The following is a 56191-nucleotide window of genomic DNA, read 5'->3' as shown; positions in this document are numbered from 1 at the left end:
GAGGTCCAGCCACCGAACACCGCGGCGACGCAGTCGAAGCTGATCAGCTTCTCGGCCTTCTCCGCGAAGGTCTTCGGGTCCGAGGCGCCGTCCTCGAGCACCAGGTCGATCTTCTTGCCGAGCACGCCGCCCGCGGCGTTGATCTGGTCGACCGCGAGCTTGGTCGAGTTGGCGACGGTGACCTCGGAGATGGCCATCGTGCCGGACAGGGAGTGCAGTGAACCGACCTTGATCGTGTCCTTCGACGTGTCGACGCAGGACGCGGCGCCCGAGCCGGTGGTCGAGGCGTCGTCCTTCGCGCCGCAGGCGGTCAGCAACAGGCCGGCGAGCGCGACCGCGGTGGGTACCGCCATCGCTCGAACCAAACGCCCGGAGCGATGGGTGGCACGGAAACTTGGCATGGGGCGAGCCCTTTCCTCATCAGGTATCGCGGCGGCGTCGGCAGGACGCCGCGTCGAACACCGCCGTCTTCGCCCCGCTCACGGCTGTAGACGGGGCTGTATACAACGGCTGTATTCGTGAAGGAACGGTAGACAGGAGTTGTTGCGCCGGAATATCTCTCGATGACAAGTCCGTTTCGTCTGTTTCGCCGATGTGAACCTTTCCTGTGAACGGATGGTGAACAGTTGTGAGATCCCGGCAAACCCGCTGGCCGGGGCGGATGTGGCTACGGTTGCGTAGCGTCGCCGCGATACGGCACGCTTCGATTCGTACGACGTCTGAACCGTCCCATGCCGCGGCGGCGGGCCGCGGACTCGAGTCGAGGAGGACCAGGTGGGCCACTACAAGGCGAACCTGAGGGATATCGAGTTCAACCTGTTCGAAGTCCTCGAGCTGGACAAGCTGCTCGATACCGGGGCCTACGGCGACCTCGATTCCGACACCGTCCGGGAGATCCTGTCCGAGGTGAAGCGCTTGGCCGAGGGGCCGGTAGCGGACTCCTTCGCGGCGGTCGACCGTGATCCGGTCGTCTACGACGCCGCCACTTTCTCGATCTCTGTTCCGGAGCCGCTCCGTAGGACCGTCGCCGCCGTGCGCGACGCGGACTGGAGCAGGCTCGGCATGCCGGAGGGCATGGGCGGCACCCCGGCCCCCGCCACGCTGGTCTGGTCGGTCGCCGAGATGATCACCTGCGCCAATCCGTCGGCGTCGTTCTTCAACATGGGCCCGGTCATGTCGTCCGTGCTGTTCGAGGTCGGCACCGAGCAGCAGCGGCACTGGGCGACGCTTGGTTTCGAAAAGGGCTGGCAGGGCACCATGGTGCTGACCGAGCCCGACGCCGGTTCCGACGTCGGAGCCGGTCGCACCAAAGCGATCCGGCAAGAGGACGGCTCCTGGCACATCGAGGGTGTCAAGCGCTTCATCTCCGGCGCGGAAGTCGGCGACACCGCCGAGAACGTCTTCCATCTGGTGCTGGCCCGTCCCGAGGGCGCTGGGCCGGGCACCAAGGGGCTGTCGCTGTTCTACGTGCCCAAGTTCCTCTTCGACCCCGAGACTTTGGCACTCGGCGACCGCAACGGCGTGTACGTCACCGGGGTCGAGCACAAGATGGGCCTGAAGTCCTCGCCCACCTGCGAGTTGACCTTCGGTGGCCACGGCACGCCCGCCAAGGGCTGGCTGGTCGGTGACGTGCACAACGGCATCGCGCAGATGTTCCAGGTGATCGAGAACGCGCGCATGATGGTCGGCGTCAAATCCTCCGGCACCCTGTCGACCGGTTACCTCAACGCGCTGGCCTACGCCAAGGAGCGCGTCCAGGGCGCGGATCTGACGCAGATGACCGACAAGGCCGCGCCGCGTGTGGCCATCACCCAGCACCCGGACGTCCGACGTTCGCTGGCCATGCAGAAGGCGTACGCGGAGGGTTTGCGGGCGGTGTATCTGTACACCGCCGCCCATCAGAACGCCGATGTGGCGCAGCTCGTTTCGGGCGCCGACCCCGAGCTGGCGCACCGGGTGAGCGATCTGCTGCTGCCGATCGTCAAAGGAGTCGGTTCGGAGCGGGCCTACCAGTACCTGACGGAATCGTTGCAGACCTTGGGTGGATCCGGTTATCTCCAGGACTACCCGATCGAGCAGTACATCCGGGACGCGAAGATCGACTCGCTGTACGAGGGCACCACCGCCATCCAGGCGCAGGACTTCTTCTTCCGCAAGGTCATTCGCGACCAAGGTGTGGCGCTCGGCCACGTCAACGCGCGGATCGCGGCGTTCCTGGACGCCAAGACCGGGCGGTTCGACACCGAACGCGAACTACTGCGCACGGCCGCCGAGGACGTACAGGCCATGGCCGCCTCGCTCACCGGCTTCCTGATGGCCGCCCAGCAGCAGCCCACCGAGTTGTACAAGGTGGGTCTGGGTTCGGTGCGTTTCCTGCTGGCGGTCGGCGATCTGCTCATCGGCTGGCGGCTGCTGGTCCAGGCGGAGATCGCGGCCGCCGCGCTGGCCGCCGACGCACCGGAGAAGGACCGCGCTTTCTACGCCGGAAAGGTCGCCGTCGCGAGCTTTTTCGTCAAGAACGCGCTGCCGACGCTGAGCGCGGTGCGCGGAATCGTCGCGACGTTGGACAACGACATCATGAACCTCGAAGAAAGTGCGTTCTAGAGGCGCGGCGGGTTCAGGGTTCGGGCTGGGACAGGAGTCTGAGCACCACGGGACGGGACAGGGTGCCGGAGACCTGACGGGCGAGGTGGTTGGCGCTCGCGCCCGCGGCGTGGGCGGCGCGTAGGGCGATAGCGAGTTCTTCGCGGGCGGCGTCGGCGGCGGCTTGGGCGTCGCGGAGACGCTGGGCGGCTCGGTCGACTCCGGACGGCTCGTCGTCGGCGGTCAAGTCGTTGACCAGCTCGACCTCGGGCAGGCGTGCTTCCCGTTCGCCGGCGGCCGTGTCGCGGCGCATCGCCGCTCTGGCGAACTCCATCAGGAACGCGCGGGTGGCGTTCCCATCCTCCGCGGCGGCCTCGCCGAGCAGCAGTTTGGTGGTCTGCGGAACGGCGAGTGACCAATTGGCCAGGCCGCACAGGGCAAGCAGCAGGCGGCCCGCGTTCGCGGAGTCCACGTCGAACTGTTCCTGCGCGCGATCGAATTTGCGCACGTAGTGCGCGGCGCGCCAGCCGTCTATGTCGTGCGCGTCGGCGCCGCGATGCAGTGCCTCCCAGAGCATCAGGCGCAGTAGCTGGGGGTTGTCCCGGTGGTAGTCGTACAGCTTGCCGACGTACGCGCCGGGTTCGGTGTCGGCCAGCGGCTTCACCACGTCGATGAACTCGCGCAGGGTGTCGATCAGGATGACGTCGAACAGCTTGTCCTTGCTGCCGAACAGTCCGTAGATGCGTTCCTTGTTGACACCCGCCGCGTCCGCGATCCGGTCGACCCGCGCGCCGGCCAGCCCGTGCTGCGCGAACTCGTCGCGGGCGGCGCGCAACAGGGCCTGCCTGGTCGCGTCACTGCGTTTCATCGTGGCGGTCATGACGGACACTTTACCATTCCATTAAACCAACTATTTGGTTGACAACGCGGCTCGCCAAGGCCTACCTTCGACCCATGGCAATGCCAACTCTTCAGTCCGTGGCTCCGGTCCGGACGCGCACCCGAGTCGTATCGTCGCGTGCCCACACCGGGCGCACCCTGCCCTTCTTCGTCTTGTCCGCACTGCTGGCGACCGGCCAGATGTACGTTCCGATCCCACTTTTCACCGCTATGCGGGCCGACTGGAGCGTCGGTCCCGCCGTGATGACCTGGATCATCAGCGCGTTCGCCTTCGGCTACGCCGGCGGCTTCGTCCTGTTCGGGCCGCTGTCGGATCGCTATGGTCACCGCCGGGTGCTCGTCACCGGGATGCTGGTGGCCGCAGCGGTCACACTGTTGACCGGTTTGGCGTTCAGCGCTCCACTGGCCGTCGGCCTGCGGGTGGCGCAGGGGCTGGTGGTGGGCTCGATCCCACCCGCGATCATGGCCTACGTGGCGACCCGCATCGCTCCCGCACACCGTGCCGTGGCCACCATGTCCGTGGCCACGTCGTTCCTCGCGGCGACGGTGGTCGCGCAGATCGTGTCGCAGTGGATGGTGGCCGCATTGCCATGGCGCACCGTGTTCGTCGCCTCCGCGGTCGCTTTCGCCGTGCTCGCGCTGGTGTTGCGGTCCGCGCTGCTGGCCGACGCGCCCACCGGCCGGGACAAGCCGCTGCGGCACAGCTACGCCGCCATTCCGGCGGTGCTGCGCATCCGGGCGCTGGTGCCGATGCTGATCGCGGGCGCGATGAGCATGGCGGTGATGGTCGGGGTGTACACCGGCCTCGAACTGACCGGAGTGGTTCGAGGCGCGGGCGAACTGCTCGCGCTGCGTGCAGGCGCGCTGCCGGTGATGGTGGCGCTTCCCCTGCTCGCGGTGCCGCTGGCCCGGCTGTCCAAGCACGGTCAGATCGCGCTGGGCGTACTGATCGCCGCCGCGGCGATGGTGGTCGCGACCTTCGAGGGAACTCACCCGGCCGTGCTGGCCGTGCTGCTCGCCGTTCTGGTCGGCGGACTGGGCATCATCGCGCCGGCCGTGCTGCAGAGCGCGGGTGAACTGGGCGGCGAATCCCGCGCGGCCGCAATGTCCGTCGCGATGTTCTCCTTCTACGTGGGCGCGACCATCGGCCCGCTGGTCGCCGCCGCCGCGGCGCCCCACGGCTTCGCGACCCTCGCCTGGACGCTGGCCCTGTTGCTCGTCACCGCACTGGGTATGACGGGGATCGGTCTCCGCATGCGGAGGTCGACGGCCGCCTGAGCGAACAGGATGTCCGGCCGGTATCGGTGCTCCGATACCGGCCGGATGTTCGTTCAGGGACGGTGCCGCAACGAAATCACCTGAGCTGTCAGCATTTCTTCGGGCTCCGGACCATTCCAGATCACTTCGATTTCGGTGTCGTGATATTCCCGGGCCACGTCGCGCAGCATCGCGACCGCCGCGGCGCGCGCCTGCTCCGGTGCGGCGTCAGCGGCGATCTGCGCCAGCCGACCGCAGAGCATCCCGCCCCGCGTGTCCAGGACGCTGTGCCGCCAACCTTCCGGCGTCGCGATCAGCACGATCGACGCGGGCATGGGGTACCGCGAATCACCGGCCATAGCGACAACCTACGGAACCGGTGGGACTACTTCAGCACGTACGGCGATACGGAGCTGCGGTGTTCGCTGATGTCGAGCACTTTGCCCAGGGGCGGGAAGGCGCGCTGCGGGCAATTGGCGCGTTCGCAGACTCGGCAGCCCGCACCGATCGGCGTCGGCTGCACTTCATCGAGATCGATGCCATCGGCGTAGATCACGCGGGCCGCGTGCCGCAATTCGCAGCCGAGACCGATGGCGAAGGTCTTGCTCGGCTGGCCGAAGCGGGTGGCGCGGCGTTCCACCGTGCGCGCCACCCAGAGGTATTTGCGGCCGTCGGGCATCTGCGCGATCTGGGTCATGATCTTGCCCGGGTAGGCGAAGGTCTCGTAGACGTTCCACAGCGGGCACGTGCCGCCGCTGGCGGAGAAGTGGAAACCGGTGGCGGACTGGCGCTTGGACATGTTGCCCGCACGGTCCACCCGCACGAACGAGAACGGCACGCCGCGCAGCGACGGCCGTTGCAGCGTGGAAAGCCGGTGGCAGATGGTCTCGTAGCTCTGCGTGAAGAACGCCGACAGCCGCTCGATGTCGTAGCGGAAGTCCTCGGCGACCTCGTGGAAATGCGTGTACGGCAGCACCGTTGCCGCGGCGAAGTAGTTGGCCAGCCCAAGCATGGCCAGCTTGCGGGCGTCCTCGGAGGCGAAATTGCCTTCCTCGACCAGCTTCTCCAGCAGCTCGCCGCACTCGAAGTAGGCCAGCTCGGCGGCCAGTTTGAAGGTTCGTTGCCCGCCGGACAGGTGCGGCGCGATCTCCAGGGTGCGGGTCTGCGGGTCGTAGCGGTGCAGCACGCCTTCGCCGAGGTCGATGCGCTCGATGATCCGTACGTCGTGGGCGCGCAGGATCCTGGCGATCTCGCTGTTCACGTCGCCGCCGTGGAAACGGATGCGGGCGGTGAGATCCTCGGCGGCGGTGTCCAGCTCGTGGATGTAGTTCTGGCGTTGGTAGAAGTAGTCGCGCACCTCCTCGTGCGGCTTGCTGATCGCGCCGCTGCCCGCGCCGTCGGCGAACCGGTCCTCGGTGGCGGCGGCCAGCTGGGCGGAAGTGTTGCGGTAGCGGTTGTGCATGTTGACCAGCGCGCGGGCCATGCTCGGGTGCGCCGAGACGATGTCCGCGATCTCCTGCGCGTCGGCCTCGATGCCCAGCTCCTCGTCCATCACGACCTCTTGCAGTTCCGCGATGAGCCGGGTGTCGTCCTGAGCGGAGAAGAAGGTCGTGTCGACGCCGAACACGTCACTGATCCTCAGCAACACCGGCACGGTGAGCGGGCGCACGTCGTGCTCGATCTGGTTCAGGTAACTCGCCGAGATCTCCAGCTGCTGGGCCAGCGAGACCTGGCTCAGTCCGCGTTCGGTCCGCAGTTGACGCAGCCGAGCGCCGACGTAAGTCTTGGCCATGCGTCCAGTTTATGGCTGCTTTCGCATCCGTGCCAATTTTCGATTAACACTCCTCGCAGACAGGTGTCGTACCCGGCGGCTACCGTCGGCAAGGTGTTGTTCTCGGATGTCGTGCTGGCCTCGGAGACCGTGCGGGCGACCAGGTCACGCAAGACGAAGATCGCGACGCTCGCCGCGCTGCTGACCGCGGCCGCGCCGGAGGAGCTCGTGCCCGTGGTCGCCTGGGCGTCCGGCGAACTGGCGCAGGGGCGGATCGGTACGGGGTGGCGCACGCTCACCACGCTCGACCACGCGCCCGCGCCGGTGCCCACGCTGACCGTGTCGGCGGTGCACGCGGCGCTCAGCGAGCTGGCCGTTGTCTCCGGCGCCGGTTCCGCGGCCAGGCGCAAGGAGCTGCTCGCGGCGCTGTGGTCCGCGGCGACGGCGAACGAGCAGGGCTTCCTGGTGCGCCTGCTCACCGGGGAACTGCGCCAAGGAGCGCTCACCGCCCTGGTCGCCGAAGCCGTGGCGGTCGCCGCGGACGTGCCGCCCGATGCGGTGCGTCGGGCATACATGTTGTCGGGCCGCCTGCCGGTCACCGCCGTCGCGGCGCTCACCGGCGGCGCCGCGGCGCTCGCGGAGTTCCGGCTCGAAGTCGGCCGTCCGATCCAGCCCATGCTCGCCTCGCCCGGTGCGACGCTGGACGAGGCGCTGATCGAGTTCCAGGGCGAGGTGAGCGTCGAGCACAAACTGGACGGCGCGCGCATTCAGGTGCACCGGGACGGCGACCGGGTCCGGATCTTCACCAGGACGCTGCGCGAGATCACCGCCGGCGTTCCGGAACTCGTCGAGCTGGTCGCGGGCCTGGACTGCACGAGCGTCGTGCTGGACGGGGAGACGCTGGCGCTCACCGACGCCGGACGGCCGCGTCCGTTCCAGGAGACCATGAGCCGGTTCGCCGAGATGAGCTCCACCAGGGAGCTGCTGCTGCATCCGTACTTCTTCGACTGTCTGCACCTGGACGGGCAGGACCTGCTCGACGCTCCGCTGTCCGAGCGGCGCGCCGCGCTGACGAAGGTGGCCGCCGAGCACACCATCCCGGCGATGCTGCGGCCGGATGCCGATGCGGCCGCGGAATACTTCGACGCCGCGCTGGCAGCGGGGCACGAGGGCGTCATGGTCAAGTCGTTGACCGCGCCGTACGCGGCGGGCAGGCGGGGCCGGGCCTGGCAGAAGATCAAGCCGACGCACACCCTCGACCTGGTCGTGCTCGGCGCGGAATGGGGCTACGGCCGCCGCACGGGCTATCTGTCGAACCTCCATCTCGGCGCGCGCGACCCGGAGGGCGGGGAGCCGGTCATGGTGGGCAAGACCTTCAAAGGACTCACCGACGCGCTGTTGCGGTGGCAGACCGACGAATTCCCCCGCCACGAGCGCTCGCGCGATCAGCACACCGTGTACCTGTGGCCGGAACTCGTCGTCGAGATCGCGCTGGACGGCGTGCAGGTCAGTTCCCGCTACCCCGGCGGTGTCGCTCTGCGTTTCGCTCGTGTGGTGCGGTATCGCCCCGACAAAGAACCCGCCGACGCGGACACCATCGATACCATTCGGGCGCTACTTCCGTGATGTGAAGCGCGGTCGCTCCCGCGCCGGGCGCGTGTCGGGCGTGCCGAGCACGTCGAGCCACTGTAAGTATGGGCAGCGCAAGGTTCCGGATGGCCCCCACAATTCAGTGGTCCGGCCGGTTCGTGCTTCCGGACAAGGAATCGGCGGGCGGGTGGGATGATGCGGAAATCGCTGTGCGGACGGTATGTCCTGCTGTTGGCGGCACTCCTGGGCGCCTTGGCGGTGAGTGCGGTCGGTACGCCCGTGCGGGCGAATCCGATCGAGCAGTTCCTCACGCCGTCGCGCGAGTATCCGGGAATCCTGCCCACGCCGCTGGACGATCCCTTCTACACGCCGCCGCCGGGCTTCGAGAGCCTGCCTCCGGGAGCGATTCTCGCGTCCCGTGCGGGCGGAACGGGCCTGACCGCGTTCCCGTTGCGGTCGACCGAACTGTTGATCCGGTCCACCGATTCGAAGGACCTGCCGGTGCCTGTGGTCGCGACATTGCTCGTGCCGCAGGCCCCGTGGACCGGACCGGGGCCGCGTCCGGTGCTGTCGTTCAATGCCGCGATCGACTCGCTCGGGCATCGGTGCGCACCGTCCTACAAACTCAGGAACGAGCCGACAGCCGAGTTCTGGGCCGCCCAGATTCCGCTGTCCAAGGGCTACGCCGTGCTCGTGCCCGACCATCAGGGCCCGCGGCAGGCGTACGCGGCGGGACTGATGGCCGGGCACGCGGTGCTCGACTCGATCCGGGCGGTGGTGAACACGCCGGAGTTCGGGTTGCGACCGGAAGCGCCGACCGTGGTCACCGGATACTCCGGCGGCGCCATCGCCAGCGGATGGGCCGCACAACTGGCCCCGCGATACGCGCCCGAGCTGAATCTGGTGGGTGCGGCGTTCGGCGGTGTCCCCGCCGACTTCGACATGCTGCTGTCCACCATGAACGGACGCAACGCCGCGTCCGGAGTCTTCCTGGCCGCCACTCTCGGACTGGCGCGGGAGTATCCCGAGCTGCTCGGCCTGATGAACGACGACGGCTGGCGGCTGGCTCAGGTCGGCAAGGACCTGTGCATGACCGCGGAGGAATTCGGCGGCGCCCTGGCGCCCATTCCGGTGCAGGCGCTCACCCATGCCGCCGCGCCCACCGACCTGCCGATGGTCAGGGAGATCCTGGCCGCCAATCGGCTGGGTGCGAGCGCGCCGACGGTGCCGGTGTTCCTGTATCACGCCACGCACGATCCGTGGGTGCCGCTGGCCGGTGCGGAGAAGCTCTACGCGGACTGGTGTGGCGCCGGAACGCAGGTGGATTTCCAGGTCCATTTCGGCGAGCACTTCCTCGTCGGACTCAGCGGCATCCCCGGCGCCAACTCGTGGATCGATGACCGGTTCGCCGGTCGGCCCGTCGCCCCACACTGCACCCGGACCGGCTGACCAGGACGGATCAGACTAGTGCACGGAGGCCGGACGAAGTTCCGGTAACCGGCATGACTGTGCCGTCCGGGGGTGCAGCACACTGGAGGCGTGACCGTCGAATTACTGGTTCTCCTGATCGTCATCGTCACGGCGCTCGCATTCGATTTCACCAACGGCTTCCACGACACCGCCAACGCGATGGCGACCTCGATCGCCACCGGCGCGCTCCGGCCGCGGGTGGCGGTCGCGCTCTCGGCGGCGCTGAACCTGGTCGGCGCGTTCCTGTCGGTGGCCGTCGCCGCCACCGTGGCGAAGGGCATCGTGCGACTCGACGCCGTCGGAGGCCAGGACCTGATCGTCATCGTGTTCGCCGGCCTCGTCGGCGGAATCCTGTGGAATCTGCTCACCTGGCTGTTCGGCCTGCCGTCGAGTTCGTCGCACGCGCTGTTCGGCGGTCTGATCGGGGCGACGCTGGCCGCGCTCGGCTGGAGCGGGGTGATCTGGGCGTCCGGGTCGGACGGCGTGGTCACCAAGATCATCCTGCCCGCGGTGCTCGCGCCCATCGTCGCCGCGCTGATCTCGGCGATCGGCACGTGGCTGGTGTACCGGATCACGCGTGACGCCGAGGAGGACAAGGTCACCGAGGGATTCCGCTGGGGCCAGATCGGCTCCGCCTCGCTGGTCTCGCTGGCGCACGGCACGAACGACGCGCAGAAGACGATGGGCGTGATCTTCCTCGCGCTCGTGGCGCACGGGACCCTCACCAAGGACGACGACCTGCCGCTGTGGGTGATGGCCGCGTGCGCCCTCGCCATCGCGGCGGGCACCTACCTCGGCGGCTGGCGGATCATCCGGACGCTTGGCAAGGGCTTGGTCGAGATCGACTCGCCCCAGGGGCTCGCGGCGGAATCCGCCTCGGCCGCGATCATCCTGACCTCCGCCCACTTCGGGTTACCGCTGTCCACCACGCAGACCGCGACCGGCTCCATCCTCGGCACCGGCCTGGGCAAGGGCGCCGAGGTGCGCTGGGCCGTGATGGGGCGCATGGTGGTCGCATGGCTGCTCACGTTGCCGCTGGCGGCGGTCGCCGGGGCGATCTGCTGGGGCATCGCCCACGTCATCGGCGGACTGGCCGGGGTGCTGGTGGTCTTCGCCCTGCTGGTCGGGTTGTCGACGCTGATGTACCTGCGGTCGCGGCGCGATCCGGTGCACACCGGCAACGTCAACGAGTGGCCGGGCGAGGGGGCCGACCCGTCCGCGGTCACGCCGGTCACGGACGATCAAGCCGCACCGCCCACAAGCGATCGGACCGTGCGGCCTGCGGGCGGCCGGACCACGTCGGCGGACTCGAACCGCTCCGCCCAGGTGTAGGAGGACCAGGCGTGCACACTCTCGTCACCAATCTGAACGCCCTGTGGAAAGTCATCGTGGCCGGGCTGGTGCTGGGTGCCGGTCTGCCGATGATCTTCGCGATCGGGGTGCGGTTCTGGTCGATGACCGCGACCACCGACGCGGGCACGGTGCGGCGTAACTATCCGGCCCTCGCGGTCGCGCTTGCGTGCTTCGTGCTGGTCGTCGTTGCGATCGTCACCGGCATCCTGTACACGGCGAAGGCGTTCCTGGCGGCCAAATTCGGCATCCATCTGTTCGGGCAGGCGTAAGGAGTGCCAGCGTGACCGATCCAGTGAAACCAGCCCCGGTTCGGCCGAAACTGCTCGGCAAAGTCGTGGGCTGGCTGCGCGCGGGCTACCCGCAGGGCGTGCCGCAGTCGGACTACGTGGCGTTGTTCGCCGTGCTGCACCGGCACCTCACCGACTACGAGGTGGTCGCGATCGCCGAGGAACTGGTCGCTTCGAACTCGGGCAGCGAGATCACGCACACCGAGATCGAGGAGGCCATCGCGCGGCTCGCCAAGGAGCAGCCGGACGAGCATGACGTGGCTCGCGTCGCGTCCCATCTGGCCGCCGGCGGCTGGCCGCTGGCCGATCCGCCCGCCGATTCCGACTGACCCGAGCCGCCGCCGATGCCTCCCTTCCTGCACGCGATCATCAGCTGGCTGCGGGTGGGATACCCGGACGGGGTCCCGGAAGCCGACTACATCCCGCTGCTCGCCCTGCTGCGCCGCCGCCTGTCCGACGCGGAGGTGGCCCGGATCGCCGCCGAGCTGGCCGGCTCCGGCGGCGCGGACATCGACCAGACCGACATCCAGGTGATGATCACCAAGATCACCAACGACATGCCGTCCGAAGCCGACGTGGCGCGGGTGCGCGCCCGGGTCGAGGCCAATGCGTGGCCGGGCGAGGACTGATCACGGGTATTCGCGCGGGCCGCTGAGATAGGGGAGGCGGCGCACGCCCGCCGCGACCTCGTAGGCGAGATCTTCATAGCCCAGCGACAGTTCGGCGACGCGCTCCCAGGCGTTGTGCACGGCCCATTCCGGCGCGCCGGAGAGGATGTCGTACGCGCTGGCGGAGAACTGCGCGAGCCGATCGACCACCATGCCCACGGTTTCGGTGTGCATGTGTGCGCCGCCGTGCGGCGGTGACGTCTCGGTGGCGACCCAGCGGTCGATGACGAGCACGAGGCGGGCGCGGTGCTGGTCGATCTCGTTCGTCCCGCCCGGTGCACAGCGCAGGCGGCGCTGGTGTAATCCCGCGAGTAGGTGAGCCGACTCCAGGACTGGGTGGGCGCGATGCGGCGCGATGCGGCAAGCCTTCAGGACGAGCTCTTTGGTGGGCAGCGGTTCCACTGCGTCAACCCCCTGGATCGAATTTTCGCGCCGGGCGTCACCTGAAGGATCATCGGCGATGCCGCCCGCCCGGACGCGGCAATCTGAACCGAGTGCGCAACGGCGCGGTGTCCCACGGCGATTCGAGGACGACGAGGCCGACCGCTTCCAGCGCGGTGAGCCCGACGGGGCGCACCAACTCCTCCGTCAGCGAAACCATCTCCGCCGCTTGGATAGCCGCCGTCGCCTGCTCGGTGTTCACCATCCGGCCACGCAGATAGGACACCACCCACGCGTCGTCACTGACCCGCCGCGCCTGATGCGGCGTCCGATCGCTCACGATCCACCTGCGGTCGACGACGTGCACGGACATCAGAACCCCCTCCCCGCCGGAGCGGGTTCTGTCGAAAGCCCCCGCTGTGATGCGCAACACTCGAATCGTAAACTATACAACTCACTTTACGAAAGTGATTGCGCGGCATTGTCCGCTGTATCGTGCTGACATGGCGCTGTCACCTGCGGTTGCGCGTTGGGAGCTCGCGCTCCGGCTCCGGCAGCGACGGCTGGAGCTGGGTATCGGTGCCGCGTCGATCACCAGAGCGCTCGATGTCTCGGCCGCGTACTGGTCGCACATCGAAAACGAGCGCAACCTGCTCCCCAAGGACAAACTGGAACGGCTACTGAGCATCCTCGAGATCGATGCCGACGAACAGCGTGAACTGCTCGCCCTCAGGGAAGCCGCGAGAGGCCGCGGCTGGTGGAGCCGCTATTCCGCACTGTTCGGGGAAGACATCCTCCGTTACTACGGAATGGAGTGGGGCGCCGAATCGATCCGGACGTATGAGAGCCTCATGATGCCGGGCCTGCTACAAGGCGAGGAATACATTCGGGCACTGATGCTTTCGTCGGGAGCGACAGTGCGGGCGATCGAAGTCGATCAGCGTGTCGAAGCGAGGTTGCATCGGCAGCGACGGCTGACGGGGGAGAGTCCTGTTTCGCTGCGGGTGGTTGTCGGCGAGGCGGCGCTCCGGCAGCAGATCGGGGGACCGGACGTACTGCGGCGTCAACTGATCCATCTGGCCGACGTCCTCGAGTCGCATGACGAGTGCGTCGAACTACAGGTCATTCCGTTCACTGCCGCAGACAGTGTCCCGGCGAGCTCCACCTACCATCTCCTCGACTTCGCCAGTCCGCGATTGCCGACGCTCGCGTGGCATGAATCGGCGGTATTCGGCCAGATCATCGTCGATGACGAGAGCCGAAAGGAAACCAAAGTGCGCGACCTGGGTTTCGTGTTCGAGCGGGCGCGAACAACCGCGCTGTCCCGAGACGAGTCCCTGACGCTCATCCGCGCGACCGCTGCTGAATTACAGTCGATCGAGTGAGCGGTACCGGGTGGTTCAAATCCTCGTATTCCAATGACAGCCAGACCTGCGTAGAAGTGTGCTTCGACGGTGGTCGGGTCCTGGTTCGGGACAGCAAGTTCGAGGGTCCATCGGACGCGTCGCCCACGCTGGCGTTCACGCCGACACAGTGGGCGGGATTCACCTCCGCGATCCGCACCGCCGACCTCACCTGACACGTCTCCCAGCAGACTCTCAGGTTCACGACACCCATAACACAGCTCCATCCGGAAGAGTGTTCCCGTCGATGCGAAGCGATCCATCGACAGCTTCACCGGTGGGCAACTGCCCTGCCCACCACTGGAACCGGCCGGCGGCGCAGCCCCCTCGCATGCGTCGCCGGCCGCTCAGGTCCACGAGTGGTACATGGCTGCGGCAAAACGCGAGAAGGCCTCTCGATGGTGTGCCACTCGTCAGATGTCGGCGCCGTGCCGGCGGAGGGCGTCCAGGGCCCGGGCGGTGATGGTTCGGGGGCGGTGGGTCAGGAGGGCGGCGCTTACTCGGATGAGGGTCCAGCCGAGGGATTCCAGTGCGGCGCTGCGGTCGATGTCCCAGGCGCGCTGGTCGCGGTCGGTCCAGTGGTGGGCTCCGTCGTATTCGACGGCGACTCGCCATTTGCGCCAGCCCATGTCGAGGCGTGCGAGGGTCATTCCGTCCGGGCCATGGATACGGATCTGGGTTTCCGGCGCGGGCAGTCCTGCTTGCCGCAGCAGCAAGCGCGTACGCGTCTCCTGGATGGACTCGGCGCCGCCGTCGATGTAGGGCAGAACTCGGCGCAAGCTCGTGGCGCCGCGTGCGCGCGGGTGCCGTTCGGCCAGCCGTTCGATGTCCGCGGTGGTCAGCCGGGTCGCGTTGCATAGGGCGTCGACGACTTCGACCGCCTCGTCGAAGTCGAGGCGTCGGGCCATGTCGAACGCGGTCCGCGCCGGTGTGGTGCACCGGAATCCGCCGACGCTGCATACTTCGTCCGCCGGTATGGCGTCCCGATAGACCAGCACGTGCCGTGGCGGCCGGGCACGAGTCGACAGCGCGATCTCGGCGGGCTTATCGTCCAGCCACTGCGTCCCATGCATAGCCGCCGCGGAGAACCCGACCAGAATCCCGGTGCCCTTGACCCAATGCGCGACCGCCTGCGCGCGCCCCCGCGCATCCAGCCGAATCCCCTTCCGGACATAAACATCCGGAAACACACGCTCGAAGTCCTTCCGCAACTCCCAAGCGCTTACCACCCCCGCGCGTACCGCCCAACTCCCCGGAAAAACCTCCCCGATCTCCCCCATACCCCCATCCTCCCCACCACCCCCGACAAATCTCGCGAGTGGCACATGGCTGTGGCAAAACGCGAGAGGAGGCCTCGATGGTGTGCCACTCGTGGCGGTCAACCGGCGAGGAGGTGGAGGAAGTGTTCGACTTCGGACTGGATGGCGGTGCGGGCGGGGGTGAGGTATTCGCGTGGGTCGGAGAGGTCGGGGGCTGCCGCTAGGCGGGCGCGGATGGCGGCGGTCATCCGGATGTTGAGGCGGGTGGCGATGTTGATCTTCGTCATGCCGTGTTCGACGGCGGCGCGCAGGCCGTGATCGGGGACGCCGGATGAGCCGTGCAGCACCAGGGGGACCGGGACCTTCGCGGCCAAGTGGGCGATGAGGTCGTTGTCGAGTTCGGCGGTGCGGGTGTGCATGGCGTGCGAGGAGCCGACGGCGACCGCGAGTGCGTCGACGCCGGTAGCGGTCACGAATTCGACCGCCTCGTCGGGATCGGTGCGTGCGCCGGGCGCGTGGGCGCCGTCCTTGCCGCCCACCTCGCCGAGCTCGGCTTCGATGTGCACACCGCGCTCGTGGCACCAAGCGGTGATCGCGGCGGTGGCGGCGCGGTTGTCGGCGTAGTCGAGGGCCGAGCCGTCGTACATCACCGAGCGGATGCCGAGATCGACGGCGGCATGGATCAATTCGGTGCTGGTGGCGTGGTCGAGATGCACCGCGATCGCGGCCTCACTGTCGGCGGCGATGCGCAGGCAGGCCAGTGCCAGCGGGGCGATGCCGCGGTGATGGCGCGCGGTGTTCTCCGACAGTTGCAGCACCACCGGCTTTCTCGCCGATTCCGCGGCGGCCGCGATCGCCTCGGCATGCTCGAGGGTTATCACGTTGAAGGCGCCGAGTCCGCCGGGGCGGGCCGTGGCGATCAGATCCGGTATCGAGGTCAGCGGCATGGTTGCGTGCTTTCAAGGGCGAGCGGCGTACAGGGTTTACGGCGGAGGCGCGACCGGATGCGTTGTGGACCGGCTGGTGCGTCCGTGACCGGCTCGCCGCATGCCGAGGTCGTCGGCGGGTGAACGCGGCATGTGGTTCGCCATGCGAGCCGCGTAAGCGACCAGGGGCGCGGGATCGCCCGGCTCGCCCGCATCGCGGGAGCGTTCCGCACGTTCGCGCGCAGCGGCGAACCGGCTCGGCCGTCATGGAGAAGTCTTCTGCGGTGTGGAGATGTCCAGTTCCCGAACCTGAACGGTCGGGGTGAGGCGGGTGCGCAGGGAGCGGTCGATCTCGCCGGCCACCGGAACCACCACGGCGGCCGCGGAGGTCGCGACCACGTCGGCGAGCAGGGCGGCCCAGTCCGGGCGCGATTCGGAGGAAAGGGCGGCGATCACCGCCGCCACCGCGGCATCGCCCGCGCCGGTGGGATTTCCGGCGAGCGGTTCGGCGAGCGCTCCGGTCCACGCGCCGTCGGCGGTCACCGCGACGATCCCCTCGGGACCGCGGGTCGCGATCAGGGCGCGCACTCCGTTGTCGATCAGCGGCTTCGCGGCGATGACGATGTCGTCGGCGGTCGTCGGCCGGGTGCCGATGAGGCGCTGTAATTCGGTCTCGTCCGGAGTGAGCACGATGCCGGGCACCTGGGCGGCCAAGCGCAGCGCTTCGCCGTCGACGTCGCAGATGGTGGGCACGTCGGCCGCGATGGCGGTGCGGGCGATCTCGGCGGGCAGGGATGGTTCGATGCCGCCGGGCAGCGACCCGGAGATGACCAATCCGGCGATTTCCGGGAGCAGTCCCGCCACCCGGACCGACAACTGTTCGGCGGCATGCGGATTGGAGACTCGCGCACCCGGCTCCCAGAGCGCGGTGGCCGTGCCGTCCTCGGATTCGCTGATCACCACGGTGCGGCGCACCCAGGGCAGCGCGTGCACGAAGTCGACCGGCATCTCCAGTTCGGCGGCGGCCGCGAAGGCGTGGTCGGAGAACCCGGTGGCCCTGGCGTACTTGCCGAGCTGATTCAGCACCCGGGTCACGTTGATGCCCTTGCCGCCGATGCGCTGCTCCACCGACCGGACTCGGTGGGCCTGCCCGCGTTCGAAGCGTTCGACGCGATAGGTCATGTCGTACGCGGGATTCATTGTCACGGTGAGGATCACTTCAACCACTGTCCACGTCTGAGCACCCCACGCAAGTGGAGATTGTCACGGACTGTCAATATGTCGGCGAAATAGCCGGGCCGCAGGTCACCGACGTCGGCGAGCCCGAGCGCGGCGGCCGGAACCGAGGTGGCCGCCAGGACCGCCGCGCGCAGCGGGACGCCGGAGTCGCGCACGGCCCGCGCGACGCATTCCAGCAGGGTGCTGACGCCGCCCGCGATCGACCCGTCGGCGATGCGCGCCACGCCGGCACGGACCGTCACCGGCTGCGGACCGAGCTGGTACTCGCCGTCGCCGAGTCCCGCGGCCTGCATGGCATCGGTGACCAGCGCGACTCGCCCCGGCGCGGTCGCGAACACCAGCGCGGCGAAGCCCGGATCCACGTGCACGCCGTCGCCGATCAGCTCCACCGTCACGTCACCGCCCGCGGCGGCCGCCAGCGCCGCGGCGACCGGGCCCGGGTTCCGGTGATGCAGCGGTGGCATGCCGTTCGCCAAGTGCGTCACGAGGCTTCCTGATCCTTTGGGGGCCAGCGCGTTCCGGAACGACGCGTAGTCGGTGTCGCTGTGGCCGAGCGCGACCACCACGCCGTTGTCGGTCAGCCGCCGCGCGACGGCCGCGTAGCCGGGACGTTCCGGCGCGAGCGTCATCGCGCGCAGGTGCGCGCCACCCGCTTCCAGCAGCCGGTCGGTCAACCCGAGATCGGGGTCGCACAGATATCGCGGGTCCTGCGCCCCGCAGCGCGCCTCGGACAGGAAGGGTCCCTCGACGTGGATACCGCCGAGCGCGCCTTCCTCGGCGAGTTCGCGCAAGGTGGCGGTCTGCGCCACCATTTCCGCGGCGGGGCCGGTGACCACGCTCGCCACCACGGTGGTCGAGCCGCGCGCATGGTGCGATTGCGCCGCCGCGCGGGCCTGCTCACCGCGCACGGTATCGAACCGGTACCCGAACCCGCCGTGATTGTGAATGTCCACAAGCCCCGGCAGCACGGTTCCCGAAAATGGCGGCTCAGGTAAATCACGATGCGTCGCGCGCCACTGCGCGAACGACCGCACCGCGTCGATCCGATCCCCGGACACCATCACTACGCCGTCGTCCACCGTGACGCTCGCCGAGACGATGCGCCCCCGGATGAGCTGTGTGTGTGCTGTCATTCGAGTGCCCCTCGGGTCGCGCGGACCGGCTGCTGGATAGGGATGTCCACTGTGCTGGCTGAAGTTTGTGGTGCGCCTCGGTTCGCAGGCCGCGCGGGTGACGTCATGTCAACGCTCCGCTGCGGGCGAAGAGGGCGGCGCCTGCCAAGCCCGCGCGTGCGCCGAACCGGCCGAGGACGACTCGGGGAGCGGGGACCAGGCGGAGCCGGTCGGACAGGGCGCGGTGCAGTGGGTCGGTGAGCGCCGCGCCGGCTCCGGCGAGCCCGCCGCCGAGCACGACGAGTTCGGGGCAGGCCGCGTGGACGATGCCGACCAGACCGTCGGCGAGCGCGTCGACCGCGTCCGCGACGACGGCGGCGGCGTCGGGGTCGGTGGACATGAGTGCGAAAACTTCCGCCGCGCCGCCGGTCTCGCGTCCGGTGCGCCGGGTGTAGGCCCGCGCGATGGCCGCGCCCGAGGCGACCGTCTCGACGCATCCGGTATTGCCGCAGGGGCAGGGCAATCCGCCCGCGCGCCGCACCGGCACGTGCCCGTACTCGCCGACCTGGCCGTAGCTGCTGCGCACCAGCCTCCCGCCGACCGACAGCGTGCCCGAGATACCGGTGCCGAGAATGACGACGCACACATTCTCGTGGCCCTGCCCTGCGCCGTACCGCCATTCCGCCCAACCGGCCACGGCGACATCGTGTTCGATCAGCGTCGGTACACCCCAGCGCTCGGGGAAGCGGTCGCCCACGTGCACGTCCCGCCAGCCGACGTTGCTGCTGAACACGGCGACCGACCGGGCGGTGTCGACGATGCCGGGCAGCACGACGGCGGCGCGACGTACCCGGCGGCGGTCGGATTCCGGGAGTCCCCCGAGTAACCGATCGCCCAGCTCGCCCATGGCATCGAACGCGGCCGGACCATGCGGTGTAGCCACGGTGCCCACGGCCAGCGCAGCGCCCCCCGCGTCGGTGATCTCGCCTTTGATGGTGGTGCCGCCGACATCCATGCCGAGCACGAGCGCGTCGTCCGGCAGCGCCCGCGCCGCTGTGCCGAGTATGTCCGTGGGCTGCCCGGCCGAACCTCGCCGCGCGGTCGGCCGGTCGCCGGGGCATGCGCGGTCCGTCCCCGCGCCGCGCGATCCGGACACAGACGCACCCGACGGCGCACGCGGCTGCTCGGTTCCCATCCTCGGCACAGTAGTTCGTGGTGGCTCCCGCGACGGTGCGCATGCGGCCTGTGGTGATGTCACGAGTTCGAGTCGACTCGAGGCCGACGGTGTGGCTGCGGGCGCGACGATGCCGTCCGTACCCGGCGCGGTACGGCGAATGCTCACCGCAGGCCCTCGGTCACGACTTCAAAACCACCGAGCGATTCAGGCCGCGCGGGTGGTCGGGGTCCAATCCCAGGTCGGCGGAACGCAGGAGGCAGAGCCGATGCACTCGGACCAGGTCCGCCATCGGGTCGATGTCGCGATGCTCCAGGTGGGCGCCGGTGGCGGCGACGTCGTCGGCGAAGCCCGGCTCGAGTGGGCCGAACGCCCAGACCGCCCGGCCGGGCGCCGAGATGGCGATCGGGCCGTGGCGGTACTCCGTCGCCGGATACGCCTCCGTCCAGGACTGGCAGGATTCGCGAAGCTTGAGGGCCGCCTCCTCGGCGATGGCCGCCGCGAATCCCATACCGACGAAACTGATCTGCTCTGCGTGGCGCACCGCGGCCAGCGACTCGGCGGGATCCTCGGCGAGCACCGCGCGCGCTCGGGCGATCACCGGGGCGAGGTCTTCGCCGAGGTGGTTGCGCAGGATGGCGAGGGTGGTCGTCGCGAAGCGGGTCTGCACCACCGACCGCTCATCGACCTGGTCGATGAGGATCGGGTCGCCCAGTTCGAGGACGGGCGTGCCGGGACTGGAGCAGATCACCGTCCGAGGGACGTGCGCCGGGATGTCCCGCATCGCGCGCACCACTTCGGTGGTGGTGCCGGAGCGGCAGATCACCAGGTAGCGGTCGTACTCGCGAGCGCGGACCGCGCTGGCGGGCCAGGCGTCGGTGAGGCCATGACCCGCGCCCTCGCGCAGTGCCGCGATGGCGCGCGCCATGAAATACGACGTGCCGCAACCGATCACCGCGATGCGCTCGCCCGGTTTCGGCAGTACGGCGCGATGTTCCGCCGCGACGGCGGCGGCGTGCGTCCAATCGTCCGGCTGGGTGGCCACTTCGGTGACCAGATGCGGCTGCGGCGTGTGGTCGGCAGGCGTAGGCACGCCACCAGCTTCACTCTGGATGATCGTTTATGTCAAATTTCAGACGAAAACGGTCACATATGATCACAATTCGGGCTAGATTGAGGTGCACCGACGGTGTGTCCTCCCATCATCGGCGGCTCCGCTGGCGCCGGGTGGGTAAATCTGAAAGGTTCTGCTCGTGAAAAGACCATTCCACCGCGTGCTTGCCGGAGTCGCGATGGTCACCGGCGTCGCGCTGGCCCTGTCGTCCTGTGGGTTCGGTGCGAAAAGTGGTGCGGACTCGGCTACCACGATCAATTTCCTCGCTCCCGCCTACAGCGACGGCGCCACGGGCACCAAGGCGCTGTGGGACGGCATCATCGCCGAATTCCAGAAGCAGAACCCGGGCATCACCGTCAATCTGCAGATGGAATCGTGGAACTCGATCAACGACGTGGTGCGCACCAAGCTCCAGTCGCAGTCGACCACCCCGGACATCCTCAACATCGACGCCTACGCCAGCTTCGCGGGCGACGGCCTGCTCTACCCGGCGACCGACATCGTCTCCGCGCCGGTGCTGGCCGACATCCAGCCCGCTTTCGCGCAGAACGCGGCGCTGAACGGCACGCAATACGCGCTGCCGCTGTTCGCCTCCACCCGAACCCTGTTCTACAACACCGAACTGTTCGAGAAAGCGGGCATCGTCCGGCCGCCGAAGACCTGGGCCGAGCTCACCGACGCGGCGAAGAAGATCCAGGCGCTCGGCGGCGGCGTCTCCGGGTACGGGCTCCCGCTGGGCAGCGAGGAGGCGCAGGGCGAAACCTCCATCTGGACCTTCGGCGCGGGTGGCTCGTGGGCCGACGGCGACCGGGTCACCGTGGACACCCCCGCGAACCTGGAAGGGGTGCGGGCCATGCGTGAGCTGATCGACGCCGGTGCGACGCAGCCGAATCCGGGCGCGACCGACCGCAAGGACGTGATCAACGCCTTCATCCAGGGCAAGATCGGCATGATCGAAGCCCTGCCGCCCACCATCGGTCAGATCGCCGCGAAGAATCCGGGTCTGCGGTACGCGACCGCGCCTTCGCCGACCAAGACCGGGAACCCGGTCACGCTCGGGGTGGCCGATCATCTGATGGCGTTCAAGAAGGACGGCGCCAAGGCCGAGTCGATCAAGAAGTTCCTCGACTACTTCTATTCGGCGGCGGTATACGCGGACTTCGTCAAGCACGAGGGCTTCATCCCGATCACCCACAGTGCCGCCACCGCCCTCGCCGAGGACCCGGTGACGAAGGCGTTCGCCGCCACGCTTCCGGTCGCGAGGTTCTATCCGAGCAACAATCCGAAATGGGCCGTGGCGCAAGGGGTGATCCGCCAGCAGATGGGCACCATCGCACAGGGCGCCGACCCCGCTCAGGTGTTGCAACGGATCCAGGAAGCAACGAAATAGCGTGCGGCGCAGAGGAGTACTGGCGGCACTGCCGTGGATCGGGCCGTCACTGGTCCTGATCGCGGCCGTTGTCGCCTTCCCGGCCTGCTACATGCTGTGGACCAGCACCAGGGACCTCAGCGCCTACGGCCAGGACCGGGGTGCCGCCGGACTGGCCAATTACCGGGCGCTGTTCGACATCTCGGAACTCGGCTCGGTGCTGGTCCACACGGTGGTCTGGGTGGTCGGCGTCGTGCTGGTCACGCTGGCGTTGTCCGCGGCGCTGGCCCAATTCCTGAACAAGGAGTTCCCCGGCCGCGCCGTGGTACGGATGGCGATCCTGGTGCCGTGGGCGGCGTCGGTCGTGATGACGACCACGATCTTCTACTACATGCTCGATCCGGACGTGGGCATCGCCAATCGGTTCCTGGTGGACATCGGCCTGCTCGACCGCGGATATGGGTTCACCAAGCAGCCGACGCAGGCGTTCCTCGTGGCGATGGGCGTCGCGGTGTTCGTCTCGGTGCCGTTCACCACCTACACGATTCTGGCCGGACTGCAAGCCATTCCGGCGGAGATCGAGGAGGCGGGGCGGGTCGACGGCGCGAGCGCCTGGCAGCGCTACCGCCATCTCACATTGCCGCAGCTGCGTCCGGCGATCGCGGTGGCGACCATCATCAACATCATCAACGTGTTCAACTCGCTGCCGATCCTGCAAGTGATCACCGGAAGCATCGCAGGCTTCTCGGCGGACACCACGACGACGCTGACCTTCAAGCTGATCCGGCAGAACCAGCAGGTCGACACCGCCGCGGCGATGAGCGTGCTGAACTTCGCTCTGATCGTCGTCGTCATCGCGATCTACGTGAAGCTGGTTCGTCCGACCGCGGAGATCGACCGATGACGACGCGGGTGGAGGTACGCGAGCAGGCCACGCCGACCCCAGCCGCCCCGGCGGCGCCCGCGCGCCGCGCACGACGCCGCTGGGAGCTCACCGCCGTCGGCGTGGTGCTCGCCGCGGTGTTCCTGCTGCCGTTCGTCGTGATGGTGCTCGGTTCGCTGAAGAGCAGAGCCGAGATCCTGCGCATCCCGCCGACGTATCTGCCGCAGTCCTGGCATCCGGACAACTACGCGACGATGTGGGACACCCCCGAGACGCCGCTTCCGTTCAACCTGGCCAGCACGATCATCATCGCGGTCTGCGCCACCGTTTTGGTGCTGGCCGTGGCGATTCCGGCCGGATATTACACGGCGCGGCACCGTTTTCCGGGGCGCCTGGTGTTTCTCGGCGTGGTGCTGGTGACCCAGATGTTGCAGCCGACGGTGCTGGTCACCGGGTTGATCCGGGAGTTCTTCGCGCTCGGCATCAACGACACCTGGGTGGCGATGATCATGGTGAACGCCGCGTTCAACCTGTCGTTCGCGGTGTGGATCCTGCACAGTTTCTTCGCCGCGATCCCGGTGGAGATCGAGGAAGCCGCGATGCTCGACGGGCTCGGGCGCGGGCAGATCCTGGTCCGGGTGAGCCTGCCGCTGGTGTGGCCCGGCATCGTGACGGCGACGATCTTCGTCGTGGTGGCGTGCTGGAACGAGTTCGCCGCCAGCCTGGTCGTGCTCACCACGCCGGAGAACCAACCGCTGTCGGTGGCGCTGACCAAGTTCGTCGGCCAGTACGACACCGCGTGGCAATACGTGTTCGCGATCTCCACCGTCGGCATCGTCCCGGTGGTGCTGCTGTTCGCTCTCATCGAGAAGCGTCTGGTGGCGGGGTTGACCGCGGGAAGCGTGAAATAGCCTGCGAGAACTGGCGCACCGGGATGACGGAATCGCCGCGCCGCCACCGTTCGGCGCGCTGATGGAAGGTAGCCGCGCGGTAGCATCGAGAGGTGACACGGCGGGATCACGGACCCAAAGACGGTCGCAGCTACGGCGGGCTGTCCAAGGAACAGCGGGTTGCCCAGCGGCAGACCCGCCTGATCGATGCCGCTCTCGAACTATTCGGCACCCAGGGATACGCGGCCACCTCGATCGAGCGCCTCTGCGCCGTGGCGAACGTCTCCACGCGCAGCTTCTACGAGGACATGGGCAGCCGCGAAGCGCTGCTCATCGCCCTGGCGAATCGCATCACCTCCCGTGCGCTGGAACGCGCGCTGACCGCACTGGCGGCCACCGAGAACGAGCCCTTGCCCACCCGCGTGGTAGCGAGTTTCCGCGCTTATCTGAGCGTCACGTGCGCCGACGCCCGGTCCGCGCGGGTCTGTTATGTCGAGGTGGTCGGGGTGAGCACGGCGGTGGAGGAGTGGCGCAGGCAGCAGCGTGGCCTGCTGTCGGCGCTGCTGATCAGCGAGGCCGAACGCGCTGTCGGCCGTGGCGAGACCGGTCCGCGGCGTTTCGATCTCTTCGCGCTGGCCGTGATCGGCGCGGTCACCTCACTCGCCCAGGAATTGGTGCAGGGTACGGCGCCGGGTTCGGCGGTGAGTCTGGACGAGATCTGCGAAGAGATCGCCTACTTCGTGAATTCCGGCCTTTCCCAGGCGCGCGATCCGGGTGCGGAAGACGGGCGTCTTCCCGCTACCGCGGCGCTTCCGGCCCGGCCCACCGTCGAGGCCGATGTGTTCTGAGCGGGGCCGGTGTCGGCCGTGCGGATTTCCGCGGTCGGTGGGTGCGTGTGTTCATATTGTTCGCGTGTTCGCCGAAACAGCAGGTTGCCCGCGCGAGCGGGGCGGTGTGAGATGACCGGGCCGTCGGATCGTCCGCAACGGTGGAACCGGTTGCTGGAATTGCTCGCCGAATCCGGGCGGCTTTCGGTGGAGGAGGCCGCCGAGCGGCTCGGTGTGTCCGCCGCTACGGTGCGTCGCGATTTCACCGCGCTCGCCGAACAGCAACTGGCCACCAGGACGCACGGCGGTGTGGTGGCGACCTCGGTGGCCTACGACCTGCCCGCGCGTTACCGGCAGAGTGCGGGCGAGGCCAAGCAGCGCATCGCCGAACACGCCGCGTCGCTGGTCGATCCGTGCGCGGTGGTCGGGATGAACGGCGGCACCACCACCACGGCGGTGGCCAGGGCGCTGGCCGTGCGCACGGATCTCGGATCGGCCGGTGACGAGCAGCTCACTCTCGTCACCAACGCGCTGAACATCGCGGGGGAGATGGTGCTGCGGCCACACGTGCGCACGATCGTTCTCGGCGGCGTGGCCCGGCGCGAGTCCTATGAGCTGCACGGGCCGCTGGCCGAACGGGCGCTGGCCGAACTGCGGCTCGACGATCTCGTGCTCGGCGTGAACGCGATCTCCGTCGAGGGCGGCGCACAGTGCAGGCACATCGACGAGGCCGGGGTGACCACCGAGATGGTGCGGCGTTCCGGCCGGGTGCTGGTGGTGGCCACCGCGGACAAGCTCGAGCGCACCGCACTGGCCCGCATCTGCGGCATCGAGCAGGTGCAGGTGCTGGTCACCGATACCGGCGCGGATCCGGCCGCGGTGCAGGCGATCCGGGCGGCGGGCGTGCGGGTCGACGTGGTGTAGGCGCTCACGCCGTCTGCGCGATCCAGGTGTCCCAATAATCTTCGTACCACTGACGGAAGTTCTGGCCGTACGACATATTGCTGTGGCTTCCTCTCTCGAAGCGATAGTGATCAGCTATTCGTTGTACCGCCTCGTCGTGGGAGAACTCTCCACCGCGATATCTCTCATAAATCCTGCGGTATTTCCCCGAGACGCTGTGATTGATGTCCGGCCCGCCATTTTCGAGTATCTGGCGGCGGATGGCGAGCTGTGACATGACGGCATGGCCCTCGTTCCGCAGCGACCGGTCCACATGATCGGCCACCCATTGCTCCCGCGTTCGGCCCATCGGCGGCGAGGGGGCGTCGTTGTGCGGATTACCGGGGTGGGCATGGTCGATCTCATGTGCGAGCGCATCGGCGGAGGCTCTGGCGTTGCCTTCCATATTGCGATCGAGAACAACAGCCTTCTCGTCGTAGTCGGCGTAGGTTCCGTCCCCTCTCTTCCCGTAGCGAATGGTCCATCCGAACTGCTGTACGTCCTGGATCTGACGAATGAAGTCCTCGGACAACCCGGCGATTTCGTCGACTTCCCCGCCCAGCCCGGTCTCTACGGACGTCGGGTAGCCGAGCCGCTGTAGGCGTTTCTGGTATTCCGGGATTTCCAGGGTTTCCCCTCGGATGGCATCCCGTCCGGCGAGATCGGCATCAATTGTCTTGGCGACGGTCAGGTTGACTTCTCCGCTGAGATTATGGACATTGTGCGATGCGGCATTCGCGTATCTCGATAGATCGCGGCGTAGGCCGGTCGTCAGGTTCAGGAATAGTTCGCGGAGACGTCTCATTCCGGGCTACCGCTGCCGAGGCCGCGAACTCGCCCACGGTTCTCGTGTACGGATATGTCTCTGAGGAGTTGCGAGCGGGCATGGAATCTGATGCGCAGCTTTCTCGCCCCATGCTCAGAGGTGAACGAAACCGCTCCTTCGGGCGGAATCCTCGGGTCGACCCGTGTGTTTTCCACCGGGAGTTCGAAGATCCCGGCCATATCCGCGCGGGTGATGCGGACGTCCATCGCGACGTGCATGATCACCAGGGCATGTGAACCGACTGCCCCCGTGCGCGGGCCGCGGAACACGATTGACGAGAACGGCCCGCCGTCCGGGTATGCCACGAATTCGCGTGCATGCGGATTCGCGCAGGGTACTGCACTGAACTCCGTCGCGCACGCCGAGGAGACATAGTGTGGTGTGAAGCATTCCGGGACTGCCAGTACATGATTGGCAATCAGTCGGATCTCGCGGATGTATGGCGACGTCATGCTGGCTGTTCCTCCGCGGGCCGAAGTGCTCAGGCCCGCGGATCGTGACGCTCACATGCCGGAAAATCGTTCCTACCAGCGGTGGTGCGGCGCGGTCATCGGGATGTCGAGCAACTCGGGCTCTGTGCGGTTTTGGGCTTCTTCGCAAAGTGTGGCAAACATGTGGCACCGTAGATATTCCCATCATTGGGAATGTCATGAAGGTCGGAGCATGCTGGTAGCGAACGAATTACTGATAGATGGACCGGGTGTCGGCCGGTCACCGATCGGCGGTGCTGAACCGATTCAGCGGCGCATCGGCGCCGGTGGGTCGGCGCATGGCTCGCGCCCAAACGAGGAATCCCCAGGCTACGAATCCCGCGTAGACCAGATACAGCGTCGCCGACGGATAGTAGCCCGCTCGGATCAGTAGCGGGATCCCGACCAGGTCGACCGCGATCCAGATCAACCAGAACTCGGCCAGCCCCCTGGCCATGCCGTAGGTGGCCAGCGCCGAGCCGGTGAAGATCCACGCCTCGGCCCACGGACCGTAGGAACCTAGCCATTCGAAGAGCTGGGCGAAAACGGCCGTGCCCGCGAGCATCGCCACCACCAGGACGACGCGCTCGCGCGTGCTCGCCCAGCGCGGGTCGACGCCGCGGTGCTCGAGCGCGGTCCCGCGTGCCGCGTGCCGGTACCAGCTCCACCAGCCGTACACGCTGACCGCGATGAACATCAGCTGGCGTCCGGCCTGTCCGGCCATGTTCAGCTGCTGCGGAGTGTGGAACACCCCACCGACGAATACGGTGAACAGCAGGGCGTTCCCGGCGATGCCGACGGGCCAGGCCCAGACCCGCCGCCGCATGCCGCCGATCGCGGAAGCCAAGCCGAAGCCGTTGCCGATCACTTCGCGCCAGAGGATCTCCGAGCCCGCGATGTGCAGCTTGGCGTCGAGCAGCGTGAGGATCGGGTTCACCTGTCGTGTAACCCGCGGCGGGGCGTATCTCATCCGTTCGGATCGCCGCGATCGGAAATGCGCGGTGCGGACCGTAACGATTGTGCAATCTGGCGACGCCATTCGCAATGTCCGTGCAACGGGGTGCTCCTATGGTGGCCGTCATGAGCACGGAGAGCGATACCGCCGGGGGGACCGGAATTCATCTCAGCGGACTGACCAAGACCTTCCGGGTCGGGCGGAAAACCGTGCAGGCGCTGGCGAGCGTCGATCTGCACACCGAGCAGGGCGCGTTCCTGTCGCTGCTCGGTCCGTCCGGCTGCGGCAAGTCGACGGTGCTGCGCATTCTCGCGGGCCTGGAGACGCCGACGGCGGGCAAGGCGCTGATCGACGGCGCGACGCCCGCCGAACTGCGCGGCAAGCACGCGTTCGGCATCGCGTTCCAGGATTCGGCGCTGCTGCCGTGGCGATCGGTGGCGTCGAATATCGCGCTGCCGCTCCAGGTCGCGGGCATCACGCCGGAGCCGGGGCAGATCGATGACCTGATCCGCCTGGTCGGGCTGGACGGCTTCGAGAAGGCCAAGCCCGCGCAGCTCTCCGGCGGCATGCGCCAGCGCGTCTCCATCGCGCGCGCACTGGTGGTGAAGCCCACCGTGCTGCTGCTGGACGAACCGTTCGGAGCGCTGGACGACATGACCAGGCAGCGGCTCAATCTGGAGTTGCTGCGGATCTGGACCGAGAAGCCCGCGACGACGTTGATGGTGACCCACGGCATCGCGGAGGCGGTGTTCCTGTCCGACGTGGTGGCCGTGATGAGCCCGCGGCCGGGGCGGGTGCTGGAACTGGTCGAGATCGATCTGCCGCGTCCACGGCTGCCCGAGATGATGCGGACACCGGAATTCCACAAGCTGCACGACTATCTGTCCGAGCTGCTGTTCGGGACCGCGGGAAAAGGAGGCGTCGCATGAACGAGCACCCACCGGAACGCTGTCTGCGGCACCGTAAGCCGGGCTGGCAGCGGGCGAGCGTGCGCACTCGGCCGCTGCGGCGGCAGCCGTGCGTCCGGCGGACAGGGGATACGGCGTGAAGCGCTTCGGCGGCGTGCTCGGCGTGCTGGGGCTGGTCGCGGTGTGGTGGGCGCTCGCGGCGTTCGAGGTAGCGGGCGGCACCATACCGAGTCCCTGGCAGGTGCTGCACACCATGTACTCCGACGGATGGGGCCTGTACGGCCCTAATTTCCGGATCACCGCGCTCGGCGCGCTGCAGGGATTCGTCTGGGGCAACGGCCTGGCCATCGCCCTGGCCGTCCTGATCGTGCTGGTCCCGCCGATCGAGTCGCTGGCGACCCAGTTGGCGATCCTGAGCTATTGCACTCCGCTGCTCGCGCTGGGCCCGATCATCCTTGTGGTGTTCGGCGGACGCACCCCGACAGTCTTCCTGGCCGCGATGTACTGCTTCTTCACCACTATGGTCGGCACCGTCGCCGGGTTGCGCTCGGCCGACCGGACCAGCCTGGAACTGGTGCGCGCCTACGGCGGCGGACGCTGGCAGCAGTTGTACCGGGTGCAGGCGATCTCGGCGCTGCCGAGCACGTTCGCGGCGTTGAAGATCGCCGCGCCGTCGGCCGTGCTCGGCGCGATCATCGGCGAGTACCTCGGTGGCGTGGACAGCGGCATCGGGGTGGCGCTGACCGCCGCCCAGACCTCCTACAACGTGCCACGCACCTGGGGCATGGCGCTGGCCGCCGCCGCGCTGGCCGGACTCGGCTACGCGCTGGTTGCGCTGGCCGCCCGCCTGGCCGCGCCCTGGACCGTCCGGGAGGCGCGATGAAGATCTCCACGCGCGTTGCGCTGCACCAGGTCACAGGGGAGGCCCGATGAATCTGCTGCGACGGATCGGGATCTTCCTTTTCCCGCTGTGCACATCGCTGGTGCTGATGCTGGTGATCTGGTACGTCTTCCTGAAAGCGTTTCCGCAGGTCGGCCCGCGGGTGGGCAAGACGCCCGGCGATATCTGGACCTACTTGGTGACGGCGCCCAACGCCGCGACCGCGCGGCAGGCGATCCTGGACGACCTGCAGATCACGCTGCGTGACGCGGCGCTCGGGTTCGGCGCGGGCATGCTCGCCGCATTGGTGGTCGCCGCGCTGTTCGTGTCGTTCGCCGCGATCGAGCAGACCTTCCTGCCGGTGGCGATGCTGCTGCGCTCGGTACCGCTGGTGGCGCTCACGCCGATCATCGTGCTGGTGTTCGGCCGCGGCCAGGCCGGGGTCGCGGTGCTCGCCGCGATCGTGGTGTTCTTTCCCGCGCTGGTCATGATCATGGCGGGATTGCGCAACGCGCCGCGGCAGGCGCTGGAACTGGTGGCCGCGTACGGTGGATCGCGCTGGACCGGGCTGCGCATGGTGGCCGTGCCCGCGGCGCTGCCCTCGGTGTTCGCCGCCGCGCGGATCTCGGTGCCGGGTGCGCTGATCGGCGCGTTGCTCGGTGAGTGGCTCGGCAGCGGCACCGGCCTGGGCGCCGGCTTGATCCGGGCGATCCCCACGTTCCAGTACAGCAAGTTGTGGGCATCGATCGTCATCGTCACGCTGGTCTCGGTGGCGCTCTACGCGATCGTCGGTGTCGTGGAGAACCTGGTGCTGGCCCGGTTCGGACCGGAAGCGGGACGACTCTGACCGAACCGAATTCCTCGCTCGGAACGCCAAAGTAAAGAAAATGAAACGCGCTGCGCTTAGATTCGGCCCATGACACCCGCGCACCGCTCCACGTTCGGGCACCTGAACCGACGCTCCTTCCTCCGTTACTCCGCATTCGCCGGCGCCGCGCTCGGCGGTGCGGGCGCACTGGCCGCCTGCGGAGGGAGCTCCGGTGATTCGCCGGGCGGCACCACCGCGGACGGATCGAAATACGGCGGCGTCGCGGTGCAGCTTTCCTGGCTGAAGAACATCGAATTCGCGGGCGAATACTTCGCCGACTCGAAAGGCTATTTCAAGGAGGCGGGTTTCGGCTCGGTCGACTTGATCGCGGGCGGCGCGGCCAGCACGTCGGTAGAGGCCGGATTGGATACCGGCAAGGTGTGGCTGGGCCTGTCCGCGCCGCAGACCACCGCACCCGCGATCCTGGAGGGCCTGCCCGCCAAGATCGTCGCCACCACGTATCAGAAGAACCCGTTCGCGATCGTGTCCTCCGCGGCGAAACCGATCAAGACGCCCGAGGACATGAAGGGCCGCAAGATCGGTGTGCAGGACACCAACCAGTTGATCTTCAACGCGCTGCTCACCGCCAACGGGTTGAAGCCGGGCGATGTCACCGTCGTGCCCGCCCAATTCGACCCGACCCCGCTGGCCAACGGGGAGGTCGACGGATGGGTCAGCTACGTGACGAACGAACCGATCACGCTGGCGGCCAAGGGCTTCCAGAACACACACTTCTTGTTCGCCGACTTCGACCTGCCGCTGGTCGCCGAGACGCTCACGGTCGCGCAGTCCACCATCGACAAAGAGCGCGATAAGTTGAAGGCGTTTCTGGCCGCCGAGATCAAGGGCTGGAAGGACGCGGTGGCCGATCCGGCCGAAGCGGCCCGGCTCGCGGTCGAGGTGTACGGCAAGGATCAGAAGCTCGATCTCGCCGAGCAGACGAAAGAGGCTGTCGCGCAGAACGATCTAGTGATTTCGGCGGATACCGCCACGGGCGGACTGCTCTCGATGACCGACGCCCTGATCGAACAGAACATCGCCGCGTTGCGTGCCGCGAAAATAGACATCAAGGCCGCGCAACTGTTCGACCTGTCCGTATTGCGCGAGGTGTATGCCGAGCACCCCGGCCTGAAATGATCAGAGACCCACAGCGGTTTTCGGCGTGATCGGGATTTCGCCGCTGTACGGATCGACCGCTCGCACCGGCTGCGCGGCGCGGGCGGCCAGCAGTTCGGCCGCGATCGCGACGGCCATCTCGGGCGCGGTGCGCGCGCCGATGTCGAATCCCGCGGGCGAGTGCAGCCGCGACAGCGTCTCCTCCCCGAAACCGCCTGCGCGCAGGTCCTCCATGCGCCGGATGTGCACCTGGCGTGACCCCATGGCGCCGAGATAGCCGACCTCGGGTAGTCGCAGCGCCACGGTGAGTAGTGGAATTTCGAAGGTGGGATCGTGCGACAGCACGACTATGGCCGTGCTGCTGTCGATTTCACCTGCCGAGGAGAGGATGTTGAGGTAGCGGTGCGGCCAGTCGACCACGACCTCGGCGCCGGGAAACGATTCCGGCGTAGCGAAATTGGGGCGAGAGTCGCAGATGGTCACTCGGTAACCGAGCAACCTTGCCTGCACGGTGAGTGCGGCGGCGAAGGAATTGGCGCCGAAGATGATCAGGCGCGGCGGCGGAGCGAACGAGGCGACGAAGACATCGGAATCGGGTAGCGCGACCAATTCGGTGGCGTGCCGCTTGTCGGTGATCAGGTGCTGGCCGATCAGGTCGGCATCGGAGTTCCACACCACCGTGAAGACGGTGACCCTGCGGTGCGCCGCGATCTCGGCGGCGACCTCCGGGAACTCCGGGAAGTGTCTTCGAGAGAACGGTTCGGTGAAGACGTCCATCATCCCCTCGCCGTGCGCGCCCCCGTCCACGCCGCCGGCCACGCCGAAACGGTGCATCGCGCGGCGGCCGGTCCGCGCGGCCTGGAGCACGGACTCGTAGGCGATGTCCTCCAGCCCGCCCGCGGCGACCGATCCGTAGACGCCCCCGTCCGGGTCGACCAGCATCGCCGAGCCCACCGGTAAGGGCGCGGCGCCCACGGTGCGCACGATGGTGCCGAGTCCGCCGGTCCGGCCCGAGTACCACACCCGCAACAGGTCGTCGACGATGTCGCGCATCAGCTAGCTCCGATCACCGTGCGGTCGTGGCCGGGAAGTCACGATCGACGCCCGTCGCCAAATCGTCGCACGTGACGCACACCATATCGTTTCTGCCGGTCAAATAGGTGCGGGCGCCGGAATCTCCTGCAGCCGACCCACAAACCGCATTCCAGTGCTTGTGGGCTATAACAACAGGGTGTCCAGGTATGTCGTGGAACACAGCGCGTGCCAGACCGCTGGGTGCCGCGAGCGCGGCGGCGAGCACCCGGGCGACCGCGTCGGCGCCGACATCGGGGGTGTCCACCGGCATGATCGCGGCGTAGCGCGCGGGGGTGCCGGCCGCGGCGATCAGGCCCGCCCGTAGCGATGCGCTCAGTCCGGTCGCCCAGTCCGCCGCCCAGACGTGCCGTACGCCCGGCGGCAGGTCGATGATCCCCGGCGTCGGGCCGGTCGCGCCGAGGACCACGATGACCGGGTCGCAACCTCCGCCGCGCAGCGCGGCGACCGTGGACCGCAGCCAGGCGCCGTCCTCGGCGAGCACTTTGGGTTTTCCGTAGCGGGTTCCGGCGCCCGCGGCGAGCACGACGCCCGCGCAGGGTGCGACGGCGGGGCGATCAGGGTCGGCCATGCCTCAAAGGTAATACCGGCCGGTCTGCGCCGCATGATGGGAAACCGGTGCTCAGGCGTGGTTCCGGAGCGACACGCCGAAGGCGATCCCTCCGCTTCCGGTGGCGGCTCGTCCGGTCGTATTCGATGCTGGTCCGATGACGGATCAGCGACGCGGTATCGCGGCGTTCGACACGCTGTCCGCCGACGCGGCCTACCGGGCGGCGCTCGGCTGCTGCTCGTCGCCGGAGTTCGCGCGGTCGCTGGTCGCGGGCCGTCCGTACCGGAGCGTCGAGGCGCTGCTCGAGGCGGCGGACGGAGCGTTGGCACGGCTGCCGGAGTCCGAGCTCGACTCGGCCCTGGCAGGTCACCCCAGGATCGGCGAACGACCGCATTCCGCCGCTTCGGCGCGGGAGCAGGCCGGAGTGGCGGGTGCGGCCGACGCGGTACGCGCGGCGCTCGCCGAGGGCAACCGCGCTTATGAGGAACGGTTCGGGCACATCTACCTGGTGTGTGCGAGCGGAAAGTCGGGTGAGGAGCTGCTCGCGCTGCTCACTGCCCGGTTACGCAATGATCCCGAGACCGAAAGGCAGGTCGTGCGAACAGAATTGGGCAAGATCAATCGGATCCGGCTGCGTGCGCTGCTGGCGGAGCTGTCATGAGCACGCTGAGCACGCATGTGCTGGACGCGGTGCGCGGCGTGCCCGCCGCAGGCGTCACGGTGACGTTGTACCAGCAGGAGCGGCAGCTCGATTCGGGCGAAACGGGCGCGGACGGGCGAATCCGGGCATTGGGCGAAGCGCTCGAAGCCGGAACCTATCGGCTGGTCTTCGACACCGGCGCCTACTTCGCGGGTCAGGGGGTGGAGACCTTCTATCCCGAGGTGAGCATCGCGTTCGCCGTGACGGAGGAACGGCGCTATCACGTCCCATTGCTGTTGTCGCCCTTCGCTTTTTCCACCTATCGAGGGAGCTGAGCATGGAACTGACCGGGCCCATCGTGCTGACCGACCACCGATACGGCAAGGCGGAGAACCGGGTCGTCCGGATCCACCGGCAGAGCGCACGGCACGAGATTCGCGACGTGAACGTGTCCACGGTGCTGCGCGGCGATTTCGCCGACGCGTACGTCGCGGGCGACCAGGCGAAGGTCCTGCCCACCGACTCACAGAAGCAGACGGCCTATGCCTTCGCGAAGCGGCCCGGGCTGCGGGCCATCGAGGACTACGCGCTCGCGCTGGCCGATCATTTCGTCGCCGAGATCGAACCGGTGCGCAGCGCGCGTATCGAGGTCGACGAATACGCCTGGCAGCGCGTGACGGTCGGCGGTGTGGAACATGATCACACCTGGGTGCGGCAGGGACCGGAAGTGCGCACCGCGGCGGTCACCGTGGCGGGGAAGGGCGCCGAGCGGCGGGCCTGGGTCGTCGGCGGGGTGAAGGACCTGACCATCCTCAAGTCGACCGGCTCGGAGTTCGCCGACTTTCTGAACGACGAGTTCACCGTGCTCGCGCCGACCCGTGATCGAATGCTGGCCACGTCACTGATCGCCGAATGGCGTTTCGCGAGCAGCGCGGGCATCGACTGGGACGAGGTCTACACCGGCGTGCGGGCGCGGCTGGTCGAGACCTTCGCGACGCTGCATTCGAAGGCGTTGCAGCAGACGCTGTTCGAGATGGGCAAGGCCGCGCTGACCGCGTACCCGGTGCTGGCCGAGATCCGGCTCGCGGCGCCGAACAAGCATCACTTCGACTACGACCTCGGACGCTTCGGCATCGAGAACCACGGGGAGGTCTACCACGCCGACGACCGCCCCTACGGGCTGATCCACGCCACCGTTGCGCGGGCCGACGCGCCGGAAGCGGGTCCCGCGTGGAGCAGGTGACCGTCATCGCGGACTGCGCCGTCGCGACCGTCGACGCCCAGGGGACCGAGTACGCCCGCGGGTACGTCGTCGTGCGGGGCAACCGGATCGACGCGGTCGGCGCGGGGGATCCGCCGGACCTCGGCGCGGACGCGCGGCGCGTCGACGGGCGCGGCTGCCTGCTGACGCCCGGGTTGGTGAACACCCACCAGCACCTCTACCAATGGATCACCCGCGGCCTGGCCACCGACCACACGCTGTTCGAATGGCTCACCACGCTCTATCCGGTCTGGGCGGGCATCGACGAGGACGGGGTGCGCGTGGCCGCCACCGGTGCGCTCGCCACTCTCGCGCGCACCGGGTGCACCACCACCACCGATCACCACTACGTGTTCCCGCGCGACGGCGGTGACCCGCTCGCCGCCGAGATCACCGCGGCGGCGCGGGTGGGCCTGCGGTTCCATCCCTGTCGCGGCTCGATGGATCTGGGCGCGAGCGCGGGCGGCCTGCCGCCCGATCACCTGGTGGAACGCCTGGACGACATCCTCGCCGCGAGCGCGGAGGCCGTCGCGCGGTGGCACGACCCGTCGCCCGACGCCATGCTGCGGATCGCGCTCGCGCCGTGTTCGCCCTTCTCGGTCACCCCCGACCTGCTGCGCGAGTCGGCGGCGCTGGCCCGCGAGCTCGGGGTCCGGCTGCACACCCACCTCGCCGAGACCGTCGACGAGCAGGACTATTGCCTGGCGACTTTCGGCTGTACGCCCGCGCGGTACCTGCAGCGGCTGGACTGGTTCGGTCCGGACGTCTGGTACGCGCACGCCGTCCACCTGGACGACGACGCGCTCGCCGCCCTCGCGGAGACCGGTACCGGCGTGGCGCACTGCCCCACGTCGAACGCGCGGCTCGGCGCGGGCATCGCCCGCGTCGCCGACCTGGTCCGCGCGGGCGTTGCGGTGGGGCTCGGCGTGGACGGCGCGGCGAGCAACGAGGCCGGTTCGATGATCGAGGAGCCGCGCCACGCCTTGCTGTGGGCGCGCAATCGGGGCGGCCCGCACGCGATGACCGTGCGCACCGCGCTGGAACTGGCCACCATGGGCGGCGCGCGGGTGCTCGGCCGCGCCGCCGACATCGGTTCGATCGAGGTCGGCAAGCTGGCGGACCTGGCGCTGTGGCGGCTGGACACCGCCGCGCACGCCGGGATCGCGGATCCGGTGACCGCACTGGTGCTCGGCTCGCCTCCACCGCTGGCGGCGCTGCTGGTGAACGGGCGCGAGGTGGTGCGCGACGGCGAGGTGCGGACGGTCGACACCGACGTGGTCGCCGCCGAGGTGGCACGGGCGCAGGCGAAGCTGCTCGCGAAGGCGGGGTGAGCGACTCGCGCGGAGCAGCCGTCGGCGGCCCTGCCGGAGCGCGGGATCGGCCTACCGGCAGCCGGTGCTGTCGGCGGACGGCCTGTGCCGGTCGAGGCGGGGACGCGGGCCGGGGGAGTTGGCCCACCTGCCCGACTGTGCCGGCGAGCAGCATCGGGAACCGGGCGGCGCTGTCGGTGTGGCCGGGCCGGGAGTTGGTGCCGCGGCGCGCGGCACTCTCGCCCAGCCGCGTGGTTGGGCGTGGCGGGAATGCCGGGTGCGGTGGCGATATCGTCGCCCAGCCGTTCGTCGAGGAGAATCGTCACGCTGATCTGGGCGGGGTGTCGTGCCTGGTCAGGCCGGACGAGCAATACTGAAGCAGTGTCGGCTCGGACGGCCGGTAGGCGGGCGCGAGCCGTGGTGTCGCGGACGGCACGCCCGCGTAAGCGCGCGGCCGGGGCGGTTCCCGGGCGCGGGCGCCCGTCGCGCGGCGAGGTAACGGCCGCGCAATCTGACGTGCGTCGCGCGCAATACGGCGGCAACCGACTGGCTCTACGGTGACGGAGAGGCAGGAACGAGGTGAGACGTGGACCTGGACACGATTCGCGAGGTGGTGGTCGCTCGCGAGCGCGAAGACCTGGCCGTGCTCGGTGCGTCCACCGCGGTGCTCGCCGGAGGAACCTTCCTGTTCTCCGAGCCGCAGGATCAGCTGCTGCGCCTGGTCGACATCACCGGCCTGGGGTGGCCCGCGTTCGAGATCGTGGACGGCGGACTGGACATCGCCGCGACTTGCACCCTGGCCGAGTTCGCCGGAGCCGCGCCGGGCCGTGAGTTGGGGACGGGGGTGTTGCGCGACCCGTGGCCGGGGACCGCGCTGTTCGCCCGGTCCTGCCGGGCGCTGCTGGCCTCGCACAAGATCTGGCGCACCGCGACCGTCGGGGGCAACGTCTGCCTGGCGTTGCCCGCGGGTGCGGTGCTCGGCGCGCTGGTGGCGCTCGACGGAACGGCGCTGGTGTGGGCCGCGGACGGCGCCGATCGGGAGATTCCGATGCGGGAGTTCGTCCTCGGTCCGGGTCGTACGGCGCTGCGCCCCGGCGACGTGCTGCGCTCGATTCGCCTGCCGCGCTCGAGTCTGTTGGCCCGCACCAGCTTTCGAAAGATCGCGCTCGCCCCGCTCGGCCGCTCCGGCGCCGTCGTGATGGGGCGGAGGGAAGGCAGTGGCCGTAGCGCGGTCACGATCACGGCCGCCACGAGCAGGCCCGTCGTGCTGGACTTCGCCGCCCCGCCCTCCGAGGGCGAGATGCGCGATGCCATGCACACGATCGACTCGGCGTTGTGGTTCGACGATCCGCACGGGTCGCCGGAGTGGCGCAGGCATGTCTCGGGAGTGCTCGCCGACGAGGTCGCCGCGGAACTGCGGGGAAGCTGATGCGATTCGAAGTGGACGGCAGGACCGTCGACATCGCGGCGCGGCCGGGTCAGTGCCTGCGGACGGCGCTGCGCGACAGCGGCAACCTGGCGGTGAAGAAGGGCTGTGACACGGGCGATTGCGGGGCCTGCTCGGTGCTGGTCGACGGAATGACGGTGCACTCCTGCGTCTTTCCCGCGTTTCGCGCCGCCGGACGCGCTGTCACCACCGCCGCCGGACTCGGAACGCCCGAGCATCCGCACCCGGTGCAGCGCCGGTTCGTCGCCGACGCCGCGTTCCAGTGCGGGTTCTGCACCGCGGGCATGGTGGTCACGGCCGCGGGGCTCGGGTGTGCCGCCGACGAGCAGGCCGGCGTGTCGGGCGACGAACTCGCCGAGCTGATGAAGGGCAACCTCTGCCGCTGCACGGGTTACCGCGCCATCCGCGCCGCGCTGGGCGAGCAGCTCACTCCGGACGATCCTGCCGCCGTGGCACCGGATCCGGCCGCGCCGATCGTGGGAGCGGGCGCCCCGGCCGGGCCGCGCATCGTCTCCGGACGCGAACCGTACACCTTCGACTTGCCGCGCTCGGGCGACGCCGACACCGCGCCACCGTCCGCGCCGCTGCACATCGCGGTGCTGCGAAGCCCGCACCCGCATGCGCGAATCCGCTCGATCGGCACCACCGCCGCCGAGGCACTACCCGGCGTGCACGCGGTGCTCACCCATGCCGACGCGCCGGACGTGCCGTTCTCCACCGCGCGGCACGAGCTGCGCACCGACGACCCCGACGACACCTACGTGCTCGACCGCACGGTTCGCTTCGTGGGGCAGCGGGTGGCCGCGGTGGTGGCCGACAGCGTCGCGATCGCCCGCGAGGGATGCCGTCTGCTGGAGGTCGACTACGAGGTCCTGCCCGCGGTGTTCGAACCGCAGGACGCGCTGCGCCCCGACGCGCCGAAACTGCACGGCGACAAGCCCCCCTCGGCCCGGATCGTCGATCCCGGCCGCAACCTGGTCGCCGAACTGCACGGCGAGGTGGGTGACGTCGCCGCGGGTCTGGCTGCCGCGGCGCATGTCGTACGCGGCGTCTGGGATTCGCCGCGGGGTCAGCATGTGCACTTGGAGACACACGGCGGCGTCGGCTGGCTGGACGACGCCGGACGCCTGGTCATCCGGTGCAGCACCCAGGTCCCGTTCCTGGTCCGCGACGAATTGTGCCGCCTGTTCGGCCGGTCGTCCGCGCAGGTGCGGGTATTCGCGGCCAGGGTCGGCGGCGGGTTCGGCGCGAAACAGGAGATGCTGGCGGAGGACCTGATCGCGCTGGCCGTGCTGCGCACCGGCAGACCGGTGCAATACGAGTTCACGCGCTCCGACGAATTCACCGCCGCGACCTGCCGCCATCCCATGCGGGTCGCGGTGACGGCGGGGGCCGACGCGCGCGGTGTGCTGACCGCCTTGGCGGTCGACGTGCTCGCCGACACCGGCGCGTACGGCAATCACAGCGGCGGGGTGATGTATCACGGCGTCGGTGAGTCGGTGGAGCTGTACCGCTGTGCCAACAAGCGGGTCGACGCGCAGGCGGTGTACACCAACAACGTTCCCTCCGGCGCGTTCCGCGGATACGGCCTCGGGCAGGTGATCTTCGCGGTGGAGTCGGCTCTCGACGAACTCGCGCACGCGCTCGGCATGGACCCGTTCGAACTGCGCCGCAGCAACGCGGTAGTGCCGGGCGACCGGTTCGTCGGCGCCGCGGTGAACGAGAGCGACCTCATGTTCGGCAGCTACGGCCTGGACCAATGCCTCGACCTCGCCGAACGAGCGCTGCTGCGCGGCAACGACGTGCACGCGCCCGGCCCGGAGTGGCGGGTGGGCACGGGCATGGCCGCCGCGATGATCGCGACCGTCCCGCCGCGCGGTCACCGGTCGACCGCGACGGCCGCGCTGCTGCCCGACGGCCGCTACGAGATCCGGGTCGGCACGGCGGAATTCGGCAACGGAACGACGACGGTGCAGGCGCAGCTCGCCGCTACCGCGCTGGACACCGAGGTGGACCGCATCGTGGTCCGGCACGGCGACACCGACTTGGTGGACCACGACACCGGCGCGTTCGGCTCCACCGGCATCGTGGTCGCGGGCAAGGCCGTGTACGCGGCGGCGTGCGCGTTGCGCGGGCGCCTGCTGGCGAGGGCGGCGGAACTGACCGGCGTCGCGGAGCGGGACTGCGCGCTGAACTCCGGCGGCGTGCACTGCGGCGACCGGCTGCTCACCGCCGCCGAACTGCTGACCGGAGGCGACCTCACCGCGCGCGCCGAGCACGACGGCAGTCCCAGGTCGGTGAGCTTCAACGTGCACGCTTTCCGCGTCGCCGTGCACCCGGACACCGGGGCGGTGCGCATCCTCCAATCGATCCAGGCCGCCGACGCGGGGACGGTGCTCAACCCGGTGCAGTGCCGCGGGCAGATCGAGGGCGGCGCGGCTCAGGCCATCGGCACGGCGCTGTACGAGGACATGCGCAGCGCGCACGGTGTGGTGGGTGCGCAGACCCTGCGGCACTACCACATACCGCAATTCGCCGACGTGCCGCGCACGGAGGTCTACTTCGCCGAGACGTCCGACGCGCTCGGTCCGTTGGGGGCCAAGTCGATGAGCGAATCGCCGTACAACCCGGTCGCGCCCGCGCTGGCCAACGCGATCCGCGACGCGGTCGGCGTGCGGCTGTACGGGCTGCCGATGACCGCGGACCGGGTCTGGGCCGCCCTGCGGGAGAAGGGATCACGATGACGAAGGTGCCGGAGAACGTCCGCGCCCGGATCGAGGCGATGCTCGACGCGGTCGACACCGAGCTGCGCCGCCGATACCCCGGCTCGAACGGTCGCTCGCAACCGATCCACACCGTGTACGTCCCGGCCGACCGGGTCACCGAGGAGACTCCCGGGGAATGGGGCGCGACCGCGGTCGAACTACTCGACCGCCACCACGATCTGCTGACCACTCTCGACGGCACCGATTCGCTTCCCGACGTGCGCAAACGGCTGGAAGCCGACCCGGTCCAGGATCTGCGCATCGACTTCGAGGACGGCTACGGCCTGCGCGCCGACGCCGAGGAGGACCGCGCGGCTACGGCGGCCGGCGCGGTGCTGGCTGCCTGGGCACGACGCCCCGGAGGCCCGGCGAGCAGCGGCATCCGGATGAAGGGTTTGGGCGGCGGCGAGCGTCGCCGCGCGCTGCGCACGCTCGGCCTCGTGTTGGAGGGCGCGGGCGGCGTGCCCGACGGGTTCGTCTTCACGGTGCCGAAGATCCGTGCGGCGCAGCAGGTTCCCGCCCTGGTGCAGCTGTGCGTAGGGCTGGAACGCGGGTACGGCATCGCCGAGGGCAGCCTGTGCTTCGAACTACAGATCGAGAGCCCGCAGGCGATCCTGGCCGCGGATGGCACCGCGCCGGTGGCCGCCATGCTCACCCTCTCCGAAGGACGATGCAGCGCATTGCATTTCGGTACGTACGACTACACCGCCGCCTGTGGGGTCGCCGCACCGGATCAGGCGCTCGACCATCCGGCCGCCGATTACGCCAAGGCGGTCATGCAAGTCGCGGCCGCGCAGACCGGGGTGTGGGTATGCGATGGTTCCACCCAGATCGTGCCCGACGCCGACCCGGAGGCCGCGCTGCGCAACCACCACCGATTGGTTGCCCGGGCGTTGCGGCGCGGGTACTACCAGGGCTGGGACATGCATCCGGGTCACTTGGTCACCCGCTGGCTCGCCACCTACGACTTCTTCCGCCGGGCGATCGACGTCGCGGTGCCGCGCCTGCGGGACTACCTCGCTCGACGCGGCGGCGACATCGTCGACGAGCCCGCCACCGCGGAAGCGCTGGCCGCCACGGTGCTGCGTGGCATCGATTGCGGTGCCCGCCCGGACGCGGGGACTCCGGAACTCACCGAGACGGTTCTGCGAGCCCTGGCGGCACGCGCGCCGATACCGGAGGCACCGTGATCGGCCATCCGAACGGGACGATCCCGCACGACACAGGAGACGCGATGCGTGACCGGGGCGAAGACGAAGAATTCACGCTGCTGCCGGACCTGGCGGTCCGGCCGCTGGGCGGTTCGGTGATCTGGGCGAACGACGAATTCTTCGCGGAGAAAGAGAATCTGATCAACCCGGGGCCAGCCCAGTACCGGCCGTCCGACTTCGGGCACAAAGGACAGATCTACGACGGCTGGGAGACCCGCCGACACCGCGGGCAGCCGGGCGACGACGCCGCGATCGTGCGGCTCGGCGTGCCCGGCGTGATCCGCGGCATCGTGGTGGACACGGCGTGGTTCAAGGGCAACTACCCGCCCGCTGTCTCGGTATCCGCGTTGGAGGTCGAGGACTATCCGCCCGCGGAAACCATCGCCGCACGCGACGATTGGGTGATGCTGGTCGATCGCTCGCCGATTGCGGGCGACCACCGCAACTCGTTCGCCGTCGAGAACGAGAAGCGCTGGACGCATGTGAAACTCACCATGCACCCCGACGGCGGCGTCGCCAGGCTGCGGGTGCACGGCGAAGGACGGCCCGACCCGCGCCTGCTCGGCCTCGGCCCGCTGGACCTGGCCGCGCTGGAGAACGGCGCGCTGGTGCTGGACTGCTCAAATCGCTTCTACAGCTCGCCGAACCAGTTGCTGTATCCCGGCCGGGCCCGGTCCATGGGTGAGGGCTGGGAGACCGCCCGCCGCAGGGACGACGGCAACGACTGGGTGCGCATCCGCCTGGCCGGGCCGGGACTGATCCGGCTCGCCGAGCTGGACACGTCCTACTTCCTGGGCAACAGTCCGGGCGCCGCCCGGCTGACCGGTCGCACCAACGACGGCACCGAGTTGGAGTTGTTGCCGCGCACCCCGCTTCAACCCGACACCAGGCACCGGTTCCCGATCGCGCCGATGGCGGCGTCGGTGGAGGAGGTGCGGCTGGACATCTACCCGGACGGCGGGCTGGCGCGGCTGCGCCTGTACGGAGAGCTCGGCGCATGAGCGGGCGAACGCCGGCAGTGTGTCGGGCTGCGCCTGCTCGGCGTTTGTACGCGTGGGCGTCCGCACGGTGTGAAGCTGCGCCTGCGGGGCGAGCTCGGCACATGAACACGCGGGCATCGGCAGCGCGTACCGAGTTGTGTTTTCGTGAGGCGCGCTGATGAGGGATTTCGTCGGCTACGGCCCGCGTCCGCCGGACCCGCAGTGGCCGGGAGAGGCGCGGATCGCGGTCCAGTTCGTGCTCAACTACGAGGAGGGCGGCGAGAACAACGTCCTCGACGGTGACGAGTTCTCCGAGACGTTCCTGTCGGAAATGACTCCCGCCGAAGCCTTTCCGAACCGCCACATGAGCATGGAGTCGCTCTACGAGTACGGCTCACGCGCCGGGTTGTGGCGAGTGCTGCGCGTCTTCGAACGGCGCGGGTTGCCGCTGACGATCTTCGCGGTCGCCCGAGCTCTGCAACGCAACCCGGAGGCGGTGGCCGCCTTCGGCGAATTGGGCCATGAGATCGCCTGCCATGGTCTGCGCTGGAAGTCCTACCAGCTCACCGACCGCGACACCGAGCGTGCGCACATGGCCGAGGCGGTGCGCGTCCTCACCCAACTGACCGGCTCCGCGCCGCTGGGCTGGTACACCGGCCGCGATTCGCCGAACACCAGGGAGCTGGTGGTCGAGCACGGCGGCTTCGCCTACGATGCCGATTCCTACGCCGACGACCTGCCCTATTGGGTGCGCGTGCTCGACCGCGACCACTTGGTGGTGCCCTACACCTTGGACACCAACGACATGCGATTCGCCTCGCCCGCCGGTTTCCCCACCGGCGAACAATTCTTCGCACATGTCCGCGACGCCTTCGACGTCCTCTACCGCGAAGGGGCGGAAGGTAATCCGAAAATGCTGTCCATCGGCCTGCACTGCCGCCTCATCGGCCGCCCCGCCCGCACCGCCGCCTTGGAACGCCTACTCGACCACATCCAGTCCTACGACCAGGTCTGGATCACCCGCCGCATCGACATAGCGCGACATTGGCGCACGGTGCACCCGCCGGTTTCATCCTTTTGAGTTCGCCCGGACCGCAACCCAGCGACAAAGTAGCCGAACCATCACATGAGCGTTGGCTTTCAGAGCCGGAAAGCGATAGGTGCGCACACCGAGATGAGACGCGAAAAGGGCGGGCTATCACCGGCATTCAGTCATTCATACGCTTCGTGGCGACAGTGAGGACGAGTGCCGGAACTAGTTCTCGCGTTCATGATGGCAGGAGAAAATGGGCGGCTGCGTCTACCTTCCCTGACGCGTCGCGAGTGGCACATGGCTGTGGCGAAACGCGAGGAGACCTCTCGGTGGTGTGCCGCTCGCGGTCGTCGGGTGGCTGGTGGCGGGCGTCAGGGATCGGCGCGGGGTTCGCGTGGTCGGAGGTGGCGGGTCAGTGTCGTGAGCGCGTCGAGCACCTCGCGTAGGGCGGCCGGGTCGTTGTCGGCCAGTGCCGCTGCCACCGCGTCGTCCACTGGTGTTGCTCGTACTTCGGCGACTCGTGGTGAGGCTTGGTCGGCCGCGCGGACGAGGGTGCGGCGGCGGTCGCGTGGGTCGACCGTCGAGGTGACCGCACCGGCCTCCTTGAGTCTGGCTACGGCGGTGGATACCGCGCTTTGCGGTAATCCGGTGCGGGTGGCGATCTCGCCCACGGTGCTGTCCGGGTGCTCGAGGATGTCGCTCGACACGACGAGCACCGGGCGGTGTCCGCCGCCGAGTCCCGCTGTCGGCAACGCCTCCTCGCCGATCTTCATCAACGTCCGGCCCAACAGGAACAGTTCGACTCCGTCCACGACGGAGAACTTTACATCAATTCAGATGCATCAGACTTGATGTATCTGAATTGATGGATTAGCCTGTCTGCATGAACACGATTGCCACCGGCACTCTCGAAGTCCCCGGAGCCGACCTGTACTACGAAGTTCGCGGCAGCGGCCCGATGCTGCTGATCTCGCAGAGCGGCGAGGGGGACGCGCGGCGCAGCGAAGATCTGGTCCGCCATCTGGAGCGGCGCTTCACCGTCGTCACTTACGACCGGCGCGGACTGTCCCGCAGCGTCCTTCGCGATCCAAGCGCTCCCGCCTCGGTTGCGACGCACGCCGACGATGTCGACCGCCTGCTCTCGACGTTGACCGACGAGCCCGTGGCAATGCTCGGGTGCAGCATGGGCGCGGCCATCGGACTGCATCTGGCGGTCGAGCACCCGGACCGGTTGCACACTCTCATCGCGCACGAGCCCGTCACGCCGTGGCTGCTCGCCGCCGCCGACCGCGCCGCCCAAATGGGCGAACTCGAACACTGTGAGCAGGTGTTCGCCGAGCGCGGGTGGCAGGCGGCGCTCGCCCCGATGGTGCGGACGCTGGGGATCGATCCGGAGAGCCAGGATCGCGAACCCGGCGTCACCGCACCGCCGCTCGGCCCCGAGCGCGCCGCGAATTTCGAACATTTCCTCGGACATGACTTCGCCGCGATCCGTGCCGACCACCTCGACGTCGCGGCCTTGCGGAAGTCGCCGGTACGCATCGTCCCGGCCTGCGGGCACACCACCCCTCAGCACGTCTTCGACTACAAGGCCGCCCACGAGTTGGCGGCGCTGCGCGGCGTGCCGGTGATGGGATTTCCCGGCGGACACAACGGAAATCTGACGCATCCGGCCGGATGGGCCGCGCGGGTCGGCGAAATCTTGTCAGACCACACGGTATTGGCGGGATAGAGCCTGGTCCGGCTCGCTACATCATTGCCGCAGACGGACTGATCCTGCGCCCAGGTTGGGGAAAATGCCCGTGCGCATGCCCGCTCAGCGGCCCAGCCTGCCGTACGGCACGAGATACCCGGGATCCGTTCGGCTTCGCCAACCGCGCTCACTCGGTTCCAGCGCCTGGCCGCTGGCAGCGGGGTCCTTCGGCCACGGCTCGCGTATGTGAATCTGGATATCGTCCTGAAGGATTCGCACCAACTCCATCGCGAAGCCCTCGGCCGTGCCGCTGCCCGACTTGGTGGGGTCGAGCGCCGCGGAGGTGCCGGCATCCGGCACTCCAATGCTCATCCAAGCTTTCGGCACCGGGCGGCCGGACTGCTCGCCGAATCTCCGCCAGTCCTCGGTGTACTCGGTGCTGATCTGTGTCGAGAACCCCAGGGATTCTTCGATATCAGCGGCCAGCAACCGTGCGCCTCGCACTGCTTCGTCTATACCCATGCCCATCCTGCCATTCGCCCATAGGGCCGAACACTCCTCGAGAGAACACGCCCCCTTCGGATCGGCCATCTTCCGCCACGAGTGGCACAAGGCTGCGGCAAAACGCGAGAAAGGCTCTCGCTCATGTGCCACTCGTGAGCCGGAATAGTCGGAGAGGTTGCCAGTGCCGCTGTGGCTGCTGTTGAACCACTTCGACGCGGGTAGGTCGACGCTCGAGCTTCGTACTCCTCTGCCATCGCCGCCGGCAGCCGGGCGGCTCGGACTGCTTCGTCTATGTGCAGGATCTCATCGTGCGAGTGCTATGGAGTTCTCGCGATACGACAGCGGCCCGTACCTGAGAATGCATGTCCTGGTACGGGCCGCGTGTTGGCGAGCAGGAACCGTGCTCACTCTGGGAAATCGAACCCGCCATCGGTGATGGTTGCCGTGAAGGCGTCCCAGTCGGAGGGCGTGAAGATCAACGCTGGGCCGGTGGGGTTCTTGGAGTCACGGACACCGACCATGCCCCCGGTGAGATGTGCGACCTCGACGCAGTCTTTGCCAGTGCCGCTGCGACTGCTTTTGAACCACTTCGCCGTCGATAGGTCGGCACTCACGCTCCGTACTCCTCTGCAATTGCCACCAGCAGCGCCCGGGACTCGTCCTCGTTCAGTGCCGCACTCTCGACACTTGACCGCGCGGTCTGGTACTGATCGATCTCGTCGGGTTTGTCCAGGTACAGGGCCCCAGTGTAGCCCTCGACGTAGACCACGGGCGGCTCCGTCAACGACGGGTTCGGGTGTTCGGGAAACTCCAGCAATACAAAGGAACCTGCTTCCAATCCGAGGTAGGAACCGGCGTTCAGTGGAACGATTCGGATGGATACGTTCGGCAAGCGGCTCAGGTCCGCCAAATGACTGGACTGGCCTGCCATGACCGCAGTGCCGCCGATATGGTGGCGCAACGTTGCCTCGCTCAGTCTCACGTCCAGGCTGAATCGGTCGGGTGGTTCCTGAAGGCGCGCTTGTCGTTTGGTGAGCAACTCTATGTGCCGCTCGATCGCGTCATCGGTCAACGCTGGGATGAAGGCTTTGGCGACGGCACGTCGGTAGTCGGCTGTCTGCACCAAACCTGGCAGCAACGTCAATTGAAACGACGTGACATGGCAGGCCGCCTGTTCGAGCACGACGAACAGGTCTGTGTTGGCAAACATCGCGTCGCTGTAGGACTGCCACCAGCCGGTCTTACGTGCCTCTTCCGCCAGCCAGAGCAGCGCCTGCCGGTCGTCGTCACTCGCGTCGTACACATCGCACAGCGCTCGAATCACCATCTTCTTGACCATGGCGACTTGGCCGTTCTCCAAGCGCCACAACGTTTGTGAACTCATCTCCGACAGCTTGGCCGCCTTGTCCCGGGTGAGTCCGGCGTGCTCGCGCAACTCGAGCAAGCGTCGAGCCAGCAGTCTGCGTGGCAGAGTCGTCGTCTGGGCTGCCATGCGAACCCCCACCTTTCGTTAGCAGTGCTACGTGATCATTCCAGTTGATCTGGAGTGAATCCATCCGAAGCCAATCATATTGTTATTACTCCATTTTCGAGCCTGATGGTGCTGTACTCGGTGTGCGGCAGGCGGCTGGGATGAGCGAGGTAGCCACGCCGGGGCCGCAAATCAGACGAATCGCTTCGAAGATATTGGGGGTATCCGATGAATACGCAGCTTGTGAATGTCGGGTCGGCTCTCCGCTCGACCGTGAGCGGGGAAGTGCCGAAAGCAATCGGGCTCGTTCGCAACGACGTGTCCGGCCCGGACGCAGCACGGCATGCCGATGCACTGCAGCGGCATGCTCTCGCGCTCGGCTACCGATACGTCTATACGGTTCGTCCACCGGTCGATGTCGATGATCCGATCGGGTACGTGCTCGCGATCGCGGGCGGGCTAGAGATCGAAGTGATCGTTGTTTTCGATCTCGAGCATGTGGACAACCGGCCCGCGTTGGTCTGTGACGCGGGGTTCGATCTGGAAACTGTTTGCCCGCAGTGCACTTGGGCGCGGTCGGCGCAGGCTGGGCCGAGAGTCGGAGCGGGGGCGGCGTGATGAATCGACACGTGATCGTCGTTCCGCCGCGCGCCTGCGCATCCGCTGATCTCGAGGTGGCGCACCAGCAGATGCGGCGGCATCGTGCCTGCCGGATCGAGCAGTGCGCCTGGAAGTGGGTCGCCTACTGCACGTTGGTGCAGAGCGGCCGGATGGTGCCGCAGCAGTTCAGCCCGCGAGAGCGGGCTCATCGTCGCGGTATCGCCTTCCCCATCGACCACAGCGAGCGTGGACGGGCGCTCGAGGGGACGCCGGACGTGGTGACCTTTCAACAGGTGCTCGACGGGCTCGCGCGGCCGGCGCTGTCCACACCGGACGCAGACAACGGCTGCGCCGTGGAAGGCGAGCGGCCGTGGGCGTGTGGCACATAGTGCAGAGCGTTCTCGCCGTGGTCGGGGGTGGCGCGTTCGCCGCGGTCGGGATCGCGTGTGTCTGGCCGATCGCCCGGCCGCGCCGTCCCGGCCCCGCGCGCGGGGCCACCCGAGCCCGTTGTTCGTTGCGGTCGGTGACCTGGCCCGAGGCGTGGACGTGTAACCGGCCGGGGCGAACATTCACGCTCGCGGACGCTCATCGCGCGATGCAGTTGCATCGTGAACACGACTGTCCCCGCAAGCGCGCCGCCTTCGCGGCATTGGTCGCGGCCGGGCGGATGACGCCGGACTCCGCGCGACGACACCGGCTATGGGGATGGTCCGAGGAATCCGACTGACGGCTTTTGGGGGCGCATGGTGGGGTGCCGAAGCGGGCATGGTCGGGTGCCGAAGCGCGCATGGCGGGCAGCTGTGGAGCGCGCATGGCGGGCGGAGAGGCACGCTCCGGGTTCGGAACCGAGGAAGCCGGGCGATCGGAGCCGGTGATCGACGCGTGGCGTAGGCCACAGTGGTCCTGTGAAGGTCCTCACAGTTGGGAATTGCAGAGCCGGGGTATAGGGGGCCGCTCGCCGATCGCTAACAGTACGAGCGTTACGCTAAAATCCCACGTCAGAGCTACCGGCCGGTAGATTGCACCACTGCAATTCGAGGGCAAATTTTGCAGACTTAGCAAAGAGGGCGGAAAACATAGCTCAGATTCACACTAACAACAGGTAGACGCCTATTTCTTCATGTGCCATCGTGTGGAAGTACACCCCAAGGGCCTAGCAAGCCTGCAAATCGCCGCTCCAGCAGTGCGAGCTGTTTCGTAGCTCGACCGGGCGGCAGCACCGAACGAGGAAGTGGAGTCACAGATGTCGACCACCGGCACCCCGAGGACCACCGCGGAAATCCAGAAGGATTGGGACACCAACCCGCGCTGGAAGGGCGTCACCCGTAACTACACCGCGGAGCAGGTGTCGAAGCTCCAGGGCACGGTCGTCGAGGAGGCCACCCTCGCCCGCCGCGGCTCGGAGATCCTGTGGGATCTCGTCAACAACGAGGACTACATCAACTCCCTCGGCGCTCTCACCGGCAACCAGGCGGTCCAGCAGGTCCGCGCCGGCCTGAAGGCCATCTACCTGTCGGGTTGGCAGGTCGCCGGTGACGCGAACCTGTCCGGCCACACCTACCCCGACCAGTCGCTGTACCCGGCCAACTCGGTTCCGTCCGTGGTCCGCCGCATCAACAACGCGCTGCTGCGCGCCGACGAGATCGCCAAGGTCGAGGGCGACACCTCGGTCCAGAACTGGCTGGCCCCGATCGTCGCCGACGCCGAGGCCGGCTTCGGTGGCGCGCTGAACGCCTACGAGCTGCAGAAGGCCATGATCGCCGCCGGCGCCGCCGGTGTGCACTGGGAGGACCAGCTGGCCTCCGAGAAGAAGTGCGGCCACCTGGGCGGCAAGGTGCTGATCCCCACCCAGCAGCACATCCGCACCCTGACCTCCGCGCGCCTGGCCGCCGACGTCGCCGACGTGCCGTCGGTGATCATCGCCCGCACCGACGCCGAGGCCGCCACCCTGATCACCTCGGACGTGGACGAGCGCGACCGTGAGTTCCTGGACGGCACCCGCACCCCCGAGGGCTTCTTCGGTGTGAAGAACGGCATCGAGCCCTGCATCGCGCGTGCCAAGGCCTACGCCCCCTACGCCGACCTCATCTGGATGGAGACCGGCGTGCCGGACCTCGAGGTCGCGCGCAAGTTCGCCGAGGCCGTCCGTGGCGAGTTCCCGGACCAGCTGCTGGCCTACAACTGCTCGCCGTCCTTCAACTGGAAGGCGCACCTGGACGACGCGACCATCGCGAAGTTCCAGCGTGAGCTCGGCGCGATGGGCTTCAAGTTCCAGTTCATCACCCTGGCCGGCTTCCACTCGCTCAACTACGGCATGTTCGACCTGGCCTACGGCTACGCCCGCGAGGGCATGACCGCCTTCGTCGACCTGCAGGAGCGCGAGTTCAAGGCCGCCGCCGAGCGTGGCTTCACGGCCATCAAGCACCAGCGTGAGGTCGGCGCGGGTTACTTCGACACCATCGCCACCACCGTGGACCCGAACACCTCCACGGCGGCGCTCAAGGGCTCCACCGAAGAGGGCCAGTTCCACTGAGCTGTGTCGCCGCGGCTTCGGTCGCGGCCGGCCGAATGGCCCGCGCGTCGCATGCCGCTCTGGGAGCCACGCGCGAGCCGTTCGAAAAACACAACTGGTGCTCGCCAAGGGAAGTGAGGTTCCCGACGTGAAAACCGACAATCCTCTACTCCGGTAGGGGTGTACTGCCCTCCCCGCTGAACAGCCCCGGCGGGGAGGGCATCCCTATACCTTGGACCATCGAAGGGCGCGCTCACACCGGAGCGACACCTTCGCAGACCAGCCACCCCAGAGCCAGACAACCCAGCAGGAGCGGGACGTGAGCAGCGAAAAGATCCAACGCGTCGGTGTCATCGGCGCCGGCCAGATGGGCGCCGGAATCGCGGAGGTGTGTGCCAGGGCGCACGTCGACGTACTGGTGTACGAGCAGACCCGGGAACTGGCCGCGGCGGGCCGCGCGCGCATCCTGCGGTCCCTCGATCGCGGCGTGAGCAGCGGCAAGATCACCGAGCGCGAACGCGAGCAGGCCGCCTGGCGGCTGCGGTTCACCTCCGACCTCGGCGACTTCGCCGACCGTCAGCTGGCGGTCGAGGCGGTGCTCGAGGACGAGAAGGTGAAGACGAGCATCTTCGCCGAGCTCGACAAGGTCGTCACCGACCCTTCGGCGGTACTGGCCTCCAACACCTCCTCCATCCCGATCATGAAGATCGCGGTCGCCACGGCGAACCCCGAGCGCGTGGTCGGCATGCACTTCTTCAACCCCGTCCCGGTGCTGCCGCTGGTCGAGCTGGTCACCACGCTCAAGACCAGTGAGTCGGTCTCCGCGCGGGCCGAGGCGTTCGCGGGCGACGTGCTCGGCAAGCAGGTCGTGCGTTCGGCCGACCGCTCCGGTTTCGTGGTCAACGCGCTGCTGGTGCCGTACCTGCTGTCGGCGATCCGGATGGTCGAGTCCGGCTTCGCCACCAAGGAGGACGTCGACAAGGCGATGGTGCTCGGCTGCGCCCACCCGATGGGCCCGCTGGCGCTGACCGACCTGGTCGGCCTGGACACCGTGAAGTCCATCGCCGACTCGATGTACGGCGAGTTCAAGGAGCCGCTGTACTCGGCACCGCCGCTGCTGATGCGCATGGTCGAGGCGGGACTGCTCGGCAAGAAGACCGGCGCGGGTTTCTACCAATACAACAATCGCTAGATCTCTGAAGTCTCGCGTCCGAGCGTCCGTTGCCCGCGCCCGTGGCGAAGGCGCAACGGACACTCGGACGTGAGACGGGCCGCGACCGGTAGGAAACGGCACCGGCGAACCTCGACGCGGAGTCGACCAGAAATCGGTGTCGCCGGGCCGTTGACGGCAATCGGCATAAGCTGCACAACAGCCGGGCCATGGTGACGGCTCGGCTGGGTATCCGGAGCGCAGCGCCGGGGTCGATCCGTCGATCCCGGCAAGGGCCGCGCAGGTGATCGAAAGAAGGTATCCCGCTCATGGTGAACGTGACCGACGGCTACGGGTCGAGCATCCTCGGCTATCCCAGGATCGGGCCGCACCGCGAACTCAAGCGGGCCCTGGAGGCCTACTGGCACGGTTCGCTCGACCGCGAGAAGTTGCTCGCGGTCGGCCGTGAGATCCAGGAGACCCAGTTCAACGAGCTGGCCGCCACCGGACTGACCCAGGTGCCGGGCAATACCTTCTCGTTCTACGACCACGTGCTCGACAACGCGCTGTTGTTCGGCGCGGTGCCCAAGCGGTTCGAGCCGTATCGCGAGGGCCTGCATCCGCTGGACTTCTACTTTCTTATGGCGCGCGGCCGTCCGGACCTGCCGCCGCTCGAGCTGGTCCGGTTCCTGGGTACGAACTACCACTACCGCCAGCCGGAAATGGACGCCGACACCGAGTTCTCGCTGCACCCCGAGGCGCTGCTCGACGAATTCGACCGCGCGAAGGCGGTCGACATCGAACTGCGGCCGGTGGTCCTCGGCCCGGTGTCGCTGCTGCTGCTGTCCAAGGCCGGGCACATCCCCGGCGAGTCGGGCGGATTCGACACGCTGAGCCTGCTGGACAAGCTGCTGCCGGTCTACGAGGAACTGTTCGAGATCCTCGCCAAGCGCGGCGCCACCTGTGTGCAGCTGGACGAGCCCGCGTTCACCAGCGAGCGCACGCCCGCGGAACTGGCCGCGTTCGAATCGGCCTATCACCGGTTGGGCAGGGCCCCGCTGCGTCCGCGCATCCTGGTCACCGGACAGTACGGCGATTTCGGTGAGGCGCTGGCCATTCTCGCGAGCACGAACATCGAGGCGATCGGCCTCGACCTCGCCAGTCACCGGATGCGCCCGGAGGATCTGGCCGAGGTGCCCGGCATCCGCCGCAAGCGCTTGTACGCGGGCGTGATCAGCGGCCGCAACGTGTGGCGCGCCGACCGCTACGTCACGCTGGAATACCTGAACGAACTGGCGCAGGTGTGCCCGGACCTGGTCGTCTCGACCGGGACCACGCTGCTGCACGTGCCCTACGACCTGCTGGTCGAATACGACATCGAGGGGCACGTCGCCGATCGGCTCGCGTTCGCGAAACAGAAGGTGGGCGAGGTGGTCTCGCTCGCCAAGGCGCTCACCGAAGGCCCGTCGGACAAATGGCGCAAGCGGCCGACCGAGGTGCACTTCAAGCAGAAGCACGCGGTGCGGCAGCGGGTCTACGCGATCACCTCGGACATGCGCTCGCGGGAGCCCTACGAGGTGCGCCGGGAAGCCCAGCAGCGCAAGCTGAACCTGCCTCCGGTGCCCGCGACCACGCTCGGCTCCTTTCCGCAGACCGCCCGGATTCGCCAGGCGCGTTACGAGCTCGGCGAGGGCCGGTTGTCCTACGAGGAGTACCGCAAGCGGATCGAAGCCGAGATCGAGGCGACGATCCGGTTGCAGGAGGACATCGGCCTGGATGTGCTGGTGCACGGCGAGCACGAGCGCAACGACATGATCCAGTATTTCGCCGAGCTGCTCGACGGTTTCGCGACCACCCGCTTCGGCTGGGTGCAGGTGTACGGATCACGCTGTGTGCGGCCGCCGATCATCTACGGCGACGTGTCGCGCCCGGCGCCGATGTCGGTGGAGTGGATCACCTACGCGCAGTCGCTCACCGACCGGCCGGTCAAGGGCATGGTGACCGGGCCGGTCACCATGATCGCCCGCTCGTTCGTCCGGCAGGACCAGCCGCTGCACGAGACCGCCGACCAGGTGGCGCTGGCCATCCGCGACGAAGTGGTGGACCTGGAGAAGGCGGGCATCGCGATCATCCAGGTCGACGAGCCCGCGATCCGGGAGATGCTGCCGTTGCGCCCGGAGGGGCGCGCCGAGTACCTGCGCTGGGCGATCGGCGCGTTTCGTCTGGCCACCTCGGGGGTGCAGGCGGAAACGCAGATCCACACGCACATCGGGTATTCCGGCCGCGCCGAGGTGGTCGAGGCGATCGAAGAACTCGACGCCGACGTCACCGCCATCGTCGCGACGCGCTCGATCGAATGGGTGCTGCGTGCGTTGAAGGAGGACTGCGCGTCCGGGCACGGGCTCAGCCACGGCGTCGGCCCCGGCGTGTACGAGAGCCGGTCCGCGCGTATCCCGGACATCGACGAGCTGGACGAATTGCTCACGGCGGCAGCCGAAGCGGTGACGCCGCAGCGGTTGTGGGCGAATCCGGACGGCGGCCTGAAGACCAGGCACTACTGGCAGCTCGAGCCGTCGCTGCGCAACTTGGTCGCGGCGGCGCGCCGCATCCGCAGACGGGTGGAGTCCGCCGAGTGAGCTGAGGCAGAACGCGCCGAGGGCCGTCTTCGTTCGATCGAACGGGGCCGGCCCTCGGTGTTTTCCGAGAGTTATTTCAGTACAGTTCGTACTGTATTGTTGAACTATGGACACCGACAACGGCTGGCCGGACTCACTGCGCGTCGCGCAGGTCAGGATCGCCCGCCCCACCGACCGGCTCGAGGAAGTGGTGCGGTTCTACGTCGACGGGCTCGGCCTGCGCGAGCTCTACCGATTCCGCGACCACGCGGGCTACGACGGCGTGATGCTCGGATTGCCCGGGGCCGGATACCACCTGGAATTCACCACGCATGTGGACGGCAGCCCCGGCGATGCGCCGAGCCGGGAGAACCTGTTGGTGCTGTACTTCACAAGCGAGTCGCACATGTACGACGTGGCGCAGCGGCTCGGTGAGTTCGGCGTCGAGCCGGTGCCCGCCGAGAATCCGTTCTGGGCGGCCAACGGCGGCTTGACCTTTCCCGATCCGGACGGTTGGCGCGTCGTGCTGATGCCGCGACCGGTCTTCTGATGGCGGGACGAACCCGCGACGACCGCATCGACGCCGCGGTGCTCGCCGCCGCGCGGGAACTGCTCGACGAGGTGGGATACGCGGACCTGTCCATCGGGCAGGTCGCGGCCCGTGCGGGTCTGCACCGTCCCGCGATCTACCGCAGATGGCCGTCGAAGCGGCACCTGGTGGTCGACGTCGTCGCCGAAATGCTCGGCTTGCGACCGACCCCGGACACCGGCGACCTGCGCGCCGACCTGAACCGCGCCATGCGGGATCTGGTCGCGGCACTGCGTGATACGTCGCTGCACCGGGTGTTGCCCGCGCTGGTCGCGGACCTGGCGGGTGACGAGCGGTTGCGCGCCCACTTCCTGGCCACGGTCTTCGAACCGCGGCGGCGGACCACGGCGACGGCGCTGCGCTCGGCCATCGCCCGCGGCGAAGTGGACCCGGGCATCGATCCGGATTTCGTGCTGGACGCGGTCGCCGCGCCGATCTATTACCGGGCGTTGTTCGGACACCTACCGCTGACCGATGAACTCGCCGAACAGTCGGTCACGGCGGTGCTGCGCGCGATCACTCGTTGACGGCAGGCAGCGCGCTGAGCGTCGCGAGCACCTCGGTCGCGGCATTGGCCACCGCTTCGACCTCGGCCATCGCCAGCGCGGCCGCCGTGGCGGCCCGCACGCGCGGCAGCAGCGCCAAGCAGGCCGCTGCGGCGGTACGGTCGGCCGGTGCGAGCTCGGCATCGTCATCGGCGGCGGATTGCCATGCCGCGGTGGCGATCACCTCGTGCAACCAGTTGAGCAGCTCCAAGCGCAGCGGTTGCGGATCGCGCAGCCAGGCGCGGACATAGGTCACGTCGGTGCGCTCGTGCAACAGGGCGCCGAGCACGACTTCGGCGGCGGGCGCGGTCACCGAGTAGATCGAACCCTGGTGCAGCACCGCGGAGTACAGGAAGACGATGCCGCGCGCCTGGTCCTCTACAGCCGCGCTGATCAGGTCGGCGAGCATGGCGGGGGCATCGCTCGCGGATCCGTGGGCGTGCGCCAGCCCGGCCCAGTCCGTCTCGCGCAGCACGGTCGCCGCGCGTTCGTGGTAGATCGGCGCGAGCGCGGCCGCCGCCCGGACGCGAGCTTCCGCGTCCGTCGAATCGAGTGCGCGCTGGAAGGCCGCCAGCGCCACGTCCGGCTCGCCGAGTTGTTCGCTGAACACCCCGATATCGAAACTGGCTCGCGCGGCCACCGCGGGATCGTCCGAACCGGCCAAGGACCGGCTCACCTCCCTGGCCCCCGGCAGATCGCCCGCCTCGCTCAGATGCTGGACGAGATCGCCCGCGACGATGAGCGACTGGTCCTCCGGCCAGCCGTCGATGACGGTGCGGTAGGCGGCCTTCACGCCGTCCAG

Annotated in this window: 59 protein-coding genes (2 of these 59 cut by a window edge); 37 read left to right on the top strand and 22 right to left on the bottom strand. The window is 68.4% G+C overall.

Annotation, left to right across the window (positions count from 1 at the left end; all coding sequences use genetic code 11):
- Positions 1 to 401, bottom strand: the 5' portion of a protein-coding gene (gene urtA, locus ACFV2O_RS26575; protein ID WP_379254089.1) for an urea ABC transporter substrate-binding protein. Its footprint begins 874 nt before the window's first position; only the first 401 of its 1275 coding nucleotides appear in the window; the start codon lies at positions 399 to 401; the stop codon falls past the left edge of the window.
- Positions 402 to 774: 373 nt separating this feature from the next.
- On the opposite strand from urtA, the gene ACFV2O_RS26570 reads away from it, so the two are divergent.
- Entirely contained in the window at positions 775 to 2604 is a 1830-nt protein-coding gene (locus ACFV2O_RS26570; RefSeq protein WP_379254088.1) for an acyl-CoA dehydrogenase, read from the top strand.
- 13 nt (positions 2605 to 2617) lie between these two features.
- Here ACFV2O_RS26570 and ACFV2O_RS26565 read toward each other — a convergent pair whose 3' ends face one another.
- Positions 2618 to 3463 carry a TetR/AcrR family transcriptional regulator gene (locus ACFV2O_RS26565; protein WP_379254087.1) on the bottom strand — a complete coding sequence of 282 codons (846 nt, stop codon included), beginning with the start codon at positions 3461 to 3463 and terminating at the stop codon, positions 2618 to 2620.
- Positions 3464 to 3537: 74 nt separating this feature from the next.
- Between ACFV2O_RS26565 and ACFV2O_RS26560 the strand changes: the two genes are divergently transcribed.
- Positions 3538 to 4761 (top strand): MFS transporter, encoded by a 1224-nt coding sequence (locus ACFV2O_RS26560; protein ID WP_379254086.1) that lies wholly within the window; start codon positions 3538 to 3540, stop codon positions 4759 to 4761.
- A 53-nt stretch (positions 4762 to 4814) separates the two neighbouring features.
- Here the strand turns inward: ACFV2O_RS26560 and ACFV2O_RS26555 are convergent, their stop codons facing one another.
- Both ACFV2O_RS26555 and ramB read right to left on the bottom strand, forming a co-directional pair.
- Positions 4815 to 5099, bottom strand: coding sequence for a hypothetical protein (locus tag ACFV2O_RS26555; RefSeq protein ID WP_379254085.1), 285 nt, complete (start codon positions 5097 to 5099; stop codon positions 4815 to 4817).
- Between the two features lie 26 nt (positions 5100 to 5125).
- Positions 5126 to 6532 (bottom strand): acetate metabolism transcriptional regulator RamB, encoded by a 1407-nt coding sequence (gene ramB / locus ACFV2O_RS26550; protein ID WP_379254084.1) that lies wholly within the window; start codon positions 6530 to 6532, stop codon positions 5126 to 5128.
- Between the two features lie 93 nt (positions 6533 to 6625).
- On the opposite strand from ramB, the gene ACFV2O_RS26545 reads away from it, so the two are divergent.
- From ACFV2O_RS26545 to ACFV2O_RS26520, 6 genes are all read left to right on the top strand, one after another.
- Positions 6626 to 8137: an ATP-dependent DNA ligase gene (locus tag ACFV2O_RS26545; protein WP_379254083.1), complete on the top strand. Its 1512-nt coding sequence runs from the start codon at positions 6626 to 6628 to the stop codon at positions 8135 to 8137.
- Positions 8138 to 8296: 159 nt separating this feature from the next.
- Positions 8297 to 9550 carry a lipase family protein gene (locus tag ACFV2O_RS26540; RefSeq protein ID WP_379254082.1) on the top strand — a complete coding sequence of 418 codons (1254 nt, stop codon included), beginning with the start codon at positions 8297 to 8299 and terminating at the stop codon, positions 9548 to 9550.
- A gap of 90 nt (positions 9551 to 9640) precedes the next feature.
- Positions 9641 to 10903, top strand: a complete 1263-nt coding sequence (locus tag ACFV2O_RS26535) for an anion permease (RefSeq protein ID WP_379254081.1) — start codon at positions 9641 to 9643, stop codon at positions 10901 to 10903.
- Between the two features lie 11 nt (positions 10904 to 10914).
- A complete protein-coding gene (locus tag ACFV2O_RS26530) occupies positions 10915 to 11193 on the top strand; it encodes a hypothetical protein (RefSeq protein ID WP_355071765.1) in 279 nt (92 codons plus the stop codon).
- An 11-nt stretch (positions 11194 to 11204) separates the two neighbouring features.
- A complete protein-coding gene (locus ACFV2O_RS26525) occupies positions 11205 to 11540 on the top strand; it encodes a DUF3349 domain-containing protein (protein WP_355071767.1) in 336 nt (111 codons plus the stop codon).
- Positions 11541 to 11555: 15 nt separating this feature from the next.
- Entirely contained in the window at positions 11556 to 11840 is a 285-nt protein-coding gene (locus tag ACFV2O_RS26520; RefSeq protein WP_355071768.1) for a DUF3349 domain-containing protein, read from the top strand.
- Here the strand turns inward: ACFV2O_RS26520 and ACFV2O_RS26515 are convergent, their stop codons facing one another.
- Together ACFV2O_RS26515 and ACFV2O_RS26510 are read right to left on the bottom strand one after the other, a co-directional pair.
- Positions 11841 to 12281: a DUF4254 domain-containing protein gene (locus ACFV2O_RS26515; RefSeq protein WP_379254080.1), complete on the bottom strand. Its 441-nt coding sequence runs from the start codon at positions 12279 to 12281 to the stop codon at positions 11841 to 11843.
- 49 nt (positions 12282 to 12330) lie between these two features.
- The gene (locus ACFV2O_RS26510; protein WP_379254079.1) at positions 12331 to 12633 is read right to left on the bottom strand and encodes a hypothetical protein; all 303 of its coding nucleotides are present in this window, start codon (positions 12631 to 12633) and stop codon (positions 12331 to 12333) included.
- Positions 12634 to 12763: 130 nt separating this feature from the next.
- Here ACFV2O_RS26510 and ACFV2O_RS26505 point away from each other — a divergent pair, with 130 nt between their 5' ends.
- On the top strand, positions 12764 to 13645 hold the full coding sequence (locus ACFV2O_RS26505) for a DUF5753 domain-containing protein (RefSeq protein WP_379254078.1): 882 nt from the start codon (positions 12764 to 12766) through the stop codon (positions 13643 to 13645).
- Positions 13642 to 13839 carry a DUF397 domain-containing protein gene (locus tag ACFV2O_RS26500; RefSeq protein ID WP_379254077.1) on the top strand — a complete coding sequence of 66 codons (198 nt, stop codon included), beginning with the start codon at positions 13642 to 13644 and terminating at the stop codon, positions 13837 to 13839. The genes ACFV2O_RS26505 and ACFV2O_RS26500 overlap by 4 nt, the downstream gene beginning before the upstream one ends.
- A gap of 237 nt (positions 13840 to 14076) precedes the next feature.
- On the opposite strand, the gene ACFV2O_RS26495 is transcribed toward ACFV2O_RS26500, so the two are convergent.
- The 6 genes from ACFV2O_RS26495 to ACFV2O_RS26470 form a co-directional block, all read right to left on the bottom strand.
- Complete coding sequence (locus tag ACFV2O_RS26495) at positions 14077 to 14943, bottom strand: DUF559 domain-containing protein (RefSeq protein ID WP_379254076.1); 867 nt, start codon at positions 14941 to 14943, stop codon at positions 14077 to 14079.
- A gap of 98 nt (positions 14944 to 15041) precedes the next feature.
- Positions 15042 to 15869, bottom strand: coding sequence for a class II fructose-bisphosphate aldolase (locus tag ACFV2O_RS26490; RefSeq protein WP_364424451.1), 828 nt, complete (start codon positions 15867 to 15869; stop codon positions 15042 to 15044).
- A gap of 243 nt (positions 15870 to 16112) precedes the next feature.
- Positions 16113 to 17075, bottom strand: a complete 963-nt coding sequence (locus ACFV2O_RS26485) for a hexose kinase (RefSeq protein ID WP_379254075.1) — start codon at positions 17073 to 17075, stop codon at positions 16113 to 16115.
- On the bottom strand, positions 17063 to 18220 hold the full coding sequence (locus ACFV2O_RS26480; protein ID WP_379254074.1) for an N-acetylglucosamine-6-phosphate deacetylase: 1158 nt from the start codon (positions 18218 to 18220) through the stop codon (positions 17063 to 17065). The genes ACFV2O_RS26485 and ACFV2O_RS26480 overlap by 13 nt, the downstream gene beginning before the upstream one ends.
- A gap of 103 nt (positions 18221 to 18323) precedes the next feature.
- Complete coding sequence (locus ACFV2O_RS26475) at positions 18324 to 19394, bottom strand: ROK family protein (protein ID WP_379254073.1); 1071 nt, start codon at positions 19392 to 19394, stop codon at positions 18324 to 18326.
- Between the two features lie 160 nt (positions 19395 to 19554).
- Positions 19555 to 20466: an SIS domain-containing protein gene (locus ACFV2O_RS26470; RefSeq protein ID WP_379254072.1), complete on the bottom strand. Its 912-nt coding sequence runs from the start codon at positions 20464 to 20466 to the stop codon at positions 19555 to 19557.
- Positions 20467 to 20626: 160 nt separating this feature from the next.
- On the opposite strand from ACFV2O_RS26470, the gene ACFV2O_RS26465 reads away from it, so the two are divergent.
- The 5 genes from ACFV2O_RS26465 (at position 20627) to ACFV2O_RS26445 (ending at position 25380) form a co-directional block, all read left to right on the top strand.
- Positions 20627 to 21877, top strand: coding sequence for an extracellular solute-binding protein (locus tag ACFV2O_RS26465; RefSeq protein ID WP_379254071.1), 1251 nt, complete (start codon positions 20627 to 20629; stop codon positions 21875 to 21877).
- 1 nt (position 21878) lies between these two features.
- Entirely contained in the window at positions 21879 to 22760 is an 882-nt protein-coding gene (locus ACFV2O_RS26460; RefSeq protein ID WP_355071789.1) for a sugar ABC transporter permease, read from the top strand.
- A complete protein-coding gene (locus tag ACFV2O_RS26455; RefSeq protein WP_379254070.1) occupies positions 22757 to 23650 on the top strand; it encodes a carbohydrate ABC transporter permease in 894 nt (297 codons plus the stop codon). The genes ACFV2O_RS26460 and ACFV2O_RS26455 overlap by 4 nt, the downstream gene beginning before the upstream one ends.
- A gap of 92 nt (positions 23651 to 23742) precedes the next feature.
- Complete coding sequence (locus tag ACFV2O_RS26450) at positions 23743 to 24477, top strand: TetR/AcrR family transcriptional regulator (protein ID WP_379254069.1); 735 nt, start codon at positions 23743 to 23745, stop codon at positions 24475 to 24477.
- Positions 24478 to 24588: 111 nt separating this feature from the next.
- A complete protein-coding gene (locus tag ACFV2O_RS26445) occupies positions 24589 to 25380 on the top strand; it encodes a DeoR/GlpR family DNA-binding transcription regulator (protein WP_379254068.1) in 792 nt (263 codons plus the stop codon).
- Positions 25381 to 25384: 4 nt separating this feature from the next.
- Here the strand turns inward: ACFV2O_RS26445 and ACFV2O_RS26440 are convergent, their stop codons facing one another.
- From ACFV2O_RS26440 to pnuC, 3 genes are all read right to left on the bottom strand, one after another.
- Positions 25385 to 26203, bottom strand: coding sequence for a hypothetical protein (locus ACFV2O_RS26440; RefSeq protein ID WP_379254067.1), 819 nt, complete (start codon positions 26201 to 26203; stop codon positions 25385 to 25387).
- Positions 26200 to 26676, bottom strand: coding sequence for a hypothetical protein (locus ACFV2O_RS26435; RefSeq protein ID WP_379254066.1), 477 nt, complete (start codon positions 26674 to 26676; stop codon positions 26200 to 26202). The genes ACFV2O_RS26440 and ACFV2O_RS26435 overlap by 4 nt, the downstream gene beginning before the upstream one ends.
- Positions 26677 to 26935: 259 nt before the next feature.
- Positions 26936 to 27664, bottom strand: a complete 729-nt coding sequence (gene pnuC / locus ACFV2O_RS26430; RefSeq protein ID WP_379254065.1) for a nicotinamide riboside transporter PnuC — start codon at positions 27662 to 27664, stop codon at positions 26936 to 26938.
- A 110-nt stretch (positions 27665 to 27774) separates the two neighbouring features.
- Here pnuC and ACFV2O_RS26425 point away from each other — a divergent pair, with 110 nt between their 5' ends.
- The 4 genes from ACFV2O_RS26425 to ACFV2O_RS26410 all read left to right on the top strand — a co-directional run bounded on the left by ACFV2O_RS26425 (position 27775) and on the right by ACFV2O_RS26410 (position 31442).
- On the top strand, positions 27775 to 28578 hold the full coding sequence (locus tag ACFV2O_RS26425; RefSeq protein WP_379254064.1) for an ABC transporter ATP-binding protein: 804 nt from the start codon (positions 27775 to 27777) through the stop codon (positions 28576 to 28578).
- A 115-nt stretch (positions 28579 to 28693) separates the two neighbouring features.
- Positions 28694 to 29440 (top strand): ABC transporter permease subunit, encoded by a 747-nt coding sequence (locus tag ACFV2O_RS26420; RefSeq protein WP_355071804.1) that lies wholly within the window; start codon positions 28694 to 28696, stop codon positions 29438 to 29440.
- Positions 29441 to 29486: 46 nt separating this feature from the next.
- Complete coding sequence (locus tag ACFV2O_RS26415; protein WP_355071806.1) at positions 29487 to 30284, top strand: ABC transporter permease subunit; 798 nt, start codon at positions 29487 to 29489, stop codon at positions 30282 to 30284.
- A 69-nt stretch (positions 30285 to 30353) separates the two neighbouring features.
- Positions 30354 to 31442, top strand: a complete 1089-nt coding sequence (locus tag ACFV2O_RS26410; RefSeq protein WP_379254063.1) for an ABC transporter substrate-binding protein — start codon at positions 30354 to 30356, stop codon at positions 31440 to 31442.
- Here ACFV2O_RS26410 and ACFV2O_RS26405 read toward each other — a convergent pair whose 3' ends face one another.
- The gene (locus tag ACFV2O_RS26405; protein WP_355071809.1) at positions 31443 to 32474 is read right to left on the bottom strand and encodes an XdhC family protein; all 1032 of its coding nucleotides are present in this window, start codon (positions 32472 to 32474) and stop codon (positions 31443 to 31445) included.
- 13 nt (positions 32475 to 32487) lie between these two features.
- A complete protein-coding gene (locus ACFV2O_RS26400) occupies positions 32488 to 33084 on the bottom strand; it encodes an NTP transferase domain-containing protein (RefSeq protein ID WP_379254062.1) in 597 nt (198 codons plus the stop codon).
- A 136-nt stretch (positions 33085 to 33220) separates the two neighbouring features.
- Between ACFV2O_RS26400 and uraD the strand changes: the two genes are divergently transcribed.
- The 9 genes from uraD to puuE all read left to right on the top strand — a co-directional run bounded on the left by uraD (position 33221) and on the right by puuE (position 43758).
- The gene (gene uraD, locus ACFV2O_RS26395) at positions 33221 to 33724 is read left to right on the top strand and encodes a 2-oxo-4-hydroxy-4-carboxy-5-ureidoimidazoline decarboxylase (RefSeq protein ID WP_379254061.1); all 504 of its coding nucleotides are present in this window, start codon (positions 33221 to 33223) and stop codon (positions 33722 to 33724) included.
- Entirely contained in the window at positions 33721 to 34038 is a 318-nt protein-coding gene (gene uraH / locus ACFV2O_RS26390) for a hydroxyisourate hydrolase (protein WP_355071813.1), read from the top strand. Before uraD ends, uraH begins: the two co-directional genes overlap by 4 nt.
- Before the next feature lie 2 nt (positions 34039 to 34040).
- The gene (gene pucL, locus ACFV2O_RS26385; protein WP_379254060.1) at positions 34041 to 34946 is read left to right on the top strand and encodes a factor-independent urate hydroxylase; all 906 of its coding nucleotides are present in this window, start codon (positions 34041 to 34043) and stop codon (positions 34944 to 34946) included.
- Positions 34934 to 36295: an 8-oxoguanine deaminase gene (locus tag ACFV2O_RS26380; RefSeq protein WP_379254059.1), complete on the top strand. Its 1362-nt coding sequence runs from the start codon at positions 34934 to 34936 to the stop codon at positions 36293 to 36295. Before pucL ends, ACFV2O_RS26380 begins: the two co-directional genes overlap by 13 nt.
- 565 nt (positions 36296 to 36860) lie before the next feature.
- A complete protein-coding gene (locus ACFV2O_RS26375; RefSeq protein ID WP_364424414.1) occupies positions 36861 to 37703 on the top strand; it encodes an FAD binding domain-containing protein in 843 nt (280 codons plus the stop codon).
- On the top strand, positions 37703 to 40465 hold the full coding sequence (locus tag ACFV2O_RS26370) for a molybdopterin-dependent oxidoreductase (protein WP_379254058.1): 2763 nt from the start codon (positions 37703 to 37705) through the stop codon (positions 40463 to 40465). Before ACFV2O_RS26375 ends, ACFV2O_RS26370 begins: the two co-directional genes overlap by 1 nt.
- Positions 40462 to 41676: a DUF6986 family protein gene (locus tag ACFV2O_RS26365; RefSeq protein ID WP_379254057.1), complete on the top strand. Its 1215-nt coding sequence runs from the start codon at positions 40462 to 40464 to the stop codon at positions 41674 to 41676. The genes ACFV2O_RS26370 and ACFV2O_RS26365 overlap by 4 nt, the downstream gene beginning before the upstream one ends.
- A 44-nt stretch (positions 41677 to 41720) precedes the next feature.
- Complete coding sequence (alc, locus tag ACFV2O_RS26360) at positions 41721 to 42698, top strand: allantoicase (RefSeq protein ID WP_379254056.1); 978 nt, start codon at positions 41721 to 41723, stop codon at positions 42696 to 42698.
- Between the two features lie 157 nt (positions 42699 to 42855).
- Complete coding sequence (gene puuE, locus ACFV2O_RS26355; RefSeq protein WP_379254055.1) at positions 42856 to 43758, top strand: allantoinase PuuE; 903 nt, start codon at positions 42856 to 42858, stop codon at positions 43756 to 43758.
- Between the two features lie 323 nt (positions 43759 to 44081).
- Here puuE and ACFV2O_RS26350 read toward each other — a convergent pair whose 3' ends face one another.
- Positions 44082 to 44522 carry a MarR family winged helix-turn-helix transcriptional regulator gene (locus ACFV2O_RS26350; protein ID WP_379254054.1) on the bottom strand — a complete coding sequence of 147 codons (441 nt, stop codon included), beginning with the start codon at positions 44520 to 44522 and terminating at the stop codon, positions 44082 to 44084.
- A gap of 71 nt (positions 44523 to 44593) precedes the next feature.
- Between ACFV2O_RS26350 and ACFV2O_RS26345 the strand changes: the two genes are divergently transcribed.
- Complete coding sequence (locus ACFV2O_RS26345; RefSeq protein ID WP_379254053.1) at positions 44594 to 45442, top strand: alpha/beta hydrolase; 849 nt, start codon at positions 44594 to 44596, stop codon at positions 45440 to 45442.
- 84 nt (positions 45443 to 45526) lie between these two features.
- Here the strand turns inward: ACFV2O_RS26345 and ACFV2O_RS26340 are convergent, their stop codons facing one another.
- The 3 genes from ACFV2O_RS26340 to ACFV2O_RS26330 form a co-directional block, all read right to left on the bottom strand.
- Positions 45527 to 45994, bottom strand: coding sequence for a hypothetical protein (locus ACFV2O_RS26340; RefSeq protein WP_379254052.1), 468 nt, complete (start codon positions 45992 to 45994; stop codon positions 45527 to 45529).
- Between the two features lie 317 nt (positions 45995 to 46311).
- A complete protein-coding gene (locus tag ACFV2O_RS26335) occupies positions 46312 to 46521 on the bottom strand; it encodes a DUF397 domain-containing protein (protein WP_379254051.1) in 210 nt (69 codons plus the stop codon).
- Positions 46518 to 47399 carry a helix-turn-helix domain-containing protein gene (locus ACFV2O_RS26330; RefSeq protein ID WP_379254050.1) on the bottom strand — a complete coding sequence of 294 codons (882 nt, stop codon included), beginning with the start codon at positions 47397 to 47399 and terminating at the stop codon, positions 46518 to 46520. Before ACFV2O_RS26330 ends, ACFV2O_RS26335 begins: the two co-directional genes overlap by 4 nt.
- A gap of 264 nt (positions 47400 to 47663) precedes the next feature.
- Here ACFV2O_RS26330 and ACFV2O_RS26325 point away from each other — a divergent pair, with 264 nt between their 5' ends.
- The 8 genes from ACFV2O_RS26325 (at position 47664) to ACFV2O_RS26290 (ending at position 55371) form a co-directional block, all read left to right on the top strand.
- Entirely contained in the window at positions 47664 to 47996 is a 333-nt protein-coding gene (locus tag ACFV2O_RS26325; protein ID WP_379254049.1) for a hypothetical protein, read from the top strand.
- Positions 47996 to 48367: a hypothetical protein gene (locus ACFV2O_RS26320; RefSeq protein ID WP_379254048.1), complete on the top strand. Its 372-nt coding sequence runs from the start codon at positions 47996 to 47998 to the stop codon at positions 48365 to 48367. Before ACFV2O_RS26325 ends, ACFV2O_RS26320 begins: the two co-directional genes overlap by 1 nt.
- 206 nt (positions 48368 to 48573) lie before the next feature.
- Positions 48574 to 48705: a hypothetical protein gene (locus ACFV2O_RS26315; protein WP_355071836.1), complete on the top strand. Its 132-nt coding sequence runs from the start codon at positions 48574 to 48576 to the stop codon at positions 48703 to 48705.
- A 516-nt stretch (positions 48706 to 49221) separates the two neighbouring features.
- Complete coding sequence (gene aceA, locus ACFV2O_RS26310) at positions 49222 to 50511, top strand: isocitrate lyase (protein ID WP_355071838.1); 1290 nt, start codon at positions 49222 to 49224, stop codon at positions 50509 to 50511.
- Between the two features lie 298 nt (positions 50512 to 50809).
- On the top strand, positions 50810 to 51682 hold the full coding sequence (locus ACFV2O_RS26305) for a 3-hydroxybutyryl-CoA dehydrogenase (RefSeq protein ID WP_355071840.1): 873 nt from the start codon (positions 50810 to 50812) through the stop codon (positions 51680 to 51682).
- Positions 51683 to 51969: 287 nt separating this feature from the next.
- Entirely contained in the window at positions 51970 to 54276 is a 2307-nt protein-coding gene (gene metE / locus ACFV2O_RS26300) for a 5-methyltetrahydropteroyltriglutamate--homocysteine S-methyltransferase (RefSeq protein WP_379254047.1), read from the top strand.
- A gap of 106 nt (positions 54277 to 54382) precedes the next feature.
- The gene (locus ACFV2O_RS26295) at positions 54383 to 54805 is read left to right on the top strand and encodes a VOC family protein (protein ID WP_379254046.1); all 423 of its coding nucleotides are present in this window, start codon (positions 54383 to 54385) and stop codon (positions 54803 to 54805) included.
- Complete coding sequence (locus ACFV2O_RS26290; protein WP_355071845.1) at positions 54805 to 55371, top strand: TetR/AcrR family transcriptional regulator; 567 nt, start codon at positions 54805 to 54807, stop codon at positions 55369 to 55371. The genes ACFV2O_RS26295 and ACFV2O_RS26290 overlap by 1 nt, the downstream gene beginning before the upstream one ends.
- On the opposite strand, the gene ACFV2O_RS26285 is transcribed toward ACFV2O_RS26290, so the two are convergent.
- Positions 55361 to 56191, bottom strand: partial view of a tetratricopeptide repeat protein gene (locus ACFV2O_RS26285; RefSeq protein WP_379254045.1) — the 3' portion only. It continues 495 nt past the right edge of the window; only the last 831 of its 1326 coding nucleotides appear in the window; its start codon lies beyond the right edge, outside the window; its stop codon occupies positions 55361 to 55363. The two genes, ACFV2O_RS26290 and ACFV2O_RS26285, sit on opposite strands and share 11 nt — an antisense overlap.

Source organism: Nocardia sp. NPDC059691 (genome assembly GCF_042733915.1).
In the GTDB taxonomy this organism is placed as follows: domain Bacteria; phylum Actinomycetota; class Actinomycetes; order Mycobacteriales; family Mycobacteriaceae; genus Nocardia; species Nocardia sichangensis.
Note: the sequence above shows the minus strand (reverse complement) of the source record. Positions and strands in the feature narration are given on the sequence as shown.

Coding starts and splice junctions, on each gene's coding strand:
- ACFV2O_RS26315 (WP_355071836.1), top strand. CDS start 48,574: ATGCAGTTGCATCGTGAACACGACTGTCCCCGCAAGCGCGCCGCCTTC.
- ACFV2O_RS26425 (WP_379254064.1), top strand. CDS start 27,775: ATGAGCACGGAGAGCGATACCGCCGGGGGGACCGGAATTCATCTCAGC.
- ACFV2O_RS26505 (WP_379254078.1), top strand. CDS start 12,764: ATGGCGCTGTCACCTGCGGTTGCGCGTTGGGAGCTCGCGCTCCGGCTC.
- ACFV2O_RS26540 (WP_379254082.1), top strand. CDS start 8,297: ATGCGGAAATCGCTGTGCGGACGGTATGTCCTGCTGTTGGCGGCACTC.
- ACFV2O_RS26400 (WP_379254062.1), bottom strand. CDS start 33,084: ATGGCCGACCCTGATCGCCCCGCCGTCGCACCCTGCGCGGGCGTCGTG.
- metE (WP_379254047.1), top strand. CDS start 51,970: ATGGTGAACGTGACCGACGGCTACGGGTCGAGCATCCTCGGCTATCCC.
- ACFV2O_RS26415 (WP_355071806.1), top strand. CDS start 29,487: ATGAATCTGCTGCGACGGATCGGGATCTTCCTTTTCCCGCTGTGCACA.
- ACFV2O_RS26445 (WP_379254068.1), top strand. CDS start 24,589: ATGACCGGGCCGTCGGATCGTCCGCAACGGTGGAACCGGTTGCTGGAA.
- ACFV2O_RS26475 (WP_379254073.1), bottom strand. CDS start 19,394: ATGGGAACCGAGCAGCCGCGTGCGCCGTCGGGTGCGTCTGTGTCCGGA.
- ACFV2O_RS26365 (WP_379254057.1), top strand. CDS start 40,462: ATGACGAAGGTGCCGGAGAACGTCCGCGCCCGGATCGAGGCGATGCTC.
- ACFV2O_RS26565 (WP_379254087.1), bottom strand. CDS start 3,463: ATGACCGCCACGATGAAACGCAGTGACGCGACCAGGCAGGCCCTGTTG.
- ACFV2O_RS26520 (WP_355071768.1), top strand. CDS start 11,556: ATGCCTCCCTTCCTGCACGCGATCATCAGCTGGCTGCGGGTGGGATAC.
- ramB (WP_379254084.1), bottom strand. CDS start 6,532: ATGGCCAAGACTTACGTCGGCGCTCGGCTGCGTCAACTGCGGACCGAA.
- ACFV2O_RS26490 (WP_364424451.1), bottom strand. CDS start 15,869: ATGCCGCTGACCTCGATACCGGATCTGATCGCCACGGCCCGCCCCGGC.
- uraD (WP_379254061.1), top strand. CDS start 33,221: ATGACGGATCAGCGACGCGGTATCGCGGCGTTCGACACGCTGTCCGCC.
- pucL (WP_379254060.1), top strand. CDS start 34,041: ATGGAACTGACCGGGCCCATCGTGCTGACCGACCACCGATACGGCAAG.
- ACFV2O_RS26320 (WP_379254048.1), top strand. CDS start 47,996: ATGAATCGACACGTGATCGTCGTTCCGCCGCGCGCCTGCGCATCCGCT.
- pnuC (WP_379254065.1), bottom strand. CDS start 27,664: ATGAGATACGCCCCGCCGCGGGTTACACGACAGGTGAACCCGATCCTC.
- uraH (WP_355071813.1), top strand. CDS start 33,721: ATGAGCACGCTGAGCACGCATGTGCTGGACGCGGTGCGCGGCGTGCCC.
- ACFV2O_RS26555 (WP_379254085.1), bottom strand. CDS start 5,099: ATGGCCGGTGATTCGCGGTACCCCATGCCCGCGTCGATCGTGCTGATC.
- ACFV2O_RS26440 (WP_379254067.1), bottom strand. CDS start 26,203: ATGAGACGTCTCCGCGAACTATTCCTGAACCTGACGACCGGCCTACGC.
- ACFV2O_RS26560 (WP_379254086.1), top strand. CDS start 3,538: ATGGCAATGCCAACTCTTCAGTCCGTGGCTCCGGTCCGGACGCGCACC.
- aceA (WP_355071838.1), top strand. CDS start 49,222: ATGTCGACCACCGGCACCCCGAGGACCACCGCGGAAATCCAGAAGGAT.
- ACFV2O_RS26405 (WP_355071809.1), bottom strand. CDS start 32,474: ATGCGCGACATCGTCGACGACCTGTTGCGGGTGTGGTACTCGGGCCGG.
- ACFV2O_RS26410 (WP_379254063.1), top strand. CDS start 30,354: ATGACACCCGCGCACCGCTCCACGTTCGGGCACCTGAACCGACGCTCC.
- ACFV2O_RS26345 (WP_379254053.1), top strand. CDS start 44,594: ATGAACACGATTGCCACCGGCACTCTCGAAGTCCCCGGAGCCGACCTG.
- ACFV2O_RS26290 (WP_355071845.1), top strand. CDS start 54,805: ATGGCGGGACGAACCCGCGACGACCGCATCGACGCCGCGGTGCTCGCC.
- ACFV2O_RS26455 (WP_379254070.1), top strand. CDS start 22,757: ATGACGACGCGGGTGGAGGTACGCGAGCAGGCCACGCCGACCCCAGCC.
- ACFV2O_RS26510 (WP_379254079.1), bottom strand. CDS start 12,633: ATGTCCGTGCACGTCGTCGACCGCAGGTGGATCGTGAGCGATCGGACG.
- ACFV2O_RS26330 (WP_379254050.1), bottom strand. CDS start 47,399: ATGGCAGCCCAGACGACGACTCTGCCACGCAGACTGCTGGCTCGACGC.
- ACFV2O_RS26480 (WP_379254074.1), bottom strand. CDS start 18,220: ATGACAGCACACACACAGCTCATCCGGGGGCGCATCGTCTCGGCGAGC.
- puuE (WP_379254055.1), top strand. CDS start 42,856: ATGAGGGATTTCGTCGGCTACGGCCCGCGTCCGCCGGACCCGCAGTGG.
- alc (WP_379254056.1), top strand. CDS start 41,721: ATGCGTGACCGGGGCGAAGACGAAGAATTCACGCTGCTGCCGGACCTG.
- ACFV2O_RS26370 (WP_379254058.1), top strand. CDS start 37,703: ATGCGATTCGAAGTGGACGGCAGGACCGTCGACATCGCGGCGCGGCCG.
- ACFV2O_RS26295 (WP_379254046.1), top strand. CDS start 54,383: ATGGACACCGACAACGGCTGGCCGGACTCACTGCGCGTCGCGCAGGTC.
- ACFV2O_RS26340 (WP_379254052.1), bottom strand. CDS start 45,994: ATGGCCGATCCGAAGGGGGCGTGTTCTCTCGAGGAGTGTTCGGCCCTA.
- ACFV2O_RS26495 (WP_379254076.1), bottom strand. CDS start 14,943: ATGGGGGAGATCGGGGAGGTTTTTCCGGGGAGTTGGGCGGTACGCGCG.
- ACFV2O_RS26435 (WP_379254066.1), bottom strand. CDS start 26,676: ATGACGTCGCCATACATCCGCGAGATCCGACTGATTGCCAATCATGTA.